Below are 57671 nucleotides of genomic sequence, written 5' to 3' on the forward strand. Positions count from 1 at the left end.
GCCGTGATGAGTTATCTGAATTAGAGGATCGTATCAAAAAAACAAAGCTTTCAAAAGAAGCACGTACAAAGGCCGGGGTAGAGCTCAGGAAATTACGTAATATGTCTCCCATGTCTGCGGAAGCGACAGTCGTACGTAATTATCTTGATTGGCTTTTGACTATACCTTGGGGCAAAAAGTCAAAGATTAAGAATGATTTGAACTTTGCTGAAAAAGTCATGGATAATGAGCATTTTGGTCTTGAAAAAATTAAAGAACGAATCGTTGAATATTTAGCAGTACAAAGCCGGTCATCAAAGATAAAAGGTCCTATTATTTGTCTTTTAGGTCCTCCTGGTGTTGGAAAGACATCACTTGCACGTTCTATTGCAAAGGCAACAGGTCGTGAATATGTCCGCATCTCATTAGGGGGTGTTCGAGATGAAGCGGAAATTCGCGGGCATCGTCGAACTTATATTGGTTCTATGCCTGGAAAGATCATTCAGTCTATGAAAAAGTCTAAAAAGACTAATCCTCTTTTTTTGCTTGATGAAATTGATAAAATGGGACAAGACTTTCGTGGAGATCCTGCTTCAGCTTTGTTGGAAGTGCTTGATCCTGAGCAAAATAACACATTTATTGATCATTATTTGGAAGTGGAATATGATCTTTCTGATGTGATGTTTATTGCAACTGCAAATACACTTAATATTCCAGGGCCATTAATGGATCGGATGGAAATTATTCGTATTGCTGGTTATACTGAGTGCGAAAAAGTAGAGATTGTTAAACGGCATCTCTTACCAAAAGCATTGAAAGATCATTCTTTATCTAAAAAAGAGTTTAGTGTTTCTGATGGTGCTATAAAATCGGTGATCCAATTTTACACACGTGAAGCTGGTGTTCGTAATCTTGAGCGTGAATTGATGAAGATGGCGCGTAAATCGGTTACAAAAATTCTTAAAACAAATCAGAAGTCTATAGAGATTACAGAAGATAATATTGATGACTTTTTGGGGACGAAACGTTATCGCTTTGGCCAGGTTGAGGGTGAAAATCAGATTGGTGTTGTTACTGGGCTTGCATGGACCGAAGTTGGTGGAGAGCTATTGACTATTGAAAGTGTTATGATGCCAGGTAAAGGCAAAATGACTGTGACTGGGAATTTGCGTGATATCATGAAAGAATCAATTTCTGCAGCGGCGTCTTATGTGCGTTTTCGTGCTGTTGATTTTGGTATTGAGCCACCACTTTTTGATAAACGTGATATCCATGTGCATGTTCCAGAAGGTGCTACACCAAAAGATGGTCCATCAGCTGGAATTGCAATGGTAACAGCGATTGTTTCAGTGTTAACAGAGATTCCTGTTCATAAGGACATTGCTATGACTGGTGAAATTACTTTACGTGGGCGTGTTTTACCAATTGGTGGATTGAAAGAAAAATTGCTTGCTGCTCTTCGAGGAGGTATTAAAAAAGTACTTATTCCTGAAGAAAATGCAAAAGACTTAGTTGATATTCCTGATGATGTCAAAAATAATATGGAAATTATTCCGGTTAGTCATGTAAGTGAAGTTCTTAAACATGCTTTAGTTCGTTTCCCTGAGGCAATTGAATGGACAGAGTCTTCTACAGTGTCTGCCTCTATCAGAACGGAAGGGGATAATGAAGGAATACCGGTGGCGCACTGATTCTCATTTTGTTCTATAATTTGCAAATTTAAAAGAAGATAGAGTCTATTTTTTGGGGTTACTACTTTATTTATTTTGAAAAAAAATGAAAAATTCCGTGAATAACTGTGATTAATGCTAAAAAACAATATTTTCAAAGAAAATAAAACTTCTGTTTGCTGCACTTTTCAATAAACTTGTTGATGATCGGGTGAATTATATTGTCCGACTAATATAGGGAAAGGAAATATTCAATGAATAAAAGTGAATTGGTTAATTCTATTGCTGAAAAAGCAGGTGTTTCAAAAGCGCAGGCTGGTTCAATTCTAGATGCTTTTATTGCTTCTGTAACAGAATCTTTAGCTTCAGGAGGTGATGTTCGTCTTCCAGGGTTTGGTTCTTTTGAAGTTTCTAAACGTGCTGCTACAAAAGGGCGCAACCCTTCGACAGGTGCTGAAATTCATATTCCGGCACGTTCGGTGCCTAAGTTTTCTGCAGGTAAAAGCCTTAAAGAGGCTGTTAATAAGAAATAATTAATCTACATAAAAAACCCGATTATAAATAAATCGGGTTTTTTTAAAGTTTTTTTTAAGTGCTTTTGTGCAAAGGATTACAGCAGAAGCATAGATGGCTCTAATATTATTAGGCTATTTAATGAAAGGTGCTTTGAAATAGTTAAGATGGGGTAATAACTGTATATTCAAATGTATTTATCCCACAAATAAGACAATTTGATTGTAAATAAATCTCTGTTGTGAGTTATAGTTTATAATTCAAGTTGGATTAGCAGCTGTTATGAGTTTATTCATATAAACTAAATTTATTGAAGCACTGGAATATTAGAATTCTAGACAGAGCTAGGATAGCTATCTAACTCTATTTAAGAATTGCAGCATGTTGAATAACGCTACTATTTTAAAATTAATTAAAATTTATTTTTTAGTGGACTAAAGCCAAAGGCAATGAGTGTTTTATTAAATTTCAAAAAATGGTGATTGGATTAGAGATTATTTTGATTCTCCGTGTGTTAACCACTGAATACAATCATTTAAAGCTCGTGTAATTATAGCTTGTTTTTTTGCTAGTTTTTTTTCTTTGCTAGATAAACGTTTTTCTAAGTGATAAGCACAGTCAATAGGTGGAAAAAGACCGAAATTGATATTCATTGGTTGGAAAGATTGTTTTCCTGTTTCTTGAGTTACAATGTGTCCACCAGTAATATGGTTTAAAAGAGCTCCAAATGCTGTAGTTTTTGGCGGTAAAGAAGGACAAGTATGATTGTATTCAGCAATAGCAAAACGTCCAGCTAAAAGCCCAATTGCAGATGATTCTACGTAACCTTCGCAACCTGTGATTTGTCCAGCAAAACGTAATTGAGGCTTTTGTTTTAAACGAAGACTTTTATCAAGAATGATTGGTGAATTGAGATAAGTATTGCGGTGAAGACCACCAAGGCGTGCAAATTCTGCTTTTTCAAGTCCAGGTATTGTTCTAAAAATGCGAATTTGTTCACCATATTTTAGTTTTGTTTGGAAGCCAACCATATTATAAAGAGTGCCAAGCGTGTTGTCTTGACGTAATTGGACAACAGCATAAGGCTTAACTGTAGGATTATGAGCATTAGTTAGCCCTATAGGTTTCATGGGTCCGTATCTGAGGGTTTCAAAGCCACGCTCAGCCATAACTTCGATCGGTAAGCATCCATCAAAATAGGGTGTCTTTTCAAATTGACGAAATTCTATTTTTTCTGCACTTTTCAGTTCTTGAACGAATATTTCATATTGTTCTCTATTAAGGGGACAGTTAAGATAATCTTTTTCGGTTTTTTCAGGGCCGATTTTGTCATAGCGAGATTGGTACCAACAGATGTCCATATTGATGCTATCAGTATAAATGATAGGTGCAATAGCATCAAAAAAAGAAAGCGCTTCTGTTCCTGTTATTGCTTGTATTGTTTGCGCAAGTGCTGGTGAAGTAAGGGGACCTGTTGCAATAATAATGTTATGCCAGTTTTCAGGGAGGTTATGAATTTCTTCACGCTTTATAGTTATAAGAGGATGATTTTCAAGTGCTTTTGTAACAGTTTGGGAAAATCCATCACGGTCAACAGCAAGAGCGCTTCCTGCTGGTACTTTATTAGCATCTGCAGCCTTCATAATTAGGGATTTAGCTAATCGCATTTCAGCATGTAAAAGACCAACGGCATTTGTTGATGAATCATCTGAACGAAATGAATTTGAACAGACAAGTTCTGCAAGTTTATCTGTTTTGTGAGCATCGGATTTTTTGGTTGGCCGCATTTCATGTAAAATGATAGGGATTCCTGATTGGGCAATTTGCCAACTTGCTTCACTGCCAGCAAGACCTCCACCGATGATATGAATTGGAATGTTAAATTTATTTGACATAATCTCCTTTTAATGGAAGTAGTGCTATCTGAAAAGTGTAGATTTTGCTTTTATGATTTAGTAAGAAAGGTATATATTTTAGTTTTTAAGTATATTTACTTGCTTTTTTGCTTTAATTGGTTGGGATTGAGTGGTATAGAAACGCCGCTTATATGAGGTTATTGGTTAACGGGTTTAAGCGGATGTGGCGAAATTGGTAGACGCACCAGATTTAGGTTCTGGCGGGAGACCATGGGGGTTCGAGTCCCTCCATCCGCACCAAAATAATCCTTACATACCATGGATTTCCGCATATGTGAAAATCCGCTTTATGTAGATCTAACACTACAGTGTTGGGGTGTAATTATTACCGGAATGGATTTATCTATTCCTCAGAAATATGAAAGTTGTTCGATGCAAGTTACCGAAACGCTTAATGAAGGACTTAAACGTGAAATTAAAATCGTGATTCCAGCGAAAGATTTGGAAATAAAATTGAATAAACGGTTAGATGAAACCAAAGATAGAATTAAACTCAATGGTTTTCGTCCCGGTAAAGTGCCTGCTAGTCATTTGCGGAAAATGTACGGTAAATCTTTTATGGCTGATGTTCTTAATGAAATTATTAAGAATGTTCCTAGCTCTATTTTGGCTGACCGCAATGAACGTTCTGCAACGCAGCCGCACATTGATATAAAGGAAGATCAAGAAGTTCTGGATGGTAAGGCTGATTTTATTTTTAATTTGAAGTATGAAGTTTTACCAAAGTTTGACATTAAAGACTTTAAGAATATAAAAATTATCCGTGAAATTGCTGATATTCCCGAGCAAGAGATTGATGAGCAACTAAAAAGTGTTCTTTCTTCTACTCGTAATTATTCCGAAAAAAATGGTCCTGCTGTAGAAGGTGATCGCGTTATAATCGATTATCTTGGTAAATTTGATAATGTTCCATTTGATAATGGAGCAGGTAATGATGCACAATTGATCCTTGGTTCGAAACGATTTATTCCTGGTTTTGAGGAGCAATTGGTTGGTGTAAAGGCAGGTGATACAACAACAATTTCTGTTAAATTTCCTGATGATTATAGTGCTGCACATTTAGCTGGTAGAGATGCTGAGTTTGATATCACTGTTAAAGCCGTATTCAAACCAGATGAATTTGAAATTAATGATGAATCAGCCCAAAAGCTTGGTGTAGAGTCTCTTAGTCATTTGCGTGAAATTGTGCGTGGACAAATTGAGAGTAAATATGGCTCAATGACACGTCAAAAAATTAAGCGCCAGATTCTTGATGCATTAGATGCTGATTATAGTTTCGAAATTCCTGAATGTCTTTTGGAAGTTGAGTTTAACAATATATGGGGTCAGGTTAATAACGATTTACAAAAAGCTGGTAGTAGTTTTGAAGATGAGGGTACTACAGAAGAACAAGCACGGCAAGAATATCATATGCTTGCTCAACGTCGCGTTCGTCTTGGTTTAGTACTTTCTGAGATTGGAGTGCAAGCTGATGTTAAGGTAAGCGAAGATGAGTTACAAGCAGCAATCTTTGATCAGGTTCGTCAGTATCCTGGGCAAGAAAAGGAAATTATGAATTTTTTCCGGAATACACCGGAAGCTGTAGCGAGTCTACGTGCACCGATTTTTGAAGAAAAAGTCATTGATTATTTGTTGGCACAGATAAAAGTCACAGATAAAAAAGTAACTATTGAGGAGTTAATGAAAGAGGATGACGAATTAGATTTGACTAAGAAGGGGGTAACTAAGAAAAGATCTACAGAAAAGGAAAAAGGTGTGAAAAAAGTTTCAGCCAAAAAGAAAGCATCTAAAAAAGATTAATTGTATACAATAAAAGTAGTCTAATAAAATTTTGGTTTTATTAGACTTATATTCTTAAGCTTACACTTATTAGTAATTTGAAACTAGCTATTGAGTGTATTTTTCGATATTGATAGTGGATTAGCAATGGAAATCGTTGATACTCGTACCCCTGATCCTAGGCGTTTTATTTCTGGAGCTACAGGCGATTGGGAGGTTATCATTGGCATGGAGGTCCATGCGCAAGTTACATCAGATTCAAAGCTTTTTTCGGGTGCATCAACTAAATTTGGTGCTGAGCCAAATAATCATGTATCGTTTATTGATGCGGCTATGCCTGGTATGCTGCCTGTTGTTAATCAAGAATGTGTTCGCCAAGCTGTTCGAACTGGTTTGGGGTTAAAGGCTAAAATTAATCTAAAATCTGTTTTTGATCGTAAAAACTATTTTTATCCGGATTTGCCACAAGGGTATCAAATTTCACAATTTCAGTATCCAATTGTAGGGGAAGGAAAAGTCATTGTCTCTGTTGGGCCAGATTCGAATGGTCAATTTCAAGATATTGAAATTGGAATTGAGAGATTGCACCTTGAGCAGGATGCAGGAAAATCCATGCATGATCAGCATCCAACCATGTCTTTTGTGGATCTTAATCGTTCTGGCGTAGCACTTATGGAAATTGTTTCCAAGCCAGATATGCGTTCATCAGATGAGGCCAAAGCCTATATAACGAAATTACGCACGATTGTTCGTTATTTGGGTACCTGTGATGGTAATATGGATGAAGGTTCTATGCGTGCGGATGTGAATGTATCGGTTCGCCGTCCTGGTGAGGCTTTTGGAACTCGTTGTGAAATTAAGAATGTTAATTCCATTCGCTTCATTGGTCAGGCGATTGAATATGAAGCACGTCGTCAGATTGCGATTTTAGAAGATGGTGGTGTAATAGATCAAGAAACTCGACTTTTTGATGCCACTAAAGGTGAAACGCGATCTATGCGTTTAAAGGAAGAGGCACATGATTATCGTTATTTTCCTGATCCTGATCTTTTGCCATTGGAGTTTGATCAGGTATTTGTGGATGCTTTAGCTGCGGAATTACCGGAGTTTCCTGATGATATAAAACTACGTTTTATCAATGATATGGGATTAACGGCATATGATGCATCTATTCTTGTGACAGAAAAAGCAATTGCTGATTATTTTGAAGAAGTAGCGCATGGACGCGATGGAAAAATAGTTGCCAATTGGGTGATCAATGACCTTTTAGGTGCTTTGAATAAAGATAACCGTGAAATTGAGGACACACCAGTTACTCCAGATCAATTAGGGGCGATTATTGATCTTATTAAAGAGGGGACTATTTCTGGAAAAATTGCTAAAGATTTGTTTGAGATTGTCTGGAATGAAGGTGGGGATCCACGTCAAATTGTAGAAGAGCGTGGCATGAAACAAGTGACGGATACAGAAGTTATTAAGGGCGTTGTTGATGAAATTATTGCTAATAACTCTGATAAAGTTACTCAAGCAAGGGAAAAACCTGCTTTAGTTGGCTGGTTTGTTGGGCAAGTTATGAAAGCAACAGGGGGTAAGGCAAATCCTCAGGCTGTGAATGAATTAGTTAAGGCGAAACTAAAAATAGATTGATATTATAAGGTGGAGGAAAGTTTGTTGATATGATAATTTTTTATTTTTTGGTAATTTTAGGCCTCGTAACAATTTATTTAACAGGTAAGGCTGTGGGTACGCTAGAGAAGTGGAATCGGAAATGGCTGGTTTTTTAAAGCAAACCTTTACATGGTGGAATGGTAATACTATCAACACACGTTTTTTTACGTGGCTCAAAGGTAAACGTGTAGGGGAGGATCAGTTAGGAAATGTTTATTATGAAGGTGGTTACCATAAGGATGGTTATCTACGTCGCTGGGTGATTTATAAAGATTATTCTGAGGCTTCTAGCGTTCCTCCAGGTTGGCATGGTTGGATTCATCATCGTTGTAATACACCACCTACAGAAGAAAATTATCAATCGCGTGAATGGGAAAAGCCTCATATTTCAAACATGACAGGGACAAGTAAGGCTTATCGACCAAAAGGCTCTATCGTCTACAATGATGAGCATATTGTTCGTAAGGATTATCACGCGTGGTCACCTAAAAAATGAAGTATTTTTTTGGTGTGGTGTGTTGTTTTTTTATGTTGCACTATTTTATAGGTAGTTTTATTAAATGCGGTTGATTTAATTTTATGAAGTTTTTCCTACAGTTAGAAGTAAGACGTTTTTTTTGTGCTTATTTAATAGGAATTATAGTAATTTTGTCCTCCGGTAGTGGTGTGCAAGCTGAACGTGTTAGCAATGCGGTTGCTGTTTTTGCTGGTCTTGATAAGATTACTGGCCGAACTATTCGTTTTGAAGTTTCTATTGGGCAAGTTTATCAATATGGTGCTTTGCAAGTAATGCCGCGGGTGTGTTATACAAGTCCTGAAGGTGAACCGACCCGTACTAACGGTTTTGTTGAAGTAGATGAAATAACATTAAACAAAGAAACGCGACGTATTTTTACAGGATGGATGTTTGCAGATAGTCCTGGTTTGAATGCTGTAGAGCACCCTATTTATGATATATGGTTGAAAGATTGTAAGCAGAATTCAGCTATTCCTTCAATTCAATAATTTAAATAGTTGCTTTGTTTCTTGGTGGGTATTTTTATATAAGCTTGACGCAAGAATAATTTTTTAAACTATAGTAATCAGATTGTGAAATTAAAGGTTTTCTCATGCTTTCGTCTTTGCGTTTGATAAGCAGATTATTTACTATTGTGTTTATAATTGTGCTGGCAGGGTGTCAGTTTTCAAGTCAGCCAACTATCAAGTATAATGATTATACACGAGTTACAGAGATAAGCTCTGAAGTTTTTTATTATACCAATAATCCTTTAATTCTACTTGAAATGCGGGCTAAATGGATAAGCAATCAAGGTTATGTTATTGATATCGTAACAACTTCAGTTTCTTCGGATGACCTTAATTTAAATTTAGCATGGTCTCAAAATCGCAATTATAGATATGTTCCAGGTGGAAAATCGACACTAGTGTGTGCCGTTGGTTGTACGGTGTCTGAAAAAGGGCGTTTGTTTATTCCTGAAAATGAATTCCGTACATATGCACGTACGGGTTTTACATTTAAATTAATAGGGAGCAGCAATTCTGTAGATGGTTTTCTTAGTGCCCGTGCTTTTCAGCGTGTTTTATATAAGATGCAAACATTACCACGTGGATAATATTTGGCATTTAAGAATGCACACTGGAAGAATGCAAAGATTAGTTTTTTATAATAGTTGATATATTTAGGTTTTGCAAAGTACTATTGATATCATAAATAAGATGGAGATTTTTTTAAATGTGGGATTTTACTTCTCAACATAATAACTCTCCGTTATTATCAAAACAATTTAAAGAGTCATTGTTCAATGTTCCATTGATTGTAATTGTTTTGATAGTGTTTTGTTTTTTAGGCTATATTATTCCTCAATATTTCTTTTCTGATCAGTTATATATTAAAAGTCTTATTCTTTTTTCATTTATACCATTTTTTTTCCAAGCTGAACCTTTAATGTTTTGCTATACCATTGTTAGTTACTCATTTATGCATGGCAGTTTTGGACATGTTGTTATGAACATGGTTTGGCTTTTGGTTTTTGGGTCTCCTTTAGCAAGGCATTTTGGTAATTTACGTTTTTTATTTTTTTGGATATTAACAGCAGGTATTTCTGCATTGACCTATTTTATTTTTCATCAAGATAATATGATACCACTTGTTGGAGCATCAGGAGCAATTTCTGGAATGATGGGTGCTATTGCGCGTTATGGTTTTTTTTCTGTTTTTGATTCCAATATGCGCAGTGAGAGATTTTTAGGTCCTGTTTGGCCTATCAGGAAAGCACTTCGTTCAAAGACTGTTCTTGTTTATATTGGTGTGTGGCTTATAATTAACTGTCTTACAGGTATATTTCCATATCTATTTGGAAACAGTGATATTTTAATAGCATGGGAAGCTCATGTTGGTGGACTTATTTCAGGTTTTATATTGATTAGTTTTTTTGATCATCCATGGAAAAAGTTAAAAATTAATATTTAAGATAATTATGAGTAGCATAAAGTGCTATTGCTGCTGCATTTGAGACATTTAATGATTTAATATCTCCAGGTATATTAAGCCGTGCTAATGAGTGAACAGTCTCACGTGTTTTTTTGCGCAAACCTTTACCTTCTGCTCCTAGGATAAGAGCAATTTTCTTACCTGTTAATGCTGTCTCTAAAGGCAATGCGCCTTCTGAATCAAGTCCAATACTGTTAAAACCGGCTTGATGAATCTCTTTAAGCGCTTCAGAAAGGTTTCGTACAGTGATATACTCGATAAGTTCCAAAGCTCCAGAAGCTGCTTTAGCAAGCACACCGCTCTCTTGTGGTGAATGACGAGAAGTGGTGATAATTGCTCCAGCTTTAAATGCGACTGCAGAACGCATAATAGCGCCAACATTATGCGGATCAGTGATTTGATCCATTACAATGATAAGGTTAGTATTTGTGAGTTCAGATAAATGTCGTGGTTTAAGAACTTCAGTTTCTAAGACAACACCTTGATGAACTGCGTCTTTTCCAACAAGTGCGTCGAGTTTTTTAGGTGGGTATAGTTTTAAAGGGCAAGGTAAGTCTGATTCAGTTATGTTTAACCGTTTTAAGGCATTGGGTGTAGCATAGAGATGATTAAAAACTCTCTTGGGATTTTTAAGAGCTTCTTTGACTGAGTGAATACCGTAAAGGTAGACTGTACTTTGTGTTAATGAAGAAGATTGGTGTTTTAGGTGTGCTGAAGGCATAGGAATAAAGCTTTTTGTATTGCGATATTGGCGGTAAGAGTGAGGAAAATAAGAATTTTTAGATATTTTTTCTTTCATATTGTTCTTATAGCGTGTTCAAAATGAATGTAATAGAAAAAACATAAAGTCTAAAATTTAGTAGGAAATTTGTACAGAACCATATTTATTTTGTTGACAGATACGTTACTAATCGTCATAACCGCCTCGCGGCCAATTTAAATTGAATAAGAAAAAATTGGTTGCTATAATGCCTTATCGCACAACTTTACCAATGGAATGGAGGGGTGCCCGAGTGGTTAAAGGGGGCGGACTGTAAATCCGTTGCGTATGCTACGTTGGTTCGAATCCAACCCCCTCCACCATTCGTTGAAGTAAAGTCAGTGCATGGGCGGGTATAGCTCAATGGTAGAGCAGCAGCCTTCCAAGCTGAATATGCGGGTTCGATTCCCGCTACCCGCTCCAAATAGTTGTTAGCGATTGGCGAATAACTATGATGAAAGGATACTTTCATCATAGTAAATGAGGCGAATATTTTCGTCTTAAAGTTGTAGTAATCGATCTGATATATCAGATCGATGGGATTCACTTTTAAAAGCCTGTTTTTCAGGCATGGACAAGACAAGAGAACGACGGCGATGGCAAAGAGCAAATTTGAACGTACGAAGCCGCATGTTAATATAGGTACGATAGGTCACGTTGACCATGGGAAGACGTCATTGACAGCAGCGATTACGAAGTATTTTGGTGAATTTAAAGCGTATGACCAAATTGATGCTGCTCCTGAGGAGCGTGCGCGTGGAATTACCATTTCAACAGCGCATGTTGAATATGAAACAGAGCAACGTCACTATGCGCACGTTGATTGTCCTGGACATGCGGATTATGTGAAGAACATGATCACAGGAGCGGCGCAAATGGATGGAGCGATTTTGGTTGTTTCAGCAGCTGATGGACCGATGCCTCAGACGCGTGAGCATATTTTGTTAGCACGTCAGGTTGGTGTTCCTGCGATTGTAGTTTTTCTTAATAAGGTTGATCAGGTTGATGATGCTGAGCTTTTAGAGCTTGTTGAGCTTGAAGTTCGGGAGCTTCTTTCGAAATACGACTTCCCAGGAGATGATATACCGATTGTTAAGGGTTCTGCGTTGGCGGCTCTTGAGGATTCAGATAAAAGTATAGGTGAAGATGCAGTTCGTCGTTTGATGAGTGAAGTTGATAATTATATTCCAACACCTGAACGTCCGGTTGATCAACCATTTTTGATGCCTATAGAGGATGTTTTTTCGATATCTGGGCGTGGAACGGTTGTCACGGGTCGTGTTGAACGTGGAATTATTAAAGTTGGTGAAGAAATCGAGATTATAGGTATTCGTCCGACTTCTAAAACGACGGTTACAGGTGTTGAGATGTTCCGTAAGCTTTTAGATCAAGGTCAGGCAGGTGATAATATAGGTGCATTGCTTCGTGGTATTGATCGTGAAGGGATTGAACGTGGACAAGTTTTGGCAAAGCCTGGTTCTGTTACACCGCATACCAAGTTTAAAGCTGAGGCTTATATTTTGACGAAAGATGAGGGTGGTCGTCATACACCGTTTTTCACGAATTATCGTCCACAGTTTTATTTCCGCACTACGGATGTGACAGGGATTGTTACGCTTCCAGAAGGTACGGAAATGGTTATGCCAGGTGATAATGTTGCAATGGATGTTTCTTTAATTGTTCCGATTGCAATGGAAGAAAAGCTTCGTTTTGCTATCCGTGAAGGGGGGCGTACTGTCGGAGCTGGTATCGTTTCTAAGATCATTGAATAATATCAATAATTAATGAAAAGGCTTTGAAGGAAGGGGCTTCAAAGATAGGGGTATAGCTCAGTTGGTAGAGCAGCGGTCTCCAAAACCGCAGGTCGCGGGTTCGAATCCTGCTGCCCCTGCCATGTAGTTATAGTTTTTAATATATTGTTAGCGAAGGGAGTCTTTTTAACTTCCTTCTTGCTTTTTTTTGTACAGGACTTGTTTTTTTGTGTATGAATCGGTATTGAATAATAAAGTAAAGGAAACTGCGTAAAGTTGATTATGACTTTTCGGGTTTTTATTGTATGTATTTTGTTATATGATTTACGGTAAGTTTAGAAAGAATGTAGTGTAACTGATGGCATCTAGAACCAATCCCATTACTTTTTTTAAGCAGGTTCTTGCGGAAACAGCTAAAGTAAAATGGCCTACGCGGCGTGAAACAGTGGTCTCTACTATTATGGTATTGGTGTTGGCGGCGTTTGCTTCGATTTTATTTTTTATTGTAGATCAGATTATAAATTTTGGTGTGTGGCAAGGTATTGATCTCCTAAAGTACCTTTTTGGTCGATAGTGCAAGGAAGTGTGACTGTGGCTGCTCGTTGGTATATTGTTCAAGCATATTCAAACTTTGAAAAAAAAGTAGCGGAAGCTATTGAAAAAGAAGCAAAACAAAAAGGGCTTGATTATTTATTTGAAAAGATTTTCGTTCCAACTGAGCGTGTTGTTGAAGTTCGTCGGGGTCGTAGGGTTGATTCTGAACGTAAATTTTTTCCTGGTTATGTTTTGGTTTGTGCTGAGTTAACAGATGAGGTTTATCATCTCATTAAAAATACTCCTAAAGTAACAGGTTTTTTGGGTTCAGATGCACGGCCAGTTCCTATTTCTGATCGGGAGATTGAGCATATTCTTAAACAAGTACAAGAAGGTGTTGAGTCTCCTAAATCTTCTATTTTGTTTGAGGTTGGTGAACAGGTCCGGGTAGCTGATGGGCCTTTTGTTTCGTTTAATGGTATTGTTCAAGAGGTTGAAGAAGAGCGTTCTCGCCTTAAGGTTGAGGTGATAATTTTTGGACGCCCTACACCTGTTGATTTGGAATTTAGTCAAGTTGAAAAACTCTGATTGAACTTAAAGTGATATTTGGTCACTTTGAAAGATAATAGGTAGAAGGTGATTTTATGGCTTTTGCCGGCTTAATGATCCGAACTACCCAACTGCAGAGGGTATACTGTGTGATGAATTGCCAGTTTACCAGTTTAAATTAAGGGCAGGTTATTATGGCAAAAAAAAGTGCAGGGCAACTAAAATTGCAAGTTCCAGCGGGGGCGGCTACTCCTTCTCCCCCAATTGGTCCCGCTCTTGGTCAGCGTGGTATTAATATTATGGAATTCTGTAAGGCGTTTAATGCTGCTACACAGGAAATGGAAAAAGGAGCTCCAATTCCAGTAATTATTACTTATTATCAAGATAAGTCTTTTACATTCTCTCTAAAAACTCCTCCTGTATCATTTTTTTTAAAGAAGGAGGCGAATTTGAAATCTGGTTCAAAAGAGCCTGGTAAGATATCTGCAGGAACTATTTCTCGTGATAAGATTCATTTGATTGCAGAAGCAAAAATGAAAGATCTTAATACAAATGACATTGAAGCGGCGATGCGTATGGTTGAAGGCTCTGCTCGCTCGATGGGTTTAGAAGTTGTAGGCTAATGTTATGGTAAAAGTAGCAAAGAGAATAAAGAAAATTCGTGAAGGTATTGATTTTAATAAACTCTATGCCTTAACAGACGCTGTTTCAATGGTTAAAGAGCGTGCGGTTGCTAAGTTCGATGAAACAATTGAGATTTCGATGAATTTGGGTGTTGATCCTCGTCATGCAGATCAAATGGTCAGAGGTGTTGCTCATTTGCCTAATGGGACAGGAAGAAATATCCGTGTTGCTGTTTTTGCGCGTGGTAACAAGGCTGAAGAAGCAAAGGCTGCTGGTGCTGATGTTGTAGGTGCTGAAGATTTGTTTGAGACTATTAATGCTGGGGTGATTGATTTTGATCGTTGTATTGCAACGCCAGATATGATGCCTCTTGTTGGTCGTCTTGGTAAAATTCTTGGTCCACGGGGGTTGGTGCCAAATCCGAAAGTTGGCACTGTGACGCTTGATGTTGCTGGTGCTGTTAAAGCTTCTAAAGGCGGTGCTGTTGAGTTTCGTGTTGAAAAAGCTGGTATTGTACATGCTGGTATTGGTAAGGCTTCTTTTGGGGTTGATCAAATCGTGGAAAATATTAAAGCTTTCGCTGATACAGTTGCTAAAGCTAAGCCGCAAGGTGCAAAAGGTGAATATATTAAGCGAGTTGCAGTCTCTTCAACAATGGGAGTTGGAGTTAAGATTGATCCTGCAACAATTTGTACAGAATAGGTTAAGCAAACTTATGATTTTATTGTAAGTAGTTATTGTAGTTTTAGGTTGTTGGTTTTATCTAGCATCCAGTTATCTAAGCTTTTTTAAGCTTGGGTCATACCGGAAGAAATTCCGGGATGTCCTGTCCGAGATTGTGGGTGATACTTTGGGTATCTTAATCGAAAGAAAGCCTGCATGAGACTGGGGTAAAAGCTTTAAGTTAAGAGACTTAAAGGGTTTGAGCCAAGGTTGCCTTTTGATCGTTTGTGCGTGAAGAAGGGGGCAGGATCCTCGTCGGTAGCATAGAAAAGTAGTTTTATGTTATCAAAGGTAACCAACAGGTTTGTTTTAGCAGGCCTGTTAAATGGAGAGAAACAGTGAATAGAGCGGAAAAACGCAAATTTGTCACATGGCTTAATGAGGCTTTTCAGAAGTCTGGTTGTGTCATTGTTGCGCATTATTCTGGTTTAACAGTTTCGCAGATGAACGATCTTCGTTCAAAAATGAGCGAAGCAGGTGGTGCTGTTAAAGTCGCCAAAAACCGCCTTGCTAAAATTGCCCTTCAGGGTACGGATTCTGAATCAATGAGAGATCTGTTTGCTGGGCAGACGCTTATTGCTTATTCAGAAGATCCAATTGTAGCGCCCAAGGTTGCTGTTGATTTTGCAAAAACGAATGAGAAATTTGTTATCCTTGGTGGTTCGATGGGTGTAACAAGTTTGAGTGTTGATGCTGTGAAATCATTAGCTTCGTTGCCTTCATTAAGCGAATTGCGAGCAAAGCTTGTAGGCATGATTTCCACTCCTGCAACTCGTGTTGCTCAAGTTGTCAATGCTCCTGCAAGTCAAGTTGCACGTGTTGTTGGTGCATATGCTCAGGAGGGCCAAGCGGCTTAGCACTGTTTTGTTTTTCACAGATTTCACAGATACAGAGAGGTTTTAGCGCTTTTCTGTTTGTGAGATAAATTTTAGACAATGATTCAAACCTTTTAATTGAAGGAATTTTAAAATGGCTGATCTAATCAAGATCGTGGAAGATCTTTCTAACCTTACTGTTTTAGAAGCTGCTGAGCTTTCGAAATTACTTGAAGAAAAATGGGGTGTTTCCGCTGCTGCTCCTGTGGCGGTTGCTGCTGTTGGTGGTGCGGCTGCTCCAGTTGCTGAAGAGAAGACAGATTTTGATGTTATTCTTGTTGATGGCGGTGCTCAAAAAATTAATGTCATTAAAGAAGTTCGTGCTCTTACAGGCCTTGGTCTTAAGGAAGCAAAAGACTTGGTTGAAGGAGCACCTAAGCCTATTAAAGAAGGTGCTTCGAAAGACGAGGCAGAAAAAATTAAAGCTCAACTCGAAGCAGCAGGTGCTAAGGTTGAACTTAAGTAATTTTAATTATGTTGGTGGGCGTTTATGTCCACCGACTTCCTCTTTTTTAGGGGAGAGTGCTTGATTGATAAAGCCTTTTTCCTAACAGTTTAGTAGCTGTGAGAAGAGAGGTAGGTTTAATCTGTGAGGACTTTGTAACGGGACTAAATAGATAAATATTTGGTTAGGTATATGAAGGTAATCTATGCTCACAGGGTATCAAATAAACTGGTCTGTGCATGCAGACTAATGGTATGGAGCTTTCAAGGTTTAGTCTGCCTTGAATAGTAAAGATCGAGGAACGACGATGGCTCAGACCCTAGCGATGATGTCTCAATTCAATGGTCGTAAGCGCGTACGCAAGTTTTTTGGTAAGATTCCTGAGGTGGCAGAGATGCCGAATCTTATTGAGGTCCAAAAAGCATCATATGATCAATTTCTCATGATTGAGGAGCCGGAAGGTGGGCGTCCAGATGAAGGTTTACAAGCTGTTTTTAAATCAGTGTTTCCTATTTCGGATTTTTCTGGTACAGCTATACTCGAATTTGTTCGTTATGAATTTGATTTACCAAAATTTGATGTTGAAGAGTGCCGTCAGCGTGATTTGACTTATGCAGCTCCATTAAAGGTGATATTGCGTTTAATCGTGTTTGATATTGATGAAGATACAGGTTCGAAAGATATCAAAGATATTAAAGAGCAGGGCGTTTATATGGGTGATATGCCTTTAATGACGAGTAATGGTACTTTTGTCATTAATGGTACAGAGCGTGTTATTGTTTCGCAGATGCATCGTTCTCCAGGGGTGTTTTTTGATCATGATAAGGGAAAATCTCATTCATCAGGAAAATTGCTTTTTGCGGCTCGTGTAATTCCTTATCGTGGTTCTTGGCTTGATATTGAGTTCGATTCTAAAGATATTATTTATGCCCGTATTGATCGGCGGCGTAAGATTCCAGTTACGAGCCTTTTGATGGCGTTAGGTATGGATGCCTCAGATATTTTGTCAACATTTTATAATAAAATTACCTATGAGCGGGTTGAAGATGGTTGGCGTATTCCTTATTCAATTGATCGCTTTAAAGGTATGAAGTTGGTTTCTGACCTTATTGATGCGGATAGTGGTGAAATAGTTGCAGAAGCGGGTAAAAAACTCACAGTTCGTACTGCAAAACTTTTGGCAGAAAATGGTCTGAAAGCGATTAGAGTCAGTGAAGATGATTTATTAGGGTCTTATCTGGCGGAAGATATTGTTAATTATCAAACAGGTGAAATTTATCTTGAAGCCGGTGATGAAATTGACGACAAAGCATTGAAAATTTTGTTTGATATTAATGCTGATCAAATTGATGTTCTTGATATTGATCACATGAATGTTGGTGCGTATATCCGCAATACTTTAAAGGTGGATAAAAATGAAAGTCGACAAGATGCATTGTTTGATATCTATCGGGTAATGCGTCCAGGTGAGCCGCCAACAATAGATACGGCGGAGGCTATGTTTCTTTCGTTGTTTTTTGATCCTGAACGATATGATCTTTCAGCTGTTGGCCGTGTTAAAATGAATTTGCGTATGGGTCTTGATTGCCCTGATACGGTTCGTGTTTTACGTCAGGAAGATATTCTTGGCGTTGTTAAGATGTTAGTTGAATTACGTGATGGCCATGGTGAGATTGATGATATTGATAACCTTGGCAATCGTCGTGTTCGATCAGTCGGGGAATTAATGGAAAATCAGTATCGGATTGGCTTGCTTCGTATGGAGCGCGCAATAAAAGAGCGTATGTCATCTGTTGAAATTGATACTGTTATGCCGCAAGATTTGATTAATGCAAAACCAGCAGCTGCAGCGGTCCGTGAGTTTTTTGGATCTTCGCAATTGTCGCAATTTATGGATCAAACTAATCCCTTATCAGAAATTACCCATAAACGTCGTCTTTCTGCTCTTGGACCAGGTGGTTTAACGCGTGAGCGTGCAGGCTTTGAGGTACGTGATGTGCATCCTACGCATTATGGTCGTATTTGCCCAATTGAAACGCCTGAGGGCCCTAATATTGGTCTTATTAATTCTTTAGCAACATTTGCACGAGTTAATAAATATGGTTTTATTGAAAGTCCATATCGCAAAATTATTGATGGTAAAGTGACAACAGAGGTGATTTACCTTTCTGCGATGGAAGAATCAAAACATTATGTGGCTCAAGCTAATTCTTCATTAGATTCAGAAGGGCGTTTTACGGAAGAGTTTGTAGTTTGCCGTCACGCAGGTGAAGTTTTAATGGCTCCACGTGATCACGTGGATTTGATGGATGTTTCACCAAAACAGTTGGTTTCAGTGGCTGCTGCTCTTATTCCATTTCTAGAAAATGATGATGCAAATCGTGCACTAATGGGTTCAAATATGCAGCGTCAAGCGGTTCCGCTTATACGTGCTGAGGCACCATTTGTCGGTACAGGTATGGAATCGATAGTTGCTCGTGATTCTGGAGCTGCTATTGGTGCAAAACGTAGTGGTATTGTTGATCAGGTTGATGCAACACGTATTGTTATTCGTGCAACGGAGGATCTAGATCCTTCAAAGTCTGGTGTTGATATTTATCGTTTACAAAAATTTCAGCGTTCCAATCAGTCTACTTGTATTAATCAGCGTCCTCTCGTGCATGTTGGTGATCGGGTAGAGAAAGGTGATATCATTGCTGATGGTCCGTCAACTGATCTTGGTGATTTAGCTCTTGGACGAAATGTTCTTGTGGCATTTATGCCTTGGAATGGTTACAATTATGAGGATTCTATTCTGCTTTCTGAGCGTATCGTTGCTGATGATGTATTCACTTCGATTCATATTGAAGAGTTTGAAGTCGCTGCACGTGATACTAAACTTGGGCCGGAAGAGATTACTCGTGATATTCCTAATGTTGCGGAAGAGGCGTTAAGGAATCTTGATGAGGCTGGTATTGTTTATATTGGTGCTGAAGTTCAGCCTGGCGATATTTTAGTTGGTAAGATTACGCCAAAAGGTGAAAGTCCGATGACACCGGAAGAAAAACTTTTGCGTGCTATTTTTGGTGAAAAAGCTTCAGATGTTCGTGATACCTCTATGCGGATGCCTCCTGGAACTTTTGGTACTGTTGTTGAGGTGCGTGTTTTTAACCGTCATGGTGTGGAAAAAGATGAACGTGCGATGGCGATTGAACGTGAGGAAATTGAGCGTTTAGCCAAAGATCGTGATGATGAGCAATCGATTCTTGATAGAAACGTTTATGCACGTCTTGCGGATATGTTGAAAGATAAAGTTGCGATAGAAGGTCCGAAAGGATTTTCAAAAGGCAAGAAGCTTGATAGCGCAGTAATGGATTCTTATCCACGGTCGCAATGGTGGCAATTTGCTGTTGATGATGAAAAGATTCAAAATGAAATTGAAGCTTTACGTAAGCAATATGATGAATCAAAAGAAACATTGCAACGTTGCTTTATGGATAAGGTTGAAAAAGTTCAAAGAGGCGACGAAATGCCTCCTGGTGTCATGAAAATGGTGAAGGTTTTTGTAGCTGTAAAGCGAAAAATCCAACCAGGAGATAAAATGGCAGGGCGTCATGGTAATAAGGGTGTTGTATCACGCATTCTTCCTGTTGAAGATATGCCTTTTCTTGAAGATGGAACGCATGCTGATATTGTGTTAAATCCACTGGGTGTCCCCAGTCGTATGAATGTTGGTCAAATTCTTGAAACACATCTTGGTTGGGCGTGTGCAGGAATGGGTAAAAAAATTGGTAAATTGGTTGAACTTTATCAAGGGACTGGGGATATACTTCCTTTACGTCAGTGTATTGAGAATCTCATTCCTGATAATGACCGTAATGAACCAGTGCGTCAGTATAATAATGAAAGTCTTTTTAAATTGGCGCTTCAGATGAAAAAGGGTGTTTCAATTGCAACACCTGTTTTTGATGGTGCTCATGAAGCTGATATCAATATGATGTTAGAAGACGCAGGTTTGGATAGTTCAGGGCAGGTGACACTTTACGATGGCCGTACAGGAGAGCCTTTTGATCGTCCGGTAACGGTAGGTTATATTTACATGCTTAAATTGCATCATCTTGTTGATGACAAAATTCACGCACGTTCAATTGGGCCTTATTCACTTGTTACTCAGCAACCATTAGGTGGTAAAGCTCAATTCGGCGGTCAACGTTTTGGTGAAATGGAAGTCTGGGCTCTTGAAGCTTATGGTGCTGCATATACTTTGCAAGAGATGTTGACAGTTAAATCGGATGATGTGGCTGGTCGGACAAAAGTTTATGAAGCGATTGTTCGTGGTGATGATACATTTGAGGCAGGTATACCTGAAAGCTTTAATGTGTTGGTAAAAGAAATGCGCTCACTTGGTCTTAATGTAGAGCTTGATGATGCGCGTGGATTTATGGCACACCAGGTGCTGTCTGATGCAACAGAGCAATAAATTTAAGGGCGCACACGAAGTGGTGCACTCTAATCGCCTTGAAAGGCTGTAATACAGAATTCTATTAAGATAGCAAAAGTGATTTTGAAAGTAGAAATAAGTTTTAAATGAGACTGTGATAAAAGAAAGAACTATCGCAGCGGATTCTAAAAATCTTTGAAGGAGAACAGCATGAGCCACGAGGTCATGAATCTTTTCAATCCTCAGGTACCAACACAGACATTTGACTCTATTCGTATTTCAATTGCGAGTCCTGAAAAGATTCTATCCTGGTCATACGGTGAGATCAAAAAGCCAGAGACTATTAATTATCGGACATTTAAGCCAGAGCGTGATGGTCTCTTTTGTGCGCGTATATTTGGTCCTATTAAAGACTATGAATGTCTATGTGGCAAATATAAACGTATGAAATATAAAGGCATTATCTGTGAGAAATGTGGTGTAGAGGTTACTCTTTCGCGTGTACGTCGTGAGCGCATGGGGCATATTGAGCTTGCGGCACCAGTTGCTCATATTTGGTTCCTTAAGTCATTACCAGGTCGTATTTCTACTCTTTTGGATTTAACTTTAAAGGATATCGAAAGAATTCTTTATTTTGAAAATTATATTGTTACCGAACCAGGTTTGACCTCTCTTAAGATGCACCAGCTTCTTTCCGAAGAAGAATATATGCTGGCTATTGATGAATTTGGAGAGGATCAATTTACCGCTATGATTGGTGCAGAAGCTATTTATGAGCTTCTTGCCGCAATGGAATTGGATAAAATAGCGAATGATTTACGCGCCGAATTAGTTGAAACAACTTCGGAATTGAAACAAAAAAAACTGATTAAACGGCTTAAGATTGTTGAAAGCTTCATTGAATCTGGTAATAAACCGGAATGGATGATTATGAAAACAATTCCAGTGATTCCGCCGGATTTGCGTCCATTGGTTCCACTTGATGGTGGTCGTTTTGCGACATCGGATTTAAATGATCTCTATCGGCGTGTTATAAATCGTAATAATCGTTTAAAACGGCTGATTGAGCTGCGTGCTCCTGGAATTATTGTACGCAATGAAAAGCGTATGGTGCAAGAAGCAGTCGATGCATTATTTGATAATGGTCGCCGTGGGCGCGTGATTACTGGGGCAAATAAACGTCCGTTAAAGTCACTTTCAGATATGCTAAAAGGTAAGCAAGGACGTTTCCGTCAAAACTTACTTGGTAAGCGTGTTGATTATTCAGGCCGTTCTGTTATTGTTACAGGGCCAGAATTAAAATTGCATCAATGTGGCCTTCCAAAAAAAATGGCTCTCGAATTATTTAAGCCATTTATTTATGCGCGACTTGATGCAAAAGGTTATTCATCGACTGTAAAACAAGCAAAAAAGCTTGTTGAAAAAGAGCATCCGGAAGTTTGGGATATTTTGGATGAAGTTATTCGTGAACATCCTGTTTTGCTAAATCGTGCACCAACACTTCACCGTCTAGGTATTCAAGCTTTTGAGCCTGTTTTGATTGAGGGGAAAGCAATACAGCTTCATCCATTAGTGTGTACAGCTTTTAACGCGGATTTTGATGGGGATCAAATGGCAGTGCACATTCCTCTTTCGCTTGAAGCTCAGCTTGAAGCTCGTGTTTTAATGATGTCGACTAATAATATTCTACATCCAGCCAATGGTGCGCCAATTATTGTTCCATCACAAGATATGGTCCTTGGTCTTTATTATCTTTCAATTGTTTCTGATAAAGAGCCAGGTGAAGGGATGGTGTTTGCTGATATGGGTGAGTTGTATCACGCTTTAGAGAACAAGGTTGTAACTCTTCATACGAAGATCAAAGGCCGTTTTAAGAATATAGATGAGAATGGTAAAGAGATTGCCAAGCTCTATGACACAACACCTGGTCGTTTGATTATTGGCGAGCTTTTACCTAAAAATCCAAATATCTCGTTTGATATTGTTAATCAGGAGATGACTAAAAAGAACATTTCTAAAATAATTGATCAAGTTTATCGGCATTGTGGACAAAAAGAAACGGTTATTTTCTGTGATCGTATTATGCAACTTGGTTTTTCTCACGCTTGTCGTGCTGGCATTTCCTTTGGTAAAGATGATATGGTTATCCCCGATAGCAAATCGCGTTTGGTTGCAGAAACAGAAGCTTTAGCTAAAGAGTATGAGCAGCAATATAATGATGGTTTGATTACACAGGGTGAAAAATATAACAAAGTTGTAGACGCTTGGGGTAAATGTACTGATCGTATTGCGGATGAAATGATGAAGCGTATTCAGGCTGTTGCATTTGATCCTAAGACAGGTTCTCAGCGACAAATGAATTCAATCTACATGATGTCGCATTCAGGTGCGCGTGGTTCTGCGAATCAGATGAGACAGTTAGCCGGTATGCGTGGATTAATGGCAAAACCATCCGGTGAAATTATCGAAACACCGATCATCTCTAATTTTAAGGAAGGTTTAACTGTTAACGAATACTTTAACTCGACCCATGGTGCTCGTAAAGGGCTCGCTGATACTGCGTTAAAAACCGCTAACTCTGGTTATCTAACACGGCGTCTTGTTGATGTTGCACAGGATGCTATTATTTCAGCAGTTGATTGTGGCACTATAAAGGGTCTTACTATGCAGCCAATCGTTGATGCAGGACAGATTGTTGCGTCACTTGGTCAGAGAATTCTTGGTCGTACAGCACTTTTTGATATTTTGCACCCAGTTTCTGGTGAAGTTATCCTTCAAGGTGGCGCGATGATTGAGGAAGCTGATGTCGCTAGAATTGAAGAGGCAGGAATTCAGTCTGTTCAGATTCGTTCTGCTTTAACTTGTGAAACACGTCTTGGTGTTTGTGCTAAATGTTATGGTCGTGATTTGGCACGTGGAACACCGGTCAATCAAGGTGAAGCAGTTGGTGTGATTGCGGCTCAGTCAATCGGTGAACCAGGAACACAGCTTACTATGCGTACATTCCACTTAGGGGGAACGGCACAGGTTGTTGATTCGTCCTATTTTGAAGCGTCTTATGAAGGTACAGTGGAATTGCGTAATCGTAATGTAGTCCGCAATTCTGAAGGTCATTTGGTAGTTATGGGGCGCAATATGGCTGTTATTGTCAAGGATGAGACTGGTAAAGAGCGTGTTGTGCATCGTATTAGTTATGGTTCGCGCATTTTTGTTGATGATGGTGATGTTGTCAAACGTGGGCAACGTATAGCCGAGTGGGATCCTTACACACGCCCAATTCTCACTGAAGTTGATGGTTATATAGGTTTTGAGGATATGATTGATGGTTTATCAGTAACTGAAACAGCTGATGAATCCACAGGGATTACGAAACGTTTGGTGATTGATTGGCGTGCTAATCCACGCAGTGCTGAATTAAAACCAGCAATTGTCATCCACTCAGATAAAAAAGGTGAGCGTATTGCTAAATTGCATAAAGGGGGTGAAGCTCGCTACATGATGTCAGTGGATACTATCCTTTCTGTTGAGCTTGGCTCTTACGTTAAGGCGGGTGATGTTATTGCGCGTTTGCCAATGGAAAGTGCTAAGACCAAAGATATTACAGGTGGTTTGCCGCGCGTGGCTGAACTTTTCGAAGCACGGCGTCCAAAAGATCATGCTGTCATTGCTGAAATCAGTGGTACAGTTCGGTTCGGCCGGGGTTATAAAAATAAACGCCGCATTATTATCGAACCAAATGATGCAAATCTTGAGCCCGTAGAATATTTAATTCCAAAGGGTAAGCTATTTCATTTACAAGAAGGCGATCAGATTGAAAAAGGTGATTATATTCTTGATGGTAATCCAGCACCTCATGATATTTTAGCAATTAAGGGTGTTGAAGCTTTGGCGTCTTACCTTGTTAATGAAATTCAAGAAGTTTATCGTTTACAGGGTGTTTTGATTAATGATAAGCACATTGAGGTGATTGTTCGTCAGATGTTGCAGAAAGTTGAAATTACAGAATCTGGAGATTCTGGTTATATTCCAGGTGACAATGTTGATCGTATTGAATTAGATGAAATCAATGATAATCTAATTGCAGAAGGTAAAAAGCCTGCATCTGGTAACCCTATACTTCTTGGGATTACGAAAGCGTCTCTTCAGACACCATCCTTTATTTCAGCGGCATCGTTTCAGGAAACAACTCGGGTACTTACTGAAGCAGCAGTTTCTGGAAAGATTGATACTTTGCAAGGGCTGAAGGAGAATGTTATTGTTGGTCGGCTTATTCCTGCAGGTACAGGTGGCACAATTGCTCAAATTCGTCGTATTGCTACCATTCGTGATGATTTGATTGTAGATGAACAGCGTAAATCTCATCGTAGTGAAGAGAGCAAAGCTATGTTAACGGATATGACGGCTAATGTAGCTGTTGAGTAATTTTGATTAATATATGCCAAAGGGGTAATAGGGAAATGCCTGAATTTTATTCAGGCATTTTTTTAGTTTTGAAATACAACAATAAACAGATTATATTCTAATAAATATGACTGTAAAATTATAAGCAATTGTAGATTTTCTTTGTTTTTGCATTCATTGATGATGATATCAGCAATGCTTATTGTTTAGCTATAAGGTTTTAATTGTTGTGCAACCACATAGAAAATTATGTCAACAGATAGAAGGTTATAAGAGAGATAGAAAGAGCGATAAAATTGCTTAAAATAATCTAAAAATGATTGCTTTTAAGTGTTTAATACGTTCATATACGCAAAAAATGAGTTTATTCAGTTTATCAGCAGATGCCTTATGTAATTAAGTATAATAGATTTTAAAGTCTAATATAATTAGACCGTGATTATTACAGAAATGATTTATTAACTCATTCTGTACTATCTTTTTTAAAGAGGTATTAGTGGTGGTGTTATGGTGGAAAAATTAGAAGTTGAAGCTGACAATAAAAATTGTGCTATTATACGTAAGAATTTGTAGATTTTCATGAGTTAATATAATGGAAAATATGTGAGATATAACTCAAATCTTAGCTTAAATAATAGTCTTCATACTAATTAAAGTAATGGACATTTGAGAGCTCATTTTTTGGAAACGAGTATATTTTATTTAAGTACATTGCGTAGGTTTTTCTTTTGCCATAGAAAATTTTCTTTATTAGACAGCAATGATATTTCAATTTATTTTCTTATAAGTGGAAAGTAAAAAATAATGGCTAATTCTACTTTTGATATTTTTCAATCTATTTTATCACGAAAATCAATTAGAGCTTTTACTAACCAACCTGTTGAGCAGGAAACAATCAAGAAAATTTTAAAACTCGCCGCGCGAGCACCATCTGGAGCAAATCTTCAACCTTGGCAAGTAATTGTTATAACAGGGGATATGTTGAAGAAAGTAGGGGAGGAACTTTCACGGCTTGTATTATCAGGTGTGAAAGGAGAGCGTGAATATCATTATTATCCCCGCCAGTGGCGAGAGCCTTATCTTTCTAGGCGCCGAAAAGTTGGTTTGGATCTTTATAAAAGCCTTGAAATCCAGAAGGGTGAACAGGAAAAAATGCTTCGCCAACATGCGCGAAATTTCTCATTTTTTGATGCACCTGTTGGACTCTTATTTACAATGGATCAAGATATGGAAATTGGTAGCTGGCTTGATTTAGGTATGTTTATGCAGACAATTATGTTAGTAGCACGTGGGTTTGGATTAGACACATGCTCTCAAGCAGCTTTTGCTGATTATCATCAGCAAATTTGTACACTTTTATCAGTGCCTTCTGAGCGGCGTCTTATATGCGGTATGGCGCTTGGTTATCGCGATGTAAACGCTCCAGAAAACAATTTCGAGACTGAACGCGAACCGATCGAAAATTTTGTACGTTTTGTTTGATTTGTGCTAAAAAGTGTTCTTGTGCATTGGATGATTAATTTAAGAATTTGAGACATTATAAGAAATATTTCAATGAAATTTATGATCTCCATTTTATTTTAATGTTGCATATTAATGCTTATTTTACTAAACTCACTGAGCTAAAGTAATGGTATTTTAGGTAACTAATTAATTTCTCAAAGGTTGAAGATGGAAGATACTATAGAGAAAAACTGTTGGGCGGTAGCAAGGCGCGCAACATTGGTATTTATTGCTGTCATTTTTTTAGCTTATCTTACAATTTGATTTTAAATAAGACAAAAATAATAAAAAAACTTATACTCAAAATCTGCATTTTGTTTTGAGGTAAGTGATGTTTCTATCTGTTTTTGAACTTTTTAAAATTGGTATTGGTCCTTCTAGTTCTCATACGATGGGTCCAATGACGGCTGCTAATATGTTTTTGCAAGAAATTGCAGCAGAGGATTTGTCTTGTTCATCTCATATGAGGATTTCTCATATTCGTGTTTATCTTCATGGTTCGTTGGCTTTTACTGGTATTGGTCATGCTACAGATAGAGCTGTTATATTAGGGTTGTTGGGAGAAAAAGCTTCTACTGTTGACCCTAATAATATGGGGATGCTTTTAGAAAAAGTTAAACATGAAAAAAAGGTACAACCAATAGGTCATCCTGCTTATCATTTTGATTTGCAGAATGATCTTATTTTTGAGCAAAAAGAAGTTTTATCTGGGCACGCTAATGGTCTTGCATTTGAAGGGCTTGATTCTAATGGGAACATCCTCTTGCGGCGGGTTTATTATTCTATCGGTGGCGGTTTTGTGGTAACCGAGGATGAATTAAATGATGTGAATTATAATACAAAATTAAACACATCTCAGGTTCCATATCCTTTTGATTCAGCGAGTGAAATGTTACTAATGGCAGAAAATTCAGGCCTTTCAATTGCTGAAATGAAGCGTATCAATGAAGAAACGAAGATGGAGCGTGTTGCTTTTGATACTGCACTCGATGAGATTTTCTCAGCTATGTCAGATTGTATTGATAGGGGGCTTTCACAAGAAGGTGAGTTACCAGGTGGATTGCATATTCCAAGACGTGCCAAAAAACTATATCAAGAGCTTTTGGAGGATCAGAAAAAAAATCGTAATAACTCACTTTGGATCAATGATTGGCTTTCTGTATATGCCATAGCAGTAAATGAAGAAAATGCAGCTGGTGGCCGTATTGTCACTGCACCGACAAATGGTGCAGCTGGTGTTGTACCTTCTGTTTTACGTTGTTATCTGCAATTTAATAATAGCTCCAATCGAGAAGGGGTGTATAATTTTTTGTTAACAGCAGCAGCTATTGGCGGTATAATTAAGCATAATGCTTCTATTTCCGGTGCAGAAGTTGGTTGTCAGGGTGAAGTTGGGGCAGCATCTTCAATGGCAGCTGCAGGATTGACAGCAGCATTAGGTGGTACGCCCGCTCAAATTGAAAATGCTGCTGAAATTGCTCTTGAACATCATTTGGGAATGACATGCGATCCGGTTGCTGGTCTTGTACAGGTTCCGTGCATTGAACGCAATGCTATGGGTGCTGTTAAAGCTGTGACAGCTTCTTCTCTTGCTTTGCATGGTAATGGGTCACATTTTATTTCTCTTGACGCTTGTATTGAAACAATGCGTCAAACAGGCTATGATATGAGTGAACGCTATAAAGAGACGAGTCAAGGTGGCCTTGCACGCAATGTTACATCATGTTAGGCGTATATAAGAAATGATACTTCATTTGGTAAGATTATCAATTAGTTATGCATCAAGAGAAGCATTACTTTTGGGGCGTGCTTATGCATTGGAAAAATGTGAATTTGATAAAGAAATATCGTTTAAGTAAAGTAATCAAGTGATTGGAAAAATTTCTCTTTAATAAACGTTGGCACCAATATTCAGGATACTATTATCGTCTTGTAGATATTATCTTTTTTGCTGTAAATAAAGGTAAGCGATATACTGCTGAGTATCAGATTCAGCATTGATACCTAACATTTTTGCGTCTTGAAAAAAAGTGTTACTTAAACTCTAAAGATAAAGTGTTAAATAATAAAAATAGAAATTTATTCTGGAATCTCTATAAATTAAAAATAAAGACCCACACATTTAAAATCGTATAAAGTGAAAGAATACTCTGATCAATCAAGTATTTCTTATGAGGATAGCCAATAGAATTAAATATTTGTTGCCCCTAAACGAAGTTTGACGGGTATATTTCCTGTGCGACTTGCAACGCGTAAATGAATGCGTACAGGAGGTATAGCTAAACGACGATTTCGATTTGTTTGACAAATAAGAAGACTAACGAGAGAATGTGTATTTGGTACCGTTGGGGTGTGCTGTAAATTAGCAAGTTTAGTTGCAGCATTGTGAAGAGAACGTAAAGAGAAGAGGGACGATTGCTTCAACTGTTTTCCCTTTTTAAGAGAGGGGGAAATAACGTTATATGTCATGGTGCTGTCCTTAATGCAGAACTCAGAAACTTTTAATAGATTACAGTATAGCAGTTAAAATTTGCTTTCTTTAAAGTAGAACAAGCATCGTGCGCAGCTTTTTTTGATTGAAAACCAACAAATCGAGCGCGATAATAACGATGTCCACTTTTTTCAAATAGTTGCATATGTGCAGATGTATACTTTAAAGCTGAAAAAGCCGTATTCTTGGCTTTTGAAAGCAGAGCGTTCGCTTGCTCTTTACTGGGAAGAGAACCAATTTGAATGGCCCATCCACCGTTTGTAGGTAAAGAAGCGGTAATGATTTTATCTATCTCCACAGATGTGGTTTTGTGAGGATTAGGAGTTGGCATAATCACCTGATTTACAGCAGCTATAGCTGTGTTTAACTCATTAGGTTGCGCTGTAAGCGCTGTTAAAAGTGCAGAGATATCGTCATTGAAATCGGTTAGATTTGCTTTAGCAACAGGTATAGGAGTGGCTGCTCCAGTAGGTAAGTTATAGGATGCCGCAGCTACTAAATGTCTATTTGTTTTCTTACGGCTTGCTTGTGGTAAATACCGGTTCAACAAGTTAGTCATATGAATATCACGCTCTGCAGATGACTTTCCTCCCATTACCACAGCAACAATAGAGCGTCCTTCAATATGCATTGATGTGGCTAAATTAGAACCTGACATTTGTGTATAGCCTGTTTTAATTCCGTCAACGCCTTTTATTGTTTTTACTAGTTTATTATGATTGTTAATTGTTCTGCCACGAAAAGAGAAACTTGTCGTTTTAAACAGTTTATACTGTTGGGGAAAATGTTTGCGTAAAGCTAATGCCAAAGTGGCCATATCTTTTGCTGTAGAATAATTACGTACATCTGGAAGACCTGAAGCATTCGCAAAACGAGTATTCATCATACCAAGTTTACGAGCTTTTACTGTCATCATTCGAGCGAATTTTGTTTCACTACCACCAAGATATTCACCCACAGCAGCCGCAACGTCATTTGCTGATTTTGTAATAAGAGCTTTAGCAGCTTCTTCTACAGAAATTGTTTGACCTGCTTTAAAACCTATTTTCGTTGGTGGGCGCGCTGCTGCGTAAGCTGAGATAGGGATTGGCGTATTTGGCGTTACGCGGCGTACTTCCATAGCTTCAAAGAGTATGTACAACGTCATCATTTTTGTTAAAGAAGCGGGATAACGTTTTAAAGTTGCATTGGCTTGAAATAAGGTCTTGCCTGTATGTGCATCTATAACAATGGCCGCGTATTTATCAGGGTAGGCTTCTTTAGGGGTAGCCTTTGCTGAAGAATAAGAAATAGCTAAAACAACAAAAGAAGTTACTATTTTTTTGTAGAAAGGTGCAATTTTTCGCCAGTTAATATACACTTGTAATACCTTATTTATGCCAAATAATCGCACCAAGATCTTTCTTGCTGCAGTTAGTCTAACATAATTTAGCTAAATGGTGTTACTAATTTGTTTATAAAAATCATTTTTTGAGTTTCTCCATTCGACTTAAATCTGACCATAAGAGAAAGTTTTTTATTCTTTATATACTCAGGTATTGCAATGATTATGAGAGGATTTAAAATTAATAAAAAGCATACTACATGGAAAGTAATAATGATATTAACTAAAAAAACCACATTTTATACTATGCAAAATGAAAAAAGCAAAAGCTGGAGTAAAAATGAATGTGATACTATTCTCATGCCTCAAATTAAATCGAAGCTTCAAAAGCCTAAATTATACCGTGTTCTTTTACTGAATGATGATTATACACCTATGGATTTTGTTGTTTTTATTTTAAAAAAATTTTTTAAAAAAAGTTTAAAGGAAGCAACGCGTATTATGTTAAATGTTCACCAAAATGGGGTAGGTGAATGCGGTACTTATACCTATGAAGTGGCTGAAATGAAAGTTGCGCAAGTTATGGAATGTGCGCGTCAAAATGAACATCCATTGCAATGTGTAATGGAATAGAAGTGAGGGGCTATGCCATCTTTTACGCCCAGCCTTGAAGAGGTTTTGCATCGTGCATTAACAATCGCTACTCAGGCGCAACATGAATATGCAACATTAGAACATCTTTTACTTGCTTTGTTAGATGATGTTGATGCAAGTTCAGTGATCCACGCTTGTCAAGTAGATTTGGAAGAGTTACGGGAGCGTTTGACTAATTATATCCAATCGGAATTAGATGCACAAATTAAAACCAATAAGGATACCCAACCAACAGCATTTTTTCAGCGTGTTATTCAACGTGCAGTGATTCACGCTCAATCGACAGGAAAAGATGAAGTGTCGGGGGCAAATGTTCTTGTTGCGATTTTTTCTGAACGAGAAAGTCATGCAGCATATTTTCTTCAAGAAATGGGAATGACGCGCTATGATGCTGTACGTTTCATTTCACATGGTATTATGCGTGATGATGGGTTATCTCTATTACTTGAGGACCTCGAAGGGCAATTAGATCAGCATGTTTTGGAAAACAATAATAAAGCGGCAAGTGCGCTTGCTACTTATTGTGTTAATTTGAATTGTAAAGCGCACAGTGGAAAAATTGACTTATTAATTGGTCGTGACATGGAAATTTCACGAATGATGCAGGTTTTATGTCGAAGGTCAAAAAATAATCCACTGTTAGTTGGCGAACCTGGTGTTGGAAAAACAGCAATAGTTGAGGGGTTGGCTAGACGCATCGTTGATGAAAAAGTGCCTGAAGTTTTGTTAAATGCAACAATATTTTCTCTTGATATGGGGAGGCTTGTTGCTGGCACACGCTATCGTGGTGATTTTGAAGAGCGATTAAAGCAAGTTGTTAAAGAATTAGAACAGTATCCAGATGCTATTTTATTTATTGATGAAATTTATACGTTGATTGGGGCAGGAGCTACGTCTGGAGGTCATATGGATGCAGCAAATCTTTTAAAACCTACATTATCTTCAGGTGTGATTAGGTGTATTGGTTCGACAACTTATAAGGAATATCGAAAAATTTTTGAACTCGATCGAGCTTTGACGCGTCGTTTTCAGAAAATTAATGTTAATGAACCATCTATCGCTGATACAATTAAGATTTTGCAAGGACTAAAGCCTTATTTCGAAAAGTTTCACCAAATTAAATATACCGATGCAGCAATGATAGCATCAGTAGAATTATCTTCACGTTATATAGCTGACCGCCGTTTGCCGGATAAAGCAATTGATGTTATTGATGAAAGCGGTGCTGCACAGATGCTTTTGCCGAAAAAACAAAGAAAAAAAAGCGTAGGTGTTAAAGAAATTGAATCTACTGTTGCAGCTATGGCAAGGATTCCATCAAAAACAGTTTCTAATGATGATCGCAAAGTTCTTGAAAATCTCGAAAAAGAACTCAAGCATGTTGTTTATGGACAAGATCAGGCGATTGAAATACTTGTATCGTCTATTAAGTTAGCACGAGCTGGATTGCGTGAAGCAGAAAAGCCGATAGGAAGTTATTTATTTTCAGGACCAACAGGTGTGGGGAAAACTGAAGTTGCCAAACAACTGGCATCTTCTTTAGGGATTGAGTTATTGCGTTTTGATATGTCGGAATATATGGAACGGCATACAGTGGCGCGTTTGATAGGAGCTCCCCCAGGTTATGTAGGGTTTGATCAGGGTGGTCTTCTCACAGATGCCGTTGATCAAAATCCTCACGCGGTTGTATTGTTAGATGAGATTGAAAAGGCTCACCCAGAATTATTTAATATTTTATTGCAGGTGATGGATTATGGTAAATTGACAGACCATAATGGTAGAAAAATTGATTTCCGCAATATCATTTTAATTATGACGACCAATGCTGGCGCTTCAGATATGGCAAAGTCAGCTGTGGGATTTGGTAAGATACATCGCGATGGTGATGATATAGAGGCTATCAATCGATTATTTACACCAGAATTTCGTAATCGGCTAGATGCTATCCTTCCATTTGCGCCTTTATCTCGATTGGTAATCAGTCAGATTGTACAGAAGTTTATTTTTCAACTTGAAGCACAATTAGTTGATAGAGGAATCACTTTTGAGGTCAGTGAGACTGCAATGGTATGGCTTGCTCGTAAAGGGTATGATACTCAGATGGGAGCCCGTCCGCTGAGTCGTGTCATACAAGAACATATTAAGAAGCCATTAGCTGATGAAATTTTATTTGGAAAGTTGCATACTGGTGGCATGGTTCGCGTATTTACGCATAAATTGAATGGTAGCAGAGAAAAACTAGAATTAGAAATTTCATCTTCTGACTCTTCTTTTTGCCCAAAGGGTAACAAAGTTCACAAAAATTTATTAGATTCTGCAAAATATATGAGAAAAAAGAGTTCTACAGCTTAAGGCCGTTTTTTAAAGAACTGATCGGATTTTTTGCGCATGTTCTTTGAGTATTTCCGTAGGCGTTATAACACCCTTATGAGGTTTGAGTTCTACTCCTTCCATTCGTGGTATAATATGGAAATGAAGATGATAGACGGTTTGTTGACTAGCAGCCTCATTAAATTGCATAACTGTTACACCATCCGCTTGAAAAGCTTTTTTAACAGCATTAGCGATTTTTTGAACAACTTTAATGACTGGAAACAATATTTCCATATCTGCGTCTAATAGATTTCTGCAGCCTTTTCGGGGAATAACCAGTGTGTGCCCTGGAGCTTGGGGCATGATATCCATAAATGCAATAACATCATTATCTTCATAGACACGAACGGAAGGAATTTCGTTGCGAATTAATTTAGCAAAAATGTTATTATCATCATACACTTGTTTCATAAAGCATTCTCTCTCAATAATATCTATGTAAAAGTAGAATCAATTTACATTGTTTTTACGTTAAGACTGAAAAGTGTAAAGGTTTTAAAAATATAAACTCAATAGGTGATTTTTAATATTCGATTTTTGTGCAGATATTAGCATTTATGAAAGAACTAGATTTCTACAATAGCTTCTACTTCTACAGGAACATCCATAGGTAGAGCACAGACGCCAACAGCAGAACGGGCATGTTTACCAGATTCACCGAGAATATTAACAAATAGATCAGAAGCTCCGTTAGCGATAAGGGGTATATCCGTAAAATTAGGATCTACTGCAACAAAAACGGTAATTTTTATTACACGTTTTATTTTACTCAAATCACCAAGAGCTAATTTTATTTGTGCAAGGATATTAAGAGCACATACTTCTGCTGACTTTTTTGCTTGCTCAGCACTGACAGTTGCGCCAACTTTTCCGATTGCTACCGGTTTTCCACAAGACAGTGGTAGCTGGCCAGAAATGAAAAGTTGATTACCATTTTGTGATGTTGTTATGTAATTTGCAATGGGTTGTGTTGCTTCAGGAATAACAATACCAAATTTTTCTAAGCGGCTTTCAATTGAATTGGTCATATTTTAACTTCCATGTTTTCTATGATATAGTATGTTTCATAAACTATTTTCTGGTTTAAAGGAATGTATTGAAGTGATTTAAGGGGAGGTTTTTTGTTTTTTATATGATTGTGTGCAGAATAAAAAATTGGATATCAAAAATAATCAAGCCATTATTTATGATAGGTTTATACAATGTTCTCCTCTGTTCTGCAGAGGCTGAAGAACCTATTTTTTTAGTGCCTCATCGAGCTGTTTACGATTTCCAGCTTGAAAGTGTTTCTAATGAAATGTCGATCCTAGGAGTTTCTGGGCGAATGGTTTATGAAATCACAGGTTCGGTATGTCAGGGCTATACCACAAGATCTCGCTTTGTGAACCGCGTTTATATGAAAGATGCACCTATACGTTTAACGGATCAACAAATAATTAGCTATGAAACAGGTAATAGTCATGAATATCGTTTTAATGTTCAAAATAAGATTGGACGAGACGTTTCAGATAATATCGAAGGAGTGGCTAAACGCACTAAAAATGGAATTATAGTTAAATTGAAAAAGCCAAAAGACGATGTCTATAAACTTGCAACAGCTGAATTTCCAATTATGCAATTGAAAACTATTATTCAACAAGCAAAAGCAGCTCGTCATTTTTATCACACAGCAGTGTTTGATGGAACAGGTAATGCAAATGAAGTGATAAAAGAAAGTATAGTCATTGGAGACAGAAAAGAGCTAATATCTAATTCTGAAACGAAGAAATTGGGAAAATTAGGTGAGGAGAGTCATTGGCCTGTTACAATTTCTTATTTTGATGATGCAAAAAATAAAGATGGTTTACCTCTTTATCGTACCAACTTTCTTTTATATGAAAATGGTATTATGCGAAATATGCTTATAGATTATGGGGATTTTTCGATACGTGCAAAATTGAAAAATTTTGAACTACTCGATCTTGAAAACAATTCTGATACTTGTAAACATTAAATAATGTGCAGAAAATGACTTGAAAAAAAATCAAATATTAGTATGATATTCCCATTCCACACGCGAAATTCGGGTGCTTGTATGGAAAACTATCAAGTGTCCACCGGTAGTAAGTCTTTTACTTTTTTCGCGGAGGTTAAACCGGAAAGGATAAAATTGTGGCATTACCAGATTTTACTATGCGCCAGCTTTTAGAAGCAGGTGTACATTTTGGTCACCAGACACAACGCTGGAATCCAAAAATGGCTCCCTATATTTACGGTCAGCGTAATAATATTCATATTATTGATCTCGCTCAGACTGTTCCGCTCTTGTATCAGGCACTTAAGCTTGTATCGGATACGGTTGCACATGGGGGACGTGTTCTATTTGTTGGCACCAAACGGCAGGCGTCTGATATTATTGCTGATGCAGCTAATCGGTCGGCTCAGTATTATGTTAACGCACGCTGGCTCGGCGGTATGCTGACAAATTGGAAAACAATTTCTAATTCGATACACCGTTTACGTAAACTTGATAAAATTCTGACGGCTGAAGCGCAAGGCTTTACTAAAAAAGAGCGTTTAAATCTTGAACGTGATCGTGAGAAACTAAATCGTGCGCTTGGTGGTATTAAGGATATGGGGTCTGTTCCAGATCTTATGTTTATTATTGATACAAATAAGGAAAATATTGCCATTCAAGAAGCAAAGCGTTTAGGTGTTCCTGTAATTGCTATTGTTGATACAAATTGTGATCCTGATGGTATTGATTATCCGATTCCAGGTAATGATGATGCCTCGCGTGCGATTTCTCTTTACTGTGATCTCGTTGCACGTGCTGCTCTTGATGGTATTGCTCGTCAACAAGGTGCAATGAATATTGATGTTGGGGCTCAGGTTGATGTACCTGTGGAGCCTGTTTTGGAAGATGCGGTTTCGGTTGTGGAATCATGATTTAAAAACGCCTGTTGAGGCACTTATTTTCTACAAGAAAGGTTATGAGCGTGCAGAAGGGTTTTATCTATGCGCGCTTTTGCCGTTATAGGATAAAGAGGCTAATATGAGCATTACTGCTTTACAAGTAAAAGAACTTCGCGAATTATCAGGGGCCGGTATGATGGATTGCAAAACAGCTCTGGCAGAAACTAATGGTGATATGGAGGCTGCGGTTGATTGGCTTCGTAAAAAAGGGATAGCCAAAGCAGATAAAAAAGCTGGGCGTACAGCAGCTGAAGGGTTGATCGGTGTAGTGTCGAAAGATTTAAGCGCTGTTTTGGTTGAGGTGAATTCTGAGACAGATTTTGTTGCACGTAATGATGCTTTTCAGGAAATTGTACGTAATGTAGCTATTGCTGCTTTGGGTACACAGGGTAGTATTGAGTCTGTGTCTGCATCTATTTATCCAGGTTCTGAAAAAACTGTAGATGCAGCGATTAAAGATGCAATTGGCACAATTGGTGAGAATATGACATTGCGTCGTTCGGCTAAACTGTCTGTTAAAGATGGTGTTGTTGCTACTTATATTCATAATAGTGTGGCTGATGGTCTTGGCAAGCTTGGAGTTATTGTCGCTATTGAAACTTCTGGAAATAAAGATGCTGCTGTTGCTTTTGGTCGTCAGGTTGCAATGCATATTGCTGCAACCAATCCATTAGCGTTAACAGCAAAGGATGTTGATGCTGGTGCTGTTGAGCGTGAAAAAGCAATTTTTTCTGATCAGGCACGTCAATCTGGAAAGCCTGAAAATATCATCGAAAAAATGGTAGAAGGGCGTATGCGTAAGTTTTACGAAGAGGTTGTTTTGCTTTCTCAAGCCTTTGTTATGAATCCTGATGTTACTGTTGAAGCTGCTTTAAAGGATGCTGAAAAATCAATTGGAGCACCAGCAACAATCACTGGTTTTATTCGTTTTGTTTTAGGTGATGGTGTGGAAAAGGAAGAAACTGATTTTGCTGCAGAAGTTGCAGCTGTAGCAAAGAGTTAACTGTTTTTATGGAATTATTAGGCAGAAACCTAAAATTTATACCATTCATATGAAAAAGTGTAGCTAATTTAAAGGGCATCACGTGACAAGGTGGTGCCCTTAGTGTATCGGAAGTAGAAAATAAATGTGCTCTTTAGGAGATCATGGATGACGTTAGCTCTTCGATATAAACGTATTCTATTAAAAGTATCTGGTGAAGCGCTTATGGGGGGGCAAAGTTTTGGAATTGATGTTTCAGTTGCAGATCGTATTGCTTCCGATATTGCTGAGGTGCGGGCAATAGGTGTAGAAGTCGCTATTGTTATAGGTGGTGGTAATATTTTTCGTGGGGTTGCTGTTGCTTCACGGGGCGGAGATCGTATAACTGGCGATCATATGGGAATGCTTGCCACAGCTATTAATTCTTTAGCATTACGAACGTCATTAATGAAATTGGGGGTTGAGACGGTTGTATTGTCTGCGATTGCGATGCCACAAATTTGTGAAAGTTTTTCGCAACGTAAAGCGATAAGCTATATGAATCAGGGGAAAGTTGTTATTTTTGCCGGTGGTACAGGCAATCCATTTTTTACTACTGATTCTGCTGCTACTTTACGTGCGGCAGAGATTGGGGCAGATGTCTTATTGAAAGGAACGCAAGTAGACGGCATTTATTCTGCTGATCCAAAGATAGATCCTACAGCTAAGCGTTTTGATCAATTAACACATGTTGAAATTTTACAATGGGGATTGTCTGTTATGGATACAACAGCAGTAACTTTAGCACGTGAAAATAATGTGCCGATTATTGTTTATTCTATTCATGAAAAGGGTGGTTTGATTAAGGTATTGAATGGAACAGGTCGATTTACAATAGTATCGGAATAAATATAATTTTCATGGCTTAATTAAAGGAGATAGAAATATGAATGTTACATCGATGATGGATGATCTGAAACGTCGCATGGATGGTGCAATTTCAGCTTTTAAACACGAACTGAGTGGTTTGCGAACTGGACGAGCTTCAGCCAGTTTATTGGAGCCATTAACAGTTGAGGCTTATGGTTCTATTGTGCCTATACAACAGGTTGCTAATATTTCTGTTCCGGAACCACGTATGCTTTTAGTTTCTGTATGGGATAAAACGATGGTAGGAGCTGTGGAACGCGCTATTCGCGATTCTGGTCTTGGTTTCAATCCCATTACAGATGGTATAAATTTGCGTATTCCTATACCTGAATTGAATGAAGAGCGACGCAAAGAGCTAGTAAAAATTGCGCATCAATATGCAGAACAGGCTCGTGTTGCTACACGTCATGTTCGTCGTGATGGTATGGATAATTTAAAAAAATTAGAAAAGGAGGGTGAAATTAGTCAAGATGAAGTCCGTAATTTATCTGAGAAAGTTCAAAAACTCACAGATAACACCATTACAGATATCGATAAGATTTTGGGTGTGAAAGAAACGGATATTATGCAGGTTTAAGTTTATTTTCGTTAGGAAAATAATGTTATATTTGCGTCATATCGCCATTATTGTGAATGAAAACGGATTGATAGGCACGTATAATAATTAACTTTGATAACAAAATGTGAGGCAGAAGTAGATGTCCTTTATTGTATTAATACAATACAAGAAGGGTAGTTCTGAAATGGTTAATAGTTTTTGTGTTTTCATCTGGAAGTTAAATAAAACCATCTGCTAACTAACCTATCGGTAAGATTATTAAAGATTTTTGTTAAATATGGTCTTATTGATCTGCGTAATGAGAAATTTTCGTGTTCATATTATAAGTGATCGATTAAGTTTTTCATAAGGTATTTTAGAAGCGCTTGTGAATACAAAAATGTATAGCACATAATAAAGACCTGAATCTTATCATTACTTTTAAACGGAGAGGGCAATAAAAGCGATAAAGTAAGTTAAACACTCCGTTATTTTGTATGATTAATTTCTGATGTTTTTTATCTCTTGAGCAAGTTATAGATATAGTTTGGCGGAAAAAACGATTTTAATACGAAACAAAATGTCGATACTGATTTTTAATTATTTGCAAAAGTAGTAAATGGCAGTTTTCTAACTTTTTGTGTTAGGCAGTATATTCTAAATTATATTTTGTTTTTGGTCTAATTTTGATGAACAAACTTTTTAAACGGCTGTAACTTAGGATTATTGATTTTGTGAGCACTACTTTAGTATGTTGAAATAACTTGTGGTCAGTGTCGATGAAACTTAAAAAAATATGAATGTAAATATCACATGGCAGAATTTTTGCTTATGTTGATTTTTGGTTTTGTACCCTTTTGTATTATTTGGAGATCATTTTGTCTAATCTTGTTTCTCGTATTCTGACAGCTTTTGTTTTTGGCACTATTGCTTTGTGCTTGACATGGTTTGGAGGAGTTTTATTTTTTTTATTTGTGTGGGGAATTGGGGGCTTTATTCTTTATGAATGGGTTAACATCACCAAAGAAAAATGGAGAACTTCACAAAAAATACTAGCTGGGATTTTTTATTTGATTTTTGGTTTATTTTTAACGTTAACAGCATCTGCTCTATTGATCTTTAGTGGTTTAGTGGTTTTAGCAGCACTGTTAAGTATTGGATCTCTTGGAAATATTGGTTGGGTTTTTTGTGGTTTTTTGTATGCATCCGTTCCTGTCGTGGCCTTATCCTTTTTACGAGGTCATGAAATATTAGGATTTTGGGTAGTTATTTTTTTATTTGTGGTTGTATGGGGAACAGATATTATTGCATATTTTGGTGGTCGTACATTTCGTGGTCCAAAATTAGCACCACGGTTTTCGCCTAATAAGACATGGTCAGGGGCAATTAGCGGTACGCTTGCCGGAATTTTGGGTGGTATATTAGTTGCTTTTTGGGTTTTTGACAAAAGCCCAGCAAATTTTTTTATGCCATTACTTGCTTTAATTTTATCAATTATTTCACAAATAAGTGATTTAGGACAATCATGGCTGAAAAGGCGATTTTCTGTTAAAAACTCTAGTTCTTTATTACCTGGACATGGTGGATTTATGGATCGTATGGATGGGTTAGTTGGTGCTTCTTTTTTTCTATATATCATTGGTTCATTTATATCTGGTATGAACACACCTTTTAATTTTTTTTATATGATTTAAATTGGGGGAGGGCATTTTGGAATTTTTTCATCATATATTTAGTGTAGGGGGATTGTTTTTAAGGGGGGTAGGTATTGTTTTCGTTATTATGGTTATCATTTTTGTACATGAAATGGGCCATTATCTTATTGGGCGATGGTGCGGTATTAAGGTATCAGTTTTTTCGCTTGGATTTGGGCCGCAAATATTCAGTTATACAGACAAATATGGTACACAGTGGCGTTTAGCACTTATTTTGTTGGGAGGGTATGTAAAATTTGTAGGGGATAGAGATGTGACAAGTATGCTATCATCACAATCTTTTCCACAAGTACGTGGTTCATTTGCGAGTGCTCATGCTTGGAAAAGAGCAGCGACTGTTTTTGCCGGTCCTTTATCTAATATCCTTTTTACCATTATTGTTTTAACATTTTTTTTCTTTTCTTATGGACGTGTCGCCATTGAACCTGTTGTTGGATCTTTGGTAAAAGACGCTCCTGCTGTTCAAGCTGGTTTGGTATTAGGCGATCGTTTTGTTGAAATGGATGGTCGGCGGGTTGAAAGTTTTGAAGAGTTGATAGCTTATGTAACTTTTCATGGTGAAGATCCTATAGAATTTAAATTAGAACGTATGGGGCAGGTGTTTAAAACAGTCATTACACCAATAATGACTGAGAGGGATGATGGGTTTGGCAATCGGGTTCGAGTTGGTATGATCGGTGTGGGAGCACCTGTTGATCCAGCTAATCCTACACGTTTAGATCAAGCTTATGAGAAACATATTCATTATAATTTTTTGGGAGCGGTGAGAGAGGCATCAAAACGTGCAGCATTTATCATTACTCAAACAGTTCTTTTTGTTAGTCGTTTGATGGAGGGGCGAGAAGATCGTTGTCAGTTAAGTGGCCCTTCTAAGACTGTTAAAATTGCTTGGCAGATTAGTGAATCAGGATTTATTTCTCTTTTAAATTTTGCAGCTTTTCTTTCAATTGGTATTGGCCTGATTAACCTTTTTCCAATTCCTCCACTTGATGGCGGACATTTATTATTTTATGTCATTGAGGCTATTACTGGGAGACAGGTGCCAATTAAAATGCAGGAAATTATTTTCCACATAGGTTTCTTTGTTGTTTTTATGTTTATGATTTTTGCACTATTTAATGATTATTTTTGTTGGTTTGGTTATTAAAAATTATGGAAAATGTTTTGTAAATTAGATAATGGTGAAGAAATGGAGATTAGAAGCTGTTTACCATATCCATAGATTTACTATATCTGCAAAATATTATGGCGTTATATGCTATAGTCAGTAAAAAATAAGTGGATAGAACATGAGAACCTCGTTGAATAAAAAATTATTTTATACATATTTTTTGAGATGTCATGTTTAAAGAAAAAAGATTAAGGTAAAAAAACTAATGACTACAAATTCGAAACTTCTTAACGCACCATCTATGCTGGTGTTAGCTATGGTTGTAGTTGCTCCAACAGTAGCCGTTACGTCAATTTCGATGGTTGAAAAAGCACAGGCGTCTGTCGTTCATTCTATTGAGGTTCATGGTAATAAATTTGTGGATGCCCAGATAATTCGGGATAATATACAAATCGTAATTGGAAAAAATTTAGCAAGTGATGATATTGATGCTGTAGTGAAACGCCTTTTTTCATTAGGTTTATTTTATGACATTAAAGTAAATCAAGTGGGCAGTAAGTTGGTCATTTCCGTTAAGGAATATGAAGTAGTTAATCAAGTGTTATTTCAAGGGAATAAAACACTCAAAGATTCTGATCTTAAACGCTTTATTTCTTTGAAACCAAATGAAACTTTTAGTTCTGCTAAGCTTTCAGCTGATATAAGGATAATTCGTGAAGCTTATAGCACTGTTGGTCGAAAAAATGTTGCTGTCACAGCCCAGACTGTTGATTTAGGGAAAGGGCGTGTGAATGTGGTTTTCAATGTTGTTGAAGGTCAGAAGACGAAAATTGCCGATATTACATTTGAAGGAAATAATACATTTCCAACGCGCCGCTTACGTGATGTTATTTCAACAAGACCTTCAGGAATATTCTCATTATTGATGAGAGGTGATGTTTATAATGAAGAGCGTTTGGCTGCAGATGAAGAGGCATTGCGTCGTTTTTATTATAACCGTGGCTATGCAGATTTTCGGATTGTTTCATCTAAAGTAGTTTTTGATGAAAAGAGTAATAGTTACAAAATTAATTTCATTCTTGATGAAGGAGAACGCTATAAAATTGGCGATGTTCAGGTTGAGAGTGATATTGAGGGAATTGATACTCAATTTATAAAAGAGGCACTTAAAATCCGTCCAGGTATTATTTATAATGCAGCGTATGTTGAAAAATCTGTTGCAATTATCAATAATAAAGTTGCTGATGCTGGGTATGCCTTTGCTAAGGTTGATCCACGAGGAAATCGTGATTTTACAAATCGTACAATTTCGGTTGTCTATAATATTGAACAAGGTCCTCGGGTTTATGTTCAGCGGATTGATATACGTGGTAATGAAAAAACTCGAGATTATGTTATCCGTCGTGAAATTGATTTAAATGAGGGGGATGCTTATAATCAAACATTAGTGCAGCGGGCAAAGCGTCGACTAGAAAATTTGGGCTTTTTCAAAGCGGTAAATATTTCTATGATTCCAACGGATGAGCCTGATCAAGTTGTATTGGTTGTAGATGTTGTAGAGGTCCCGACAGGAGATCTTTCTTTCTCAGGTGGTTATACAACAGGGGGTAATACTCCGGGTATGTCTCTTGAGGTTTCTGTTACTGAGCGCAACCTTGGCGGGCGCGGTCAATATGTGAGGTTGAGTTTGGGGGCGGGGCAAGAGAAGTCTCGTAATTATAATCTGTCGTTTGTTGAGCCTCATTTTTTGGGTTATCGTTTGTCTGCTGGTGTTGATATTTTCCGCAATACTTATCGTGCTGATAATGCATATGATGTACGACAAACAGGAGGGTCGCTTCGATTTGGTGTATCAATTTTTGAGCAATTATCTGCGAATTTAGGTTATTCTTATGTGCAGGAAGAATATGATTTTGGTAAAGGTTATGATTTAACAAATGATGATGTCGTAAAAGAATTATATGGAAAATATTCTGGTGCGATTGTTCAGGCTGCAAAGCATAGCCCGTGGAAACGTTCATCCATTATTTATGGTCTGACCTATAGTTCTATTGATGATATGAATAATCCGCATGACGGTTTATATGTTCGTGCTATGCAGGAATATGCGGGGTTGGGTGGAAACGCTCAATTCTTAAAGACAACTGGTAAGGCAATGATGTACAAGACACTTTCTGATGAGATGGATCTTGTTAGTCTGCTTTCTGTTGGCAGTGGTTATATCCATGCAATAGGTAAAGATGGTGTCCGTATCTTTGATATGTTTAAAAGCGATACTGATATGATTCGGGGGTTCAAATATAACGGAATTGGTCCTCGTCAGGTTTCTAATAATGGTGAAGCACATTTTTTAGGCGGTAAAACATATATGAATGCAACTGCTGAGTTACAGTTTCCTATACCTGTTGTGCCTGAAAGTTTAGGTTTCCGTGGTGCTGTATTCGCAGATGCTGCAACGCTTTATGGTCATAATTATAAGCCTGTTCTTCAGGATGAAGCGCCGGTTACAGATACAGGGAGTGCATGGCGCACATCTGCGGGTGTTAGTTTGATGTGGGAATCACCGTTTGGTCCCCTTCGTATTAATTATGCTTGGCCCATAACTCAGAAAAAAGGTGATCAAGTGCAGAAATTTGAGTTTGGTATTTCTACTAAGTTCTAATTTGAGTTTTCCCTAGGAGGAAGGGGAAATTTCAAAGAAGAAATGAATTAGGCTAGGAAAGAGTGTTTGTGATGGCGGGTGCATTTTTTTTTACGCCTTCTCGGCGGTTGACAGTCGCTGATATTGCAGAGCTGACAGGTGCAAAACTTCTTAATCCAGAGTTTTCTAATACAGTTATAAACACTCTTTCTTCTATTGAAAGTGCTAAGGAAGGTTCTCTTGTTTTTATAGAGAATCAAAAATTTTCTGAGGCTTTATTAGGAAGTTCTGCAGTTGCTGTTTTTTGTACCAATGATATTGCTTTTAAGATTCCTAAGTCTATGGCAATTTTGGTGACATCAACACCGCAGCGTGATTTTTCTCAAATTGGGCGCATTTTATTTCCTAATTCTGTTAAACCAATACCTTGGTTTGGCAAAAAAGAAATTTCACCACATGCGTATATTCATCCAAGTGCTAAGCTTGAACATGATGTGTGTATTGAAGCGGGGGCTGTTATTGGTAAAAATGTTGAAATTGGTTCAGGTACACTTGTTTCATCAACTGCTGTTATTGGTGAAAATTGCCGTATTGGACGTGAATGCTATATTGCTCCTAAAGTTACAGTTCAATACTCTTTAATAGGCGATAGAGTTTATCTTTATCCTGGAGTTTGCATTGGGCAGGATGGTTTTGGCTATGTTGATGATGTTTCTGGAATTGAAAAAATTCCACATCTTGGTCGTGTAATCATTCAAGATGGTGTAGAAATTGGTGCAAATACAACAATTGATCGTGGAACACTTGAAGATACAATTATTGGTGAAGGAAGCAAAATTGATAATTTAGTACAAATTGCTCATAATGTAAAAATTGGTCGTTATTGTCTTATTGCTGCTCAATGTGGGATTGCTGGAAGTACATCTATAGGTGATATGTCCAGGCTTGGTGGAAGTGTTGGAGTGGCAGATCATATCACGATAGGTGAGTGTGTTCAAATTGCTGCTGGAAGTGGTGTCATGAATGATATTCCAGATGGCGAAAAATGGGGTGGAATTCCAGCGCGACCATTTAAACAGTGGTTTCGTGAAGTAGCGGCATTACGGAGTATTGGCAAAGTCAAAAGGGAGAAACGTTGATATGGTCAACACAGGAGAGATCAAAAGTCTAGAAACTGTAGATATTGATAAATTGCTGTCAATATTACCGCATCGTTATCCGTTTTTATTGATTGATCGTATCATTGAAATTGATGGTGATCACAAAGCTATTGGTATTAAAAATGTGACAATTAATGAGCCCTATTTTATGGGGCATTTTCCTGAAAAGCCAGTTATGCCTGGTGTTTTAATTTTAGAAGCTATGGCGCAAACAGCAGGAGCTATTTCACTTTTAAAATTAGATGATAAAAAAACAGGCTTAGTTTACCTTATGACTGTTGATAATGCAAAATTTCGTAAACCAGTTGTACCCGGTGATCAGTTAAAGCTTCATGTTCAACTGTTAAAAAAGCGATCCGGTCTTAGACGTTTTTCATGTGTTGCGGAAGTAGAGGGTATTCGCGTTTCTGAAGCAGAAGTTTCTGCAATGATTGTCGAATCAGAGCAAACAATGAAATAGGAATTTTAAAATGTCTGGTACAAAAATTCATCCGACTGCCTTTGTGGAAGAGGGGGCACAGCTTGGTGAGCATGTGTCAATTGGGCCATTTTGTCACATTAGTTCCAAAGCTGTTATCGGTGATGGATGTAATTTGATGAGTCACGTTGTAATAATGGGAAAAACAACGTTGGGTGCCAATAGTAAAGTATTTCCACATGCAATTTTAGGTGCAGATCCACAAAATAATAAACATAAAGGTGGTGATACAACGCTCTCTATTGGTAGAAATTGCACGATTCGTGAAGGTGTAACAATGCATAGGGGGTCCGATTCAAGTATAGGTACGACGATTGTTGGTGATGATTGTCAATTTTTTTGTTATGCGCATGTTGCACATGATTGCCATGTAGGAAATTGTGTAACATTTGCAAATAATGCAATGATCGGTGGTCATGTTACAGTTGGTGATTATGTTATTATAGGTGGTGGTTCTGGTGTCCACCAGTTTGTTCGTATTGGACATCATGCATTTGTTGGTGGTGTGTCTGCGTTGGTTGGTGATCTAATCCCTTATGGGATGGCTATTGGTGTGCAGGCAAAGTTTGCGGGATTAAATATTGTCGGGATGAAACGCGCTGGTTTTAAGCGTAAAGAAATTCATACATTACGTCACGCAGTTAATATGCTTTTTGATCATTATAAACCGCTTAAAGAACGCGTGAATGATGTTTTTTCTTCTTATTCTACATTTCAATCTGTAGTTGATATAGTTAATTTTATTCAAGAGGGAGGAAAACGCTTTTATTGTACACCTCGATTTGAAAGTGATACAATGCGCTCAGATAAGGGTTAAAAATGTCTTTTTCCGGTACCAAAAGTTTTTTTCCCGGTAGAGTTGCTATTGTAGCGGGAAGCGGTGTTCTGCCTTCTGTTGTTGCTCAGGCACTTGAAGAAAGTGGACAAAAGCCTTTTCTTGTACTTTTGCGTGGTGAAGCAGACGCTGTACTATATAATAGCTATGAGCGTTGCGAGCTATCGATTAGAGAGTTAGCACGGTTGTTTAAAATTTTAAAAGAAGCTGAGATTTGCAATATTATCTTGGCAGGTGGTGTGAAAAAGAGGCCGACTCTTTTACAGTTACGACCTGATTGGACAACTTTATTAGCGTTACCTAAGTTATTTAAGGTATTGGGGGGTGGGGATGATGCATTATTGAAGATTTGTATACAAGTTATTGAAGCACATGGTTTCCGGGTTGTTGGTGCTCATGAAGTGGTACCAAATCTATTAGCTCCGATAGAATTTAATTTAACATCAAGGCGTTCTACTCAAAAGGAAAATATAGATATTCGATTAGCGGTTAGAGCTACAAAGCTTTTAGGTCAATTAGATGTTGGGCAGGCAGCTGTAGTTATTAATGGTCGAGTTGTTGCACTAGAGGGTGCAGAAGGAACAGATGATATGTTACGGCGAGTTCGTGAAATGCGGGAAAGAAAGAAAATTCCGTTAAAAGGTGGTGTTCTTGTCAAATCAGCAAAGCCACAACAAGATCATCGGGTTGATTTGCCATCAATTGGGCCTACAACGGTGATTAATGTTGCAAAAAGTGGATTAGTTGGCATTGCAGTAGAGGCAAATAAAAGTTTAATATTGTCTTTGAGGGAAACAATAGAGGAAGCTAACAAACATTCGTTATTTATAGAAACATTTGAAAAATTTGATGATAAATAATCGTTCTTTTAAAATTGCTATTATTGCATGCGAAGAATCTGGAGATTTACTCGGAGCAGATTTGATTTCTTCGTTATCTTATAAGACAGGACGTAATATTCATTTAATTGGTGTTGGAGGTAGACATTTAAAGGCACTAGGTTTAAAAAGCGTTTTTAATTCTGATGATCTCGCTTTAATAGGATTGGGGGCAGTATTAAAAAAATTACCATTATTACTAGTGCGTATTCGCAGTTTATCCAAATTTATTGCGCAGGAACAACCTGATTGTTTAATTATTGTTGATAGCCCTGATTTTACCCATCGTGTTGCAAAAAAAGTGCGCACTTTAGCGCCTTCTATTCCTATTATTAAGTATGTTGCACCAACTGTTTGGGCATGGCGACCAGAACGCGCTAAAGCTATACGCAAATTTATTGATCATATTTTAGCAGTTTTTCCTTTTGAAGAAAAAATTATGAGGGATTTAGAAGGGCCACCTACTACCTATGTTGGACATCGCCTTTTAACTTATCCTCCACTCTTGACTGTTCAATCAGAAAAAAAACGTTTGCTTTTTGAACAAATATCAGTACCTACACTAGTTATTTTGCCAGGGTCACGTAGTTCGGAAATTCGTCATTTAATGCCTGTTTTTGGAGAAACAGTGGAGATTATTAAACAACGTATTCCTAATTTACGGATTGTTGTGTTGACATTACCACGTTTGGTAGATGAAATTCGTTTTTTAATGCAAGATTGGAAAATTGAGGCTGAGATTGTTGTTGGTGAAGATGCGAAATGGCGCGTTTTTACGGACGCTAATGTTGCGCTTGCAGCACTTGGGACGGTATCACTTGAATTGGCTTTAGCAAAAATTCCAATGGTACTTTGTTATAAATTTGACTATTTGTCTAAATTATTCATCTTTCCAAAAATAACGCTATGGAGTGCTGCTCTTCCAAATATTATTGCTGATAAACCTGTTATTTCAGAATATTTCAATGAATTTTTACGACCTGGCATGTTAGCAAGACAGATAGAGCAACTTTTGTATAATCGTTTATTACGACAAGCACAGTTGGATGCTTTTGATATGATAGAAGAGAAGATGAAAACTGAATTACCGTCAGGAATTATTGCTGCTCAAGTGATCACAAACTTTCTCAAGGAAAAATCAGAGCATTTAGAAGTGTAGATAAAATAATGCTAATAATTAATGTTTAATTTTAGCAAGAAACTCACGAGCACGTTGGCTTTTAGGGTTAGTAAAAAATATATTAGATGCCGTATCTTCAATAATTTTTCCATTCTCTAGAAAAAGTATTCTTTCTGAAACTTCACGGGCGAAATTCATTTCATGGGTAACACAGAGCATCGTTATTCCCGTATTTGCTAGTTGAGCCATAACTTCTAAAACTTCTCCGACACTTTCTGGATCAAGAGCTGACGTTGGTTCATCGAAAAGCATCACTTTAGGCTCCATACAAAGCGCACGTGCAATAGCAACGCGTTGCTGTTGCCCACCAGATAATTGTAAAGGATATTTGTCACAATGTTTTTCAATACCAACATGCGTAAGGTAACGAATTGCCTGTTCTTTTGCTTGTTGTTTGGAAAGTCCTTGGACTGTCATAGGCGCTAAAATACAATTTTGTATAACAGTCATATGAGGAAACAAGTTAAAGTTCTGAAAGACCATTCCTATTGTACGTAAAACATCTTTTTGTTGTTGTATGGGGGCAGTATAAATATCAACATCATGAATACGAATTGAGCCTTCTTGCGCTTTTTCCAATTGATTAATACAACGAATTAAGGTTGATTTTCCTGATCCAGAAGGGCCACAAATAACAATACGTTCACCAGTTTCTACATGCAGGTTGATATCATGTAATACCTGAAAGGTTCCGTACCATTTATTTAAATGTTGAATAGAAATAATTGGATTTTTAGCAGTATTAACAGGCTTGTTATTTTTATTTTCCAGATTCATTTTGTTGTATTCTCTTATTGATGAATTAATCAATTGATTTAATATCTTGATTAGGTACAAAATTTTTATACCATATATCATTTAACGTAAATATCGTGTTAGACGGTGTTCAATAAGAACGGTAAGACCATGAATAAGCTCAACGATAAAAAGATAAATGATAGCAACCCAAACATAAACTTGAAAATCAAATGTGCGTGCATAAATTAGTTTAGCAATACCCATTAGATCATAAATAGTTACTAATGAAGCTAGAGCACTGGATTTAATCATTAAAATAAACTCATTTCCTAAGGGGCGTAATGCTAGAATCATTGCTTGCGGAACGAAAACTCTAAAAAATGTTGTAGAGCCACTCAGCCCTAAAGCTTTTGATGCTTCATGTTGTCCAGTTGCTAGGGATTGAAAACTTCCTATAAAGATTTTAGCCTGATAGGCAGCTGAATTGAGCGCAAAAATAAAAATACAGCAATACCATGCGTTTTGAAAAAACCACCATAAACCGATTTTTTGCCAAAAATCGCTCATTGATCCAAGGCCATAATAAAAGAGAAATAGTTGCGCCAATAAAGGGGAACCACGGAAAAAATAAGTATAAGAACGTGATAAATATTGTAAGGGCTTATTGCTTGATAAATGTGCAAGTGTAATAAGTATCCCAAGAAAAAAACCAATAAAGCAGGAAATAAAAGTTAGCTCAAGAGTAACAATAAGGCCACTAATGAGTCTTGGACCATAATGGCTTAAGAGTTCAGGATTGAAAAGAAAATGGAGCCACTCAGGAATCATCAGATTAGACCTTTTGATAGGCTGTTTGAATATGTGTTTCTAAATAACGTAGGATTGTAGAAGAAACTGCTGAAAATAATAAATAGAGTAAACACGCCACAAAGTAAAAAAACATAGGTTTGTTGGTTGCAGCAACTGCTAAATTAGTTTGTCGCATCAGATCAACCAGTGAAATGGTTGAAACAAGAGATGTATCTTTGAGCAAAGTGAGCCAAGTGTTGGAAAGTCCTGGTAAGGCATTGCGCGTAAGCTGAGGAAAGACAATTCGAAAAAATGTAGTAGAACACGAAAAACCTAGAGCTTTAGCTGCTTCATATTGACCTTTATCAAAGATTTTGAATGCTCCAAGCCAAACTTCACAAGAAAAAGCTGCAAAAACCGTACTAAGAGCAAGAACACCAGCGGTAAAAGCATTAATGCTAAATGTTGTTTTTATACAAAAATAATCAAATATAGTTTGGATCAGATTTTGTAAGCCATGGTAAACAAGAAATAGAGTTAGAAGTTCTGGTAATCCGCGGAATATTGATGAAAATAGAGTAGCTATAACTTTAAGTATCTTGATATTAGATTGAATCATCACTGCGTTTAGAAGGCCTAAAGGAAGTCCTAAAAATACACAACATAAAGCTAATGACAGTGTTATTCCTGCACTAGAAAGTATAACCACACCCCACCCCCCATTGCTAAGTGATAGCAATGCCAAATTTTCAATCATTTACACGCTCCTAATAAAGGTACGGATAATTATTTTCTGGAAGTATAAATAGCGGATTAAATTTCCAGTTTTTAATAAATATCAACCTTGAAATATTTTTCTCTAATTTTGTCATATGTTCCATCCATACGGATTTCCTTTATAGCTTCATTGAACTTGTTTTTAAGGTCATTATCGTTCTGACGTATGCCAATAGCAATAGGCAGTTGTGTTTCTTCAATGCTTCCTAAAAGTTGGCAACATTCTTTCCCTTCATTTTCAAGCCAGCTTAATATTTGTAGTTTATCAAGAATAACAACATCAAGGCGATGGTTTAAAAGATCGCGATTTACTTCTATTGCTGTAGGGTAGAGTTTAATATTTACTCCTTTAGAGGCATAATTGTCTTCTGCATACATAGATTGGGTTGTATTTGATTGTACACCAAGATTTTTTCCTTTAAATGCTTCTGCTGAGATTTCTTTAATATGTGAATCTTTAGGAATAATTACAGCTAGTGCTGTTCTATAGTAAGAATCTGTGAAGTCAATTTTTTGTAATCGTTCTTGTGTAGGAGCTAAGGACGCAATAATAGCGTCATATTTTTTTGCAAGAAGACCGGGAATGATTCCATCAAAATCTTGAAGAATGATTGAGCATTCAACTTTCATTTTTTCGCAAAGCGCATAAGATATATCAATATCAAACCCCTGAAGTTTATTATTTGAATCAATATAACTAAAAGGGGGATAAGCGCCTTCAGTTGCAATTTTCAGTGTTTTAGCGTTCACCAATTGGGTAAATAGCGTTACACTTGCCATAAGAATTATTGCTAATAATTTCATTATGTTCTCCTGTTGAATACACAGCAAGATGTCAAATCCTCACATATTTTATAATCTGTAAACTCTATTGAGAGCAATGCAAAAATTTGTTAGTATTTGCTTTGCTACGAGTATAAATATTTCTCATGAAAGTTTTTATTTTCTCTGTTAAAGTATCAGTGTGATAAAATACATATTACAATTAATCTATTATAATGCAAATTGTTTACCTCAGATGGTAAAATTCTACTATTTTATGACGTAGAGTAGGTGTGATTTCAATAGCGATAAATACTTGCAGGAAAATTTTTTGAGTCAAAATTTGTTTAAATATTTTAAATGTTAATTACTATTTGATTAATTATAAAATCTTTACGTTATCAAAAATAAAGCCTCAATTTATTGAGGCTTTATTGGTTAGTTGTTTTTTTTAGTTTATCGATCATTTATAGAAACATATTTACGTGCAGTACACCCTGTATAAAGTTGGCGTGGACGGCCAATTTTTTGTGCTGGATCTTCAATCATTTCTTTCCATTGTGCAACCCAGCCAACACTACGTGCCAATGCAAAAAGAACAGTAAACATTTCGGTAGGAAAGCCTAAAGCTTTTAATGTAATTCCAGAATAGAAATCAACATTAGGATAGAGCTTTTTTTCAATAAAGTATTCATCATTTAGAGCAATTTTTTCAAGCTCCATAGCAATATCAAGAAGTGGATCATCTTGAATGTTTAGTTCTTTTAAAACTTCATGGCAGGTTTTTTGCATAAGTTTTGCACGTGGATCATAATTTTTATAAACTCGATGCCCAAAACCCATAAGACGGAAAGGATCATTTTTATCTTTTGCACGTTCAATAAATTCAGGAATTTTTTCAGTAGAACCTATTTCTTGCAGCATTTTTAGGCATGCTTCATTGGCACCACCATGAGCTGGCCCCCAAAGGCATGCAACACCTGCTGCAATACACGCAAACGGGTTAGCTCCTGACGAGCCCGCAAGGCGTACAGTTGATGTGGATGCGTTTTGTTCATGATCTGCATGCAGAGTAAAGATTCGGTCCATGGCTCGCGCAAGAACTGGATTAACTTTGTATTCTTCACAAGGAACGGAAAAACACATGTGAAGGAAATTTGCAGCATAACCAAGATCGTTACGTGGATAAACGAAAGGTTGTCCAATACTATATTTATAAGCCATAGCAGCAAGAGTTGGAACTTTTGCAATAAGACGAATAGAAGCGATCATTCTTTGTTGTGCGTCTGTAATATCAATGGAGTCATGATAAAATGCAGACATAGCCCCAAGACAAGCAACCATAACTGCCATAGGATGAGAATCGCGACGGAATCCGTGGAAAAAGCGTGAGAATTGTTCGTGCACCATTGTATGATGCATAATCCGGCTATCAAAATTAATTTTTTCTTGTTTCGTTGGCAATTCACCATAAAGCAAAAGGTAACAAACTTCAAGGAAGTCTCCATTTTCAGCTAATTGGTCGATAGAATAACCATGATAAAGTAATACTCCTTCATCACCATCAATATAAGTGATTTTTGATTCACAAGAAGCGGTTGAGGTAAACCCGGGATCATAGGTAAAACTATCAGTCTCTTTATAGAGAGAAGTAATTTCAATTACATCAGGCCCAATGGTTCCTTTATGCACTGGCAATTCTATTTTTTTATCATTTACGATAATATATGCTTTATTCTCAGACATTAAATATTCCTTTCAGATCCTTCATCTCTCAAGTCAAGATGCCGCTTTATCGGATAAGGAGGTATGTAGTTAAAGATTTTCCTACTTATATTAAGAATAGATTTACTTTAAAAGTTAGTTTATGCAATATAAAAATATTTTTATTTTCAGTTCTAATAAATATGTATTTCAATTTTTTAAGTTAAAAAATGCTTTCATTTTACATTAAGACATTTGTACTTTCGATCTTTATTGTGTTCATATAATTAACATTCGGATAAAATAATTTGATCATTAATGCGATTTAAAGATTCATCTCGTCCCAATAGAACAAGAACATCGAAAACCCCGGGGGATGATGCACATCCTGTGAGAGCTGCTCGCAGTGGTTGCGCAACATCTCCAAATTTGAGTTGTTGTGTTTGTACGTAGTTTCGAAGAGTTTCATCTAGCGTTTCTAAATTCCAATGAGAACACGTTTTTAAAGCAAGATAGACTCCTTTTAAGTTAGCCCGACCATTTTCATTTAAGAGCGTTTTGGCTTTCTCATCGAGAGATAACGGTCGTTGTGTAAAGATAAAGGAGGCACCATTAATAAGCTCAAGCAGTGTTTTCGAACGTTTTTTCAAACTTGGTATCGCAGTTAAAAATTGCGCGCGTTTTTGTTCATCAAGTTTTTTCATTATTTCTAAACCGCCTTCAATTTCTGGCAAAATATTAAGAGCAGCATCAAAAAGACTTTGATCGTTGCTCATACGAATATAATGCCCATTAATGGCATCTAGTTTCTTAAAATCAAAACGAGCAGCGCCTTTATTAATATCATTAATATCAAACCAAGAAATCATATCTTTAGTGGAGATAAGTTCGTCATTGCCGTGGCTCCAACCTAGACGGACAAGATAATTACGTAAAGCATCAGGAAGATATCCCATTGCTCGATAGGCATCGACACCTAATGCGCCATGTCTCTTTGATAGTTTTGTGCCGTTTTCACCATGAATAAGTGGGATATGCGCCATGACAGGAATATCCCACCCCAATGCATTGTAGATAATCGTTTGACGGGCTGCATTTGTGAGATGATCATCCCCACGAATGATATGCGTTATTTTCATATCATGATCATCAACAACAACAGCGTGCATGTAAGTTGGGGTACCATCAGAACGTAAAATGATAAAGTCATCTAGGTCTTTGTTAGGGAAACGAATATCTCCCTGAACGCGATCGTGTAAAATTGTTTCACCATCTTGTGGTGCTTTAATGCGAATAACAGGTTTAATCCCTTTGGGAGATTCAGATGAATCACGGTTGCGCCAACGTCCATCATAGCGTGGTGGGCGTCCTTCTGCACGGGCATTTTCACGCATCTCGGCTAATTCTTCAGGTGAAGCATAACAATAATAAGCTTTACCATCTTTGACTAATTGTTCAGCAACCTGACGGTGGCGTTCTGCTCGTTCAAATTGTGAAATAGGAGCTCCATCATAGTTGAGTCCCATCCAGTGCAGACCATCTATAATAGCTTTAACTGCTGCTTCTGTTGAGCGTTCTCGATCTGTATCTTCAATACGTAGAAGCATTTTACCACCATTATGTTTTGCATAAAGCCAGTTAAATAAAGCAGTGCGAGCGCTACCAATATGAAGAAAACCTGTGGGTGAGGGTGCAAAACGGGTAATAACAGGCACGAATATATCCTTTAATTAAGATGTTATTTCTAGGACTTTACTAAAAGATTATGTTAGCATAGCTAATAGGGTGTGCAATAGCCGCATTGCAAGTAAAGTGGGGATTTGCGGATGTTAGATCCAAATAAAGTTAATGATAATCTATTAAGGAGAAGCTTGTCAAAAAAGAAAAGTTTGGACCTGATACAACAGGACGATTTTTCTATTATTAATAGTGCAGATAATACCATCTGTATTAGGCAAAGCGTCTATTTACTCACATTTTTAAAAGAAAATATAATTATCTTTTGGAGATGGTTGATAGATTGCATACAAAAGGAAATTTCTTTTGGGCTACCTTTCTTACTGATTTTAATATTTTTTTCCACAGGTGTTGTTTTTTATTTTTGTTTGGATAGAGAACCAAGTTGGAAGCAATTTATTATATTGATCAGTACATTTCTTGGAATACTGTATATTTTACGCCGTTATCGAGGAATGTGGCTCATAACTGGTTTTTTATTTTGTGTTATATTAGGCGCTTTGGCAGCAAAGATAGAAACATGGCGTATGTCTACAACAATGTTAGGCAGTGATGTTTCCACCACATTAACAGGGAGAATTGTTTCTATAGAGCCAATAGAAAAAGGAGGATTCCGTTTAAATATAGATGTTTTAAGCACGCAAAAGCCCGTGTTATATCATGCACCTGATCGGGTTCGTTTAATAGCAAAACATTTGCCATATGGGTTAGCTTCCGGTGATGGAGTATACGGGAAAGTAAGGCTTCGTGCTTTATCTGGGCCTGTACGTCCAGGAAGTTATGATTTTAGTTTCCATAATTATTTTAAAAGAATTGGTGCTTACGGAATTTTTCTGGAAAAACCAATTAAGATATCAGTTGCACAACCTGACACTTTATTAGATAGAGCCTTACAAAAAATTGAAAATTTACGGATGGTAATGACTCAACAAATTAATGCAACAATTAGCGGAGAGGAAGGAAAAATTGCTGCTGCTTTAATAACTGGGTACAGGGGTGGTATTTCAAAGGATACCAATAAGGCATTGCGTGTAGCTGGGTTAGCTCACATTTTGTCAATATCAGGTCTGCATATGGCTCTGCTTAGTGGTATGGTTCTTATCGTTATTCGCAGTTTTTTAGCTCTTTTTCCCATTTTTTCATCTTATTATTCAGCTAAGAAATTTGCTGCTGTCGTTGCATTAATAATAACGTTTTTTTATTTGATGTTATCTGGCATGAATGTAGCGGCGCAAAGAAGTTTTGTAATGGTTTCTGTTCTATTGATTGCTGTGTTGTGCAATCGTTCTGCCGTGACAATGCGCAATTTTGCTATTGCTGGTTTGGTAACTGTAGCTACTATTCCGCATGCAATATTAAGCCCTAGTTTTCAAATGTCATTTTCTGCAACTGCAGCTTTGATTGCTGCTTTTGGTTGGTGGAGTGAAAGACGATCTTCTTATACAGGCAGAACAACACCTTCTTATGTTGGAGGTGGAGTACTTCGTTTTATTTTTTCGTCAGTTGTTTCAATCTGTGCGTCTTCACTTGTGGCAGGCTTTGCCAGTGGAATTTACGCTGCTTATCATTTTGCAAATGTGGCATCACTTGGCATGATCAGTAATATTTTAGCTTTACCTATTGTTTTCATTTTTGTTATGCCTTTTGGGTTAATAGGAGCATTTGCGATGCTTATGGGGCTTGAATGGTTGCCACTACAAATTATGGGGTTTGGTATCTCTCTTGTAATAAAAATTGCTTATGCTGTAACAGCTATTTCTCCTACTCTTCGTCCTGGATTTATGCCATTATCTGCATTTGTTTTATTAAGTTTAGGCTTAGTTGGTCTTACTTTTTTAAAAACACCCATCAAATTCTTTTTTAGTATTTTCATTTTTATAGGTATTTTTGTTTGTATGGTATACTCACCTGTGCAACTAATCATAGCAAATAATATGAGTCTTGTGGGGATCATTAATGAGAGAAAATTATATATTGATCGTTACTATGCCTCTAAGTTTGTACTATCTGTATGGGCAAATTCATTCCACGTACAAGATACTATCAAACCAACAAAAAATGGTCCATCGCTCAACGGACAATTTATTTGTAATAATAATATTTGTACAGCTTTGTTAGAAAAAGGATTAAAAGTTGCCGTTTTACGCGGAAAAACAGATCAGTGTATAAACGCAGATATCGTGATTAGAGCATCTACAATAAGCAATCAAACATGCGATAAAATTGCACCGATAACATTTACATCTCAACAATTACTATCACGAGGAAGTGTTATGATGACTAAAAAAGGAGATATTATTTGGTCTTCTAACGGGTTTCATAGACCTTGGAACATACAT

Annotated in this window: 47 protein-coding genes and 4 tRNA genes (2 of these 51 cut by a window edge); 39 read left to right on the forward strand and 12 right to left on the reverse strand. The window is 37.3% G+C overall.

Going from position 1 to position 57671, the window contains the following annotated elements; translation table 11 throughout:
• Positions 1–1670, forward strand: the 3' portion of a protein-coding gene (gene lon / locus BBBE_RS02640; RefSeq protein ID WP_010701071.1) for an endopeptidase La. It extends 754 nt beyond the left edge of the window; 1670 of the gene's 2424 nt are visible here — the last part of the coding sequence; its start codon lies beyond the left edge, outside the window; it ends in the stop codon at positions 1668–1670.
• Between the two features lie 233 nt (positions 1671–1903).
• Complete coding sequence (locus BBBE_RS02645; protein WP_010701072.1) at positions 1904–2182, forward strand: HU family DNA-binding protein; 279 nt, start codon at positions 1904–1906, stop codon at positions 2180–2182.
• A 474-nt stretch (positions 2183–2656) separates the two neighbouring features.
• Here BBBE_RS02645 and trmFO read toward each other — a convergent pair whose 3' ends face one another.
• Entirely contained in the window at positions 2657–4057 is a 1401-nt protein-coding gene (gene trmFO / locus BBBE_RS02650; RefSeq protein WP_010701073.1) for a methylenetetrahydrofolate--tRNA-(uracil(54)-C(5))-methyltransferase (FADH(2)-oxidizing) TrmFO, read from the reverse strand.
• Between the two features lie 178 nt (positions 4058–4235).
• On the opposite strand from trmFO, the gene BBBE_RS02655 reads away from it, so the two are divergent.
• From BBBE_RS02655 to BBBE_RS02685, 7 genes are all read left to right on the forward strand, one after another.
• Positions 4236–4318: transfer RNA gene (locus BBBE_RS02655), tRNA-Leu, on the forward strand.
• Positions 4319–4450: 132 nt separating this feature from the next.
• Positions 4451–5878 (forward strand): trigger factor, encoded by a 1428-nt coding sequence (tig, locus tag BBBE_RS02660; protein ID WP_010701074.1) that lies wholly within the window; start codon positions 4451–4453, stop codon positions 5876–5878.
• A 126-nt stretch (positions 5879–6004) separates the two neighbouring features.
• Complete coding sequence (gene gatB / locus BBBE_RS02665) at positions 6005–7504, forward strand: Asp-tRNA(Asn)/Glu-tRNA(Gln) amidotransferase subunit GatB (protein ID WP_010701075.1); 1500 nt, start codon at positions 6005–6007, stop codon at positions 7502–7504.
• Positions 7505–7625: 121 nt separating this feature from the next.
• Positions 7626–8021, forward strand: coding sequence for an NADH:ubiquinone oxidoreductase subunit NDUFA12 (locus tag BBBE_RS02670; RefSeq protein ID WP_010701076.1), 396 nt, complete (start codon positions 7626–7628; stop codon positions 8019–8021).
• Between the two features lie 83 nt (positions 8022–8104).
• Positions 8105–8530 carry a DUF2155 domain-containing protein gene (locus tag BBBE_RS02675; RefSeq protein WP_010701077.1) on the forward strand — a complete coding sequence of 142 codons (426 nt, stop codon included), beginning with the start codon at positions 8105–8107 and terminating at the stop codon, positions 8528–8530.
• Positions 8531–8634: 104 nt separating this feature from the next.
• Positions 8635–9138, forward strand: a complete 504-nt coding sequence (locus tag BBBE_RS02680) for a hypothetical protein (RefSeq protein ID WP_010701078.1) — start codon at positions 8635–8637, stop codon at positions 9136–9138.
• Positions 9139–9257: 119 nt separating this feature from the next.
• On the forward strand, positions 9258–9995 hold the full coding sequence (locus tag BBBE_RS02685; protein WP_010701079.1) for a rhomboid family intramembrane serine protease: 738 nt from the start codon (positions 9258–9260) through the stop codon (positions 9993–9995).
• On the opposite strand, the gene BBBE_RS02690 is transcribed toward BBBE_RS02685, so the two are convergent.
• Entirely contained in the window at positions 9985–10815 is an 831-nt protein-coding gene (locus BBBE_RS02690; RefSeq protein WP_010701080.1) for a TrmH family RNA methyltransferase, read from the reverse strand. The genes BBBE_RS02685 and BBBE_RS02690 overlap by 11 nt on opposite strands.
• Before the next feature lie 200 nt (positions 10816–11015).
• On the opposite strand from BBBE_RS02690, the gene BBBE_RS02695 reads away from it, so the two are divergent.
• The 14 genes from BBBE_RS02695 (at position 11016) to BBBE_RS02760 (ending at position 28330) form a co-directional block, all read left to right on the forward strand.
• Positions 11016–11099 (forward strand) — tRNA-Tyr (locus tag BBBE_RS02695).
• Positions 11100–11125: 26 nt separating this feature from the next.
• Positions 11126–11199, forward strand: a tRNA-Gly gene (locus tag BBBE_RS02700).
• Between the two features lie 173 nt (positions 11200–11372).
• The gene (gene tuf / locus BBBE_RS02705) at positions 11373–12548 is read left to right on the forward strand and encodes an elongation factor Tu (protein WP_010701081.1); all 1176 of its coding nucleotides are present in this window, start codon (positions 11373–11375) and stop codon (positions 12546–12548) included.
• Positions 12549–12594: 46 nt separating this feature from the next.
• Positions 12595–12670, forward strand: a tRNA-Trp gene (locus BBBE_RS02710).
• 215 nt (positions 12671–12885) lie between these two features.
• Complete coding sequence (gene secE / locus BBBE_RS02715; protein ID WP_010701082.1) at positions 12886–13101, forward strand: preprotein translocase subunit SecE; 216 nt, start codon at positions 12886–12888, stop codon at positions 13099–13101.
• Between the two features lie 17 nt (positions 13102–13118).
• A complete protein-coding gene (nusG, locus tag BBBE_RS02720; RefSeq protein ID WP_010701083.1) occupies positions 13119–13649 on the forward strand; it encodes a transcription termination/antitermination protein NusG in 531 nt (176 codons plus the stop codon).
• A gap of 155 nt (positions 13650–13804) precedes the next feature.
• The gene (gene rplK / locus BBBE_RS02725; protein ID WP_010701084.1) at positions 13805–14233 is read left to right on the forward strand and encodes a 50S ribosomal protein L11; all 429 of its coding nucleotides are present in this window, start codon (positions 13805–13807) and stop codon (positions 14231–14233) included.
• 4 nt (positions 14234–14237) lie between these two features.
• Entirely contained in the window at positions 14238–14936 is a 699-nt protein-coding gene (rplA, locus tag BBBE_RS02730) for a 50S ribosomal protein L1 (RefSeq protein WP_010701085.1), read from the forward strand.
• A gap of 359 nt (positions 14937–15295) precedes the next feature.
• Positions 15296–15814 carry a 50S ribosomal protein L10 gene (gene rplJ, locus BBBE_RS02735; RefSeq protein ID WP_010701086.1) on the forward strand — a complete coding sequence of 173 codons (519 nt, stop codon included), beginning with the start codon at positions 15296–15298 and terminating at the stop codon, positions 15812–15814.
• Positions 15815–15926: 112 nt separating this feature from the next.
• Positions 15927–16298, forward strand: a complete 372-nt coding sequence (rplL, locus tag BBBE_RS02740; protein ID WP_010701087.1) for a 50S ribosomal protein L7/L12 — start codon at positions 15927–15929, stop codon at positions 16296–16298.
• A 286-nt stretch (positions 16299–16584) separates the two neighbouring features.
• Complete coding sequence (gene rpoB, locus BBBE_RS02745) at positions 16585–20736, forward strand: DNA-directed RNA polymerase subunit beta (protein ID WP_010701088.1); 4152 nt, start codon at positions 16585–16587, stop codon at positions 20734–20736.
• A gap of 171 nt (positions 20737–20907) precedes the next feature.
• Positions 20908–25119: a DNA-directed RNA polymerase subunit beta' gene (gene rpoC, locus BBBE_RS02750; protein ID WP_010701089.1), complete on the forward strand. Its 4212-nt coding sequence runs from the start codon at positions 20908–20910 to the stop codon at positions 25117–25119.
• A gap of 783 nt (positions 25120–25902) precedes the next feature.
• The gene (locus BBBE_RS02755) at positions 25903–26580 is read left to right on the forward strand and encodes a nitroreductase (RefSeq protein ID WP_010701090.1); all 678 of its coding nucleotides are present in this window, start codon (positions 25903–25905) and stop codon (positions 26578–26580) included.
• A gap of 352 nt (positions 26581–26932) precedes the next feature.
• Entirely contained in the window at positions 26933–28330 is a 1398-nt protein-coding gene (locus BBBE_RS02760) for an L-serine ammonia-lyase (RefSeq protein WP_010701091.1), read from the forward strand.
• A 461-nt stretch (positions 28331–28791) separates the two neighbouring features.
• On the opposite strand, the gene BBBE_RS02765 is transcribed toward BBBE_RS02760, so the two are convergent.
• Both BBBE_RS02765 and BBBE_RS02770 read right to left on the reverse strand, forming a co-directional pair.
• Positions 28792–29070 carry a hypothetical protein gene (locus tag BBBE_RS02765; RefSeq protein ID WP_010701092.1) on the reverse strand — a complete coding sequence of 93 codons (279 nt, stop codon included), beginning with the start codon at positions 29068–29070 and terminating at the stop codon, positions 28792–28794.
• 32 nt (positions 29071–29102) lie between these two features.
• On the reverse strand, positions 29103–30452 hold the full coding sequence (locus tag BBBE_RS02770; RefSeq protein ID WP_010701093.1) for an SPOR domain-containing protein: 1350 nt from the start codon (positions 30450–30452) through the stop codon (positions 29103–29105).
• A 237-nt stretch (positions 30453–30689) separates the two neighbouring features.
• Between BBBE_RS02770 and clpS the strand changes: the two genes are divergently transcribed.
• Both clpS and clpA read left to right on the forward strand, forming a co-directional pair.
• Entirely contained in the window at positions 30690–31049 is a 360-nt protein-coding gene (gene clpS / locus BBBE_RS02775) for an ATP-dependent Clp protease adapter ClpS (protein ID WP_022708651.1), read from the forward strand.
• A 12-nt stretch (positions 31050–31061) separates the two neighbouring features.
• A complete protein-coding gene (clpA, locus tag BBBE_RS02780) occupies positions 31062–33422 on the forward strand; it encodes an ATP-dependent Clp protease ATP-binding subunit ClpA (RefSeq protein ID WP_010701095.1) in 2361 nt (786 codons plus the stop codon).
• Positions 33423–33431: 9 nt separating this feature from the next.
• Here clpA and BBBE_RS02785 read toward each other — a convergent pair whose 3' ends face one another.
• Positions 33432–33854: an HIT family protein gene (locus tag BBBE_RS02785; protein WP_010701096.1), complete on the reverse strand. Its 423-nt coding sequence runs from the start codon at positions 33852–33854 to the stop codon at positions 33432–33434.
• A 155-nt stretch (positions 33855–34009) separates the two neighbouring features.
• Positions 34010–34471, reverse strand: coding sequence for a RidA family protein (locus BBBE_RS02790; RefSeq protein WP_010701097.1), 462 nt, complete (start codon positions 34469–34471; stop codon positions 34010–34012).
• Positions 34472–34611: 140 nt separating this feature from the next.
• On the opposite strand from BBBE_RS02790, the gene BBBE_RS02795 reads away from it, so the two are divergent.
• The 13 genes from BBBE_RS02795 to lpxB all read left to right on the forward strand — a co-directional run bounded on the left by BBBE_RS02795 (position 34612) and on the right by lpxB (position 48804).
• Positions 34612–35436, forward strand: coding sequence for an EipB family protein (locus BBBE_RS02795; protein ID WP_035464643.1), 825 nt, complete (start codon positions 34612–34614; stop codon positions 35434–35436).
• A 158-nt stretch (positions 35437–35594) separates the two neighbouring features.
• Complete coding sequence (rpsB, locus tag BBBE_RS02800) at positions 35595–36371, forward strand: 30S ribosomal protein S2 (RefSeq protein ID WP_010701099.1); 777 nt, start codon at positions 35595–35597, stop codon at positions 36369–36371.
• Positions 36372–36477: 106 nt separating this feature from the next.
• Positions 36478–37401, forward strand: a complete 924-nt coding sequence (gene tsf / locus BBBE_RS02805) for a translation elongation factor Ts (RefSeq protein ID WP_010701100.1) — start codon at positions 36478–36480, stop codon at positions 37399–37401.
• 147 nt (positions 37402–37548) lie between these two features.
• The gene (gene pyrH / locus BBBE_RS02810; protein ID WP_010701101.1) at positions 37549–38268 is read left to right on the forward strand and encodes a UMP kinase; all 720 of its coding nucleotides are present in this window, start codon (positions 37549–37551) and stop codon (positions 38266–38268) included.
• A gap of 37 nt (positions 38269–38305) precedes the next feature.
• A complete protein-coding gene (gene frr, locus BBBE_RS02815) occupies positions 38306–38866 on the forward strand; it encodes a ribosome recycling factor (RefSeq protein WP_010701102.1) in 561 nt (186 codons plus the stop codon).
• Positions 38867–39705: 839 nt separating this feature from the next.
• Positions 39706–40521 (forward strand): phosphatidate cytidylyltransferase, encoded by an 816-nt coding sequence (locus BBBE_RS02820; RefSeq protein WP_010701103.1) that lies wholly within the window; start codon positions 39706–39708, stop codon positions 40519–40521.
• A 16-nt stretch (positions 40522–40537) separates the two neighbouring features.
• Positions 40538–41689 carry an RIP metalloprotease RseP gene (gene rseP, locus BBBE_RS02825; RefSeq protein ID WP_010701104.1) on the forward strand — a complete coding sequence of 384 codons (1152 nt, stop codon included), beginning with the start codon at positions 40538–40540 and terminating at the stop codon, positions 41687–41689.
• Positions 41690–41918: 229 nt separating this feature from the next.
• Complete coding sequence (bamA, locus tag BBBE_RS02830; protein WP_010701105.1) at positions 41919–44315, forward strand: outer membrane protein assembly factor BamA; 2397 nt, start codon at positions 41919–41921, stop codon at positions 44313–44315.
• A 71-nt stretch (positions 44316–44386) separates the two neighbouring features.
• Complete coding sequence (gene lpxD, locus BBBE_RS02835) at positions 44387–45433, forward strand: UDP-3-O-(3-hydroxymyristoyl)glucosamine N-acyltransferase (RefSeq protein WP_010701106.1); 1047 nt, start codon at positions 44387–44389, stop codon at positions 45431–45433.
• A 1-nt stretch (position 45434) separates the two neighbouring features.
• Positions 45435–45914 (forward strand): 3-hydroxyacyl-ACP dehydratase FabZ, encoded by a 480-nt coding sequence (gene fabZ / locus BBBE_RS02840; protein WP_010701107.1) that lies wholly within the window; start codon positions 45435–45437, stop codon positions 45912–45914.
• Positions 45915–45924: 10 nt separating this feature from the next.
• The gene (gene lpxA / locus BBBE_RS02845) at positions 45925–46749 is read left to right on the forward strand and encodes an acyl-ACP--UDP-N-acetylglucosamine O-acyltransferase (protein ID WP_010701108.1); all 825 of its coding nucleotides are present in this window, start codon (positions 45925–45927) and stop codon (positions 46747–46749) included.
• A gap of 2 nt (positions 46750–46751) precedes the next feature.
• Positions 46752–47627, forward strand: coding sequence for an LpxI family protein (locus BBBE_RS02850; protein WP_010701109.1), 876 nt, complete (start codon positions 46752–46754; stop codon positions 47625–47627).
• Positions 47620–48804: a lipid-A-disaccharide synthase gene (lpxB, locus tag BBBE_RS02855; protein ID WP_035464644.1), complete on the forward strand. Its 1185-nt coding sequence runs from the start codon at positions 47620–47622 to the stop codon at positions 48802–48804. The genes BBBE_RS02850 and lpxB overlap by 8 nt, the downstream gene beginning before the upstream one ends.
• Positions 48805–48822: 18 nt before the next feature.
• Here the strand turns inward: lpxB and BBBE_RS02860 are convergent, their stop codons facing one another.
• From BBBE_RS02860 to gltX, 6 genes are all read right to left on the reverse strand, one after another.
• Positions 48823–49602, reverse strand: coding sequence for an amino acid ABC transporter ATP-binding protein (locus tag BBBE_RS02860; RefSeq protein ID WP_010701111.1), 780 nt, complete (start codon positions 49600–49602; stop codon positions 48823–48825).
• Between the two features lie 81 nt (positions 49603–49683).
• Complete coding sequence (locus tag BBBE_RS02865; protein WP_010701112.1) at positions 49684–50391, reverse strand: ABC transporter permease; 708 nt, start codon at positions 50389–50391, stop codon at positions 49684–49686.
• A gap of 4 nt (positions 50392–50395) precedes the next feature.
• Entirely contained in the window at positions 50396–51109 is a 714-nt protein-coding gene (locus BBBE_RS02870; protein ID WP_010701113.1) for an ABC transporter permease, read from the reverse strand.
• Positions 51110–51180: 71 nt separating this feature from the next.
• Complete coding sequence (locus tag BBBE_RS02875; protein ID WP_010701114.1) at positions 51181–51933, reverse strand: transporter substrate-binding domain-containing protein; 753 nt, start codon at positions 51931–51933, stop codon at positions 51181–51183.
• A 414-nt stretch (positions 51934–52347) separates the two neighbouring features.
• Complete coding sequence (gene gltA / locus BBBE_RS02880; protein WP_010701115.1) at positions 52348–53637, reverse strand: citrate synthase; 1290 nt, start codon at positions 53635–53637, stop codon at positions 52348–52350.
• Positions 53638–53882: 245 nt separating this feature from the next.
• Positions 53883–55310 carry a glutamate--tRNA ligase gene (gltX, locus tag BBBE_RS02885; protein ID WP_010701116.1) on the reverse strand — a complete coding sequence of 476 codons (1428 nt, stop codon included), beginning with the start codon at positions 55308–55310 and terminating at the stop codon, positions 53883–53885.
• Between the two features lie 111 nt (positions 55311–55421).
• Here gltX and BBBE_RS02890 point away from each other — a divergent pair, with 111 nt between their 5' ends.
• A protein-coding gene (locus BBBE_RS02890) for a ComEC/Rec2 family competence protein (protein ID WP_010701117.1) crosses the window boundary here: on the forward strand, positions 55422–57671 show its 5' portion. The gene runs 24 nt beyond the window's last position; the window shows 2250 of its 2274 coding nt (coding positions 1–2250); the start codon lies at positions 55422–55424; the stop codon falls past the right edge of the window.

Source organism: Bartonella bovis 91-4, assembly GCF_000384965.1.
GTDB classification, from domain to species: Bacteria; Pseudomonadota; Alphaproteobacteria; order Rhizobiales; family Rhizobiaceae; genus Bartonella; species Bartonella bovis.

Bases quoted from the DNA above. Each gene is read 5' to 3' on its own strand.
- BBBE_RS02645 (WP_010701072.1), top strand. From the start codon at position 1,904: ATGAATAAAAGTGAATTGGTTAATTCTATTGCTGAAAAAGCAGGTGTT.
- trmFO (WP_010701073.1), bottom strand. From the start codon at position 4,057: ATGTCAAATAAATTTAACATTCCAATTCATATCATCGGTGGAGGTCTT.
- tig (WP_010701074.1), top strand. From the start codon at position 4,451: ATGCAAGTTACCGAAACGCTTAATGAAGGACTTAAACGTGAAATTAAA.
- gatB (WP_010701075.1), top strand. From the start codon at position 6,005: ATGGAAATCGTTGATACTCGTACCCCTGATCCTAGGCGTTTTATTTCT.
- BBBE_RS02670 (WP_010701076.1), top strand. From the start codon at position 7,626: ATGGCTGGTTTTTTAAAGCAAACCTTTACATGGTGGAATGGTAATACT.
- BBBE_RS02675 (WP_010701077.1), top strand. From the start codon at position 8,105: ATGAAGTTTTTCCTACAGTTAGAAGTAAGACGTTTTTTTTGTGCTTAT.
- BBBE_RS02680 (WP_010701078.1), top strand. From the start codon at position 8,635: ATGCTTTCGTCTTTGCGTTTGATAAGCAGATTATTTACTATTGTGTTT.
- BBBE_RS02685 (WP_010701079.1), top strand. From the start codon at position 9,258: ATGTGGGATTTTACTTCTCAACATAATAACTCTCCGTTATTATCAAAA.
- BBBE_RS02690 (WP_010701080.1), bottom strand. From the start codon at position 10,815: ATGAAAGAAAAAATATCTAAAAATTCTTATTTTCCTCACTCTTACCGC.
- tuf (WP_010701081.1), top strand. From the start codon at position 11,373: ATGGCAAAGAGCAAATTTGAACGTACGAAGCCGCATGTTAATATAGGT.
- secE (WP_010701082.1), top strand. From the start codon at position 12,886: ATGGCATCTAGAACCAATCCCATTACTTTTTTTAAGCAGGTTCTTGCG.
- rplK (WP_010701084.1), top strand. From the start codon at position 13,805: ATGGCAAAAAAAAGTGCAGGGCAACTAAAATTGCAAGTTCCAGCGGGG.
- rplA (WP_010701085.1), top strand. From the start codon at position 14,238: ATGGTAAAAGTAGCAAAGAGAATAAAGAAAATTCGTGAAGGTATTGAT.
- rplL (WP_010701087.1), top strand. From the start codon at position 15,927: ATGGCTGATCTAATCAAGATCGTGGAAGATCTTTCTAACCTTACTGTT.
- rpoB (WP_010701088.1), top strand. From the start codon at position 16,585: ATGGCTCAGACCCTAGCGATGATGTCTCAATTCAATGGTCGTAAGCGC.
- rpoC (WP_010701089.1), top strand. From the start codon at position 20,908: ATGAGCCACGAGGTCATGAATCTTTTCAATCCTCAGGTACCAACACAG.
- BBBE_RS02755 (WP_010701090.1), top strand. From the start codon at position 25,903: ATGGCTAATTCTACTTTTGATATTTTTCAATCTATTTTATCACGAAAA.
- BBBE_RS02760 (WP_010701091.1), top strand. From the start codon at position 26,933: ATGTTTCTATCTGTTTTTGAACTTTTTAAAATTGGTATTGGTCCTTCT.
- BBBE_RS02765 (WP_010701092.1), bottom strand. From the start codon at position 29,070: ATGACATATAACGTTATTTCCCCCTCTCTTAAAAAGGGAAAACAGTTG.
- clpS (WP_022708651.1), top strand. From the start codon at position 30,690: ATGATATTAACTAAAAAAACCACATTTTATACTATGCAAAATGAAAAA.
- clpA (WP_010701095.1), top strand. From the start codon at position 31,062: ATGCCATCTTTTACGCCCAGCCTTGAAGAGGTTTTGCATCGTGCATTA.
- BBBE_RS02785 (WP_010701096.1), bottom strand. From the start codon at position 33,854: ATGAAACAAGTGTATGATGATAATAACATTTTTGCTAAATTAATTCGC.
- BBBE_RS02790 (WP_010701097.1), bottom strand. From the start codon at position 34,471: ATGACCAATTCAATTGAAAGCCGCTTAGAAAAATTTGGTATTGTTATT.
- tsf (WP_010701100.1), top strand. From the start codon at position 36,478: ATGAGCATTACTGCTTTACAAGTAAAAGAACTTCGCGAATTATCAGGG.
- pyrH (WP_010701101.1), top strand. From the start codon at position 37,549: ATGACGTTAGCTCTTCGATATAAACGTATTCTATTAAAAGTATCTGGT.
- frr (WP_010701102.1), top strand. From the start codon at position 38,306: ATGAATGTTACATCGATGATGGATGATCTGAAACGTCGCATGGATGGT.
- bamA (WP_010701105.1), top strand. From the start codon at position 41,919: ATGACTACAAATTCGAAACTTCTTAACGCACCATCTATGCTGGTGTTA.
- lpxD (WP_010701106.1), top strand. From the start codon at position 44,387: ATGGCGGGTGCATTTTTTTTTACGCCTTCTCGGCGGTTGACAGTCGCT.
- fabZ (WP_010701107.1), top strand. From the start codon at position 45,435: ATGGTCAACACAGGAGAGATCAAAAGTCTAGAAACTGTAGATATTGAT.
- lpxA (WP_010701108.1), top strand. From the start codon at position 45,925: ATGTCTGGTACAAAAATTCATCCGACTGCCTTTGTGGAAGAGGGGGCA.
- BBBE_RS02850 (WP_010701109.1), top strand. From the start codon at position 46,752: ATGTCTTTTTCCGGTACCAAAAGTTTTTTTCCCGGTAGAGTTGCTATT.
- BBBE_RS02860 (WP_010701111.1), bottom strand. From the start codon at position 49,602: ATGAATCTGGAAAATAAAAATAACAAGCCTGTTAATACTGCTAAAAAT.
- BBBE_RS02865 (WP_010701112.1), bottom strand. From the start codon at position 50,391: ATGATTCCTGAGTGGCTCCATTTTCTTTTCAATCCTGAACTCTTAAGC.
- BBBE_RS02870 (WP_010701113.1), bottom strand. From the start codon at position 51,109: ATGATTGAAAATTTGGCATTGCTATCACTTAGCAATGGGGGGTGGGGT.
- BBBE_RS02875 (WP_010701114.1), bottom strand. From the start codon at position 51,933: ATGAAATTATTAGCAATAATTCTTATGGCAAGTGTAACGCTATTTACC.
- gltA (WP_010701115.1), bottom strand. From the start codon at position 53,637: ATGTCTGAGAATAAAGCATATATTATCGTAAATGATAAAAAAATAGAA.